The sequence below is a fragment of the Aestuariivirga sp. genome (assembly GCF_044238155.1).
Taxonomy (GTDB): domain Bacteria; phylum Pseudomonadota; class Alphaproteobacteria; order Rhizobiales; family Aestuariivirgaceae; genus Aestuariivirga.
Window position 1 is genome coordinate 1 of the sequence record NZ_JBIIDX010000005.1, and the last position, 43,508, is coordinate 43,508.

Annotated in this window: 43 protein-coding genes; 14 read left to right on the forward strand and 29 right to left on the reverse strand. The window is 60.7% G+C overall.

The features are described from left to right. The 3 genes from ACILRN_RS01055 to ACILRN_RS01065 all read right to left on the reverse strand — a co-directional run. Positions 1-787 (reverse strand): hypothetical protein (locus ACILRN_RS01055; RefSeq protein ID WP_395684740.1); only part of this gene is annotated, 787 nt, incomplete at its 3' end. A 578-nt stretch (positions 788-1,365) separates the two neighbouring features. Continuing rightward, positions 1,366-2,319 (reverse strand): UDP-glucuronic acid decarboxylase family protein, encoded by a 954-nt coding sequence (locus ACILRN_RS01060; protein WP_395684741.1) that lies wholly within the window; start codon positions 2,317-2,319, stop codon positions 1,366-1,368. 6 nt (positions 2,320-2,325) lie between these two features. Then, positions 2,326-3,690, reverse strand: a complete 1,365-nt coding sequence (locus ACILRN_RS01065; RefSeq protein ID WP_395684742.1) for a UDP-glucose dehydrogenase family protein — start codon at positions 3,688-3,690, stop codon at positions 2,326-2,328. A gap of 458 nt (positions 3,691-4,148) precedes the next feature. Here ACILRN_RS01065 and katG point away from each other — a divergent pair, with 458 nt between their 5' ends. Further along, positions 4,149-6,356 (forward strand): catalase/peroxidase HPI, encoded by a 2,208-nt coding sequence (gene katG, locus ACILRN_RS01070; RefSeq protein ID WP_395684743.1) that lies wholly within the window; start codon positions 4,149-4,151, stop codon positions 6,354-6,356. 141 nt (positions 6,357-6,497) lie between these two features. Here katG and ACILRN_RS01075 read toward each other — a convergent pair whose 3' ends face one another. The 3 genes from ACILRN_RS01075 to ACILRN_RS01085 are packed head-to-tail and all read right to left on the reverse strand — an operon-like array spanning position 6,498 to position 8,180. Beyond that, positions 6,498-7,370, reverse strand: coding sequence for a PP2C family protein-serine/threonine phosphatase (locus ACILRN_RS01075; RefSeq protein ID WP_395684744.1), 873 nt, complete (start codon positions 7,368-7,370; stop codon positions 6,498-6,500). Between the two features lie 18 nt (positions 7,371-7,388). Further along, positions 7,389-7,730, reverse strand: a complete 342-nt coding sequence (locus ACILRN_RS01080; protein ID WP_395684745.1) for an STAS domain-containing protein — start codon at positions 7,728-7,730, stop codon at positions 7,389-7,391. 27 nt (positions 7,731-7,757) lie between these two features. Next, complete coding sequence (locus ACILRN_RS01085; RefSeq protein ID WP_395684746.1) at positions 7,758-8,180, reverse strand: ATP-binding protein; 423 nt, start codon at positions 8,178-8,180, stop codon at positions 7,758-7,760. A 182-nt stretch (positions 8,181-8,362) separates the two neighbouring features. Here ACILRN_RS01085 and ACILRN_RS01090 point away from each other — a divergent pair, with 182 nt between their 5' ends. Continuing rightward, a complete protein-coding gene (locus ACILRN_RS01090; RefSeq protein ID WP_395684747.1) occupies positions 8,363-9,013 on the forward strand; it encodes a GPP34 family phosphoprotein in 651 nt (216 codons plus the stop codon). Between the two features lie 31 nt (positions 9,014-9,044). Here ACILRN_RS01090 and budA read toward each other — a convergent pair whose 3' ends face one another. Then, the gene (gene budA / locus ACILRN_RS01095) at positions 9,045-9,758 is read right to left on the reverse strand and encodes an acetolactate decarboxylase (protein ID WP_395684748.1); all 714 of its coding nucleotides are present in this window, start codon (positions 9,756-9,758) and stop codon (positions 9,045-9,047) included. A gap of 196 nt (positions 9,759-9,954) precedes the next feature. On the opposite strand from budA, the gene ACILRN_RS01100 reads away from it, so the two are divergent. The 5 genes from ACILRN_RS01100 to ACILRN_RS01120 are packed head-to-tail and all read left to right on the forward strand — an operon-like array spanning position 9,955 to position 14,891. Further along, positions 9,955-10,446, forward strand: coding sequence for a ubiquinone biosynthesis methyltransferase UbiE (locus ACILRN_RS01100; RefSeq protein WP_395684749.1), 492 nt, complete (start codon positions 9,955-9,957; stop codon positions 10,444-10,446). Further along, a complete protein-coding gene (locus tag ACILRN_RS01105) occupies positions 10,443-11,612 on the forward strand; it encodes a methyltransferase domain-containing protein (protein ID WP_395684750.1) in 1,170 nt (389 codons plus the stop codon). The genes ACILRN_RS01100 and ACILRN_RS01105 overlap by 4 nt, the downstream gene beginning before the upstream one ends. Next, a complete protein-coding gene (locus tag ACILRN_RS01110; RefSeq protein WP_395684751.1) occupies positions 11,609-13,981 on the forward strand; it encodes a SpoIIE family protein phosphatase in 2,373 nt (790 codons plus the stop codon). The genes ACILRN_RS01105 and ACILRN_RS01110 overlap by 4 nt, the downstream gene beginning before the upstream one ends. Before the next feature lie 3 nt (positions 13,982-13,984). Further along, entirely contained in the window at positions 13,985-14,533 is a 549-nt protein-coding gene (locus ACILRN_RS01115) for an ATP-binding protein (RefSeq protein WP_395684752.1), read from the forward strand. Between the two features lie 19 nt (positions 14,534-14,552). Further along, on the forward strand, positions 14,553-14,891 hold the full coding sequence (locus tag ACILRN_RS01120) for an STAS domain-containing protein (protein WP_395684753.1): 339 nt from the start codon (positions 14,553-14,555) through the stop codon (positions 14,889-14,891). Between the two features lie 121 nt (positions 14,892-15,012). Here ACILRN_RS01120 and ACILRN_RS01125 read toward each other — a convergent pair whose 3' ends face one another. The 6 genes from ACILRN_RS01125 to ACILRN_RS01150 all read right to left on the reverse strand — a co-directional run bounded on the left by ACILRN_RS01125 (position 15,013) and on the right by ACILRN_RS01150 (position 20,794). Further along, positions 15,013-15,969 carry an NAD(P)H-binding protein gene (locus ACILRN_RS01125; protein ID WP_395684780.1) on the reverse strand — a complete coding sequence of 319 codons (957 nt, stop codon included), beginning with the start codon at positions 15,967-15,969 and terminating at the stop codon, positions 15,013-15,015. A gap of 99 nt (positions 15,970-16,068) precedes the next feature. Further along, on the reverse strand, positions 16,069-16,632 hold the full coding sequence (locus tag ACILRN_RS01130) for a UPF0149 family protein (RefSeq protein ID WP_395684754.1): 564 nt from the start codon (positions 16,630-16,632) through the stop codon (positions 16,069-16,071). A 117-nt stretch (positions 16,633-16,749) separates the two neighbouring features. Further along, entirely contained in the window at positions 16,750-17,859 is a 1,110-nt protein-coding gene (locus ACILRN_RS01135; protein ID WP_395684755.1) for an AI-2E family transporter, read from the reverse strand. A 108-nt stretch (positions 17,860-17,967) separates the two neighbouring features. After that, positions 17,968-18,360 carry a hypothetical protein gene (locus ACILRN_RS01140; RefSeq protein WP_395684756.1) on the reverse strand — a complete coding sequence of 131 codons (393 nt, stop codon included), beginning with the start codon at positions 18,358-18,360 and terminating at the stop codon, positions 17,968-17,970. A 167-nt stretch (positions 18,361-18,527) separates the two neighbouring features. After that, the gene (locus ACILRN_RS01145; protein ID WP_395684757.1) at positions 18,528-19,562 is read right to left on the reverse strand and encodes an OmpA family protein; all 1,035 of its coding nucleotides are present in this window, start codon (positions 19,560-19,562) and stop codon (positions 18,528-18,530) included. A 47-nt stretch (positions 19,563-19,609) separates the two neighbouring features. Further along, the gene (locus tag ACILRN_RS01150; protein ID WP_395684758.1) at positions 19,610-20,794 is read right to left on the reverse strand and encodes a patatin-like phospholipase family protein; all 1,185 of its coding nucleotides are present in this window, start codon (positions 20,792-20,794) and stop codon (positions 19,610-19,612) included. Between the two features lie 193 nt (positions 20,795-20,987). On the opposite strand from ACILRN_RS01150, the gene ACILRN_RS01155 reads away from it, so the two are divergent. The 4 genes from ACILRN_RS01155 to ACILRN_RS01170 all read left to right on the forward strand — a co-directional run bounded on the left by ACILRN_RS01155 (position 20,988) and on the right by ACILRN_RS01170 (position 24,330). Next, the gene (locus tag ACILRN_RS01155; protein ID WP_395684759.1) at positions 20,988-21,200 is read left to right on the forward strand and encodes a hypothetical protein; all 213 of its coding nucleotides are present in this window, start codon (positions 20,988-20,990) and stop codon (positions 21,198-21,200) included. Between the two features lie 340 nt (positions 21,201-21,540). Beyond that, on the forward strand, positions 21,541-21,753 hold the full coding sequence (locus ACILRN_RS01160) for a hypothetical protein (RefSeq protein ID WP_395684760.1): 213 nt from the start codon (positions 21,541-21,543) through the stop codon (positions 21,751-21,753). A 14-nt stretch (positions 21,754-21,767) separates the two neighbouring features. Next, positions 21,768-22,868, forward strand: coding sequence for a pyridoxal phosphate-dependent aminotransferase (locus ACILRN_RS01165; RefSeq protein ID WP_395684761.1), 1,101 nt, complete (start codon positions 21,768-21,770; stop codon positions 22,866-22,868). A gap of 127 nt (positions 22,869-22,995) precedes the next feature. Then, on the forward strand, positions 22,996-24,330 hold the full coding sequence (locus tag ACILRN_RS01170) for a carbohydrate porin (protein WP_395684762.1): 1,335 nt from the start codon (positions 22,996-22,998) through the stop codon (positions 24,328-24,330). 106 nt (positions 24,331-24,436) lie between these two features. Here ACILRN_RS01170 and wrbA read toward each other — a convergent pair whose 3' ends face one another. Both wrbA and ACILRN_RS01180 read right to left on the reverse strand, forming a co-directional pair. Then, positions 24,437-25,039 carry an NAD(P)H:quinone oxidoreductase gene (wrbA, locus tag ACILRN_RS01175; protein WP_395684763.1) on the reverse strand — a complete coding sequence of 201 codons (603 nt, stop codon included), beginning with the start codon at positions 25,037-25,039 and terminating at the stop codon, positions 24,437-24,439. Beyond that, positions 25,036-25,542, reverse strand: a complete 507-nt coding sequence (locus ACILRN_RS01180; protein ID WP_395684764.1) for a VOC family protein — start codon at positions 25,540-25,542, stop codon at positions 25,036-25,038. Before ACILRN_RS01180 ends, wrbA begins: the two co-directional genes overlap by 4 nt. Before the next feature lie 168 nt (positions 25,543-25,710). On the opposite strand from ACILRN_RS01180, the gene upp reads away from it, so the two are divergent. Both upp and ACILRN_RS01190 read left to right on the forward strand, forming a co-directional pair. Further along, a complete protein-coding gene (upp, locus tag ACILRN_RS01185) occupies positions 25,711-26,358 on the forward strand; it encodes a uracil phosphoribosyltransferase (protein ID WP_395684765.1) in 648 nt (215 codons plus the stop codon). 145 nt (positions 26,359-26,503) lie between these two features. Beyond that, a complete protein-coding gene (locus ACILRN_RS01190) occupies positions 26,504-26,965 on the forward strand; it encodes a response regulator (RefSeq protein WP_395684766.1) in 462 nt (153 codons plus the stop codon). A gap of 276 nt (positions 26,966-27,241) precedes the next feature. On the opposite strand, the gene ACILRN_RS01195 is transcribed toward ACILRN_RS01190, so the two are convergent. From ACILRN_RS01195 to lnt, 13 genes are all read right to left on the reverse strand, one after another. Next, positions 27,242-27,946 (reverse strand): alpha/beta fold hydrolase, encoded by a 705-nt coding sequence (locus ACILRN_RS01195; RefSeq protein WP_395684767.1) that lies wholly within the window; start codon positions 27,944-27,946, stop codon positions 27,242-27,244. A 27-nt stretch (positions 27,947-27,973) separates the two neighbouring features. Beyond that, entirely contained in the window at positions 27,974-30,136 is a 2,163-nt protein-coding gene (pnp, locus tag ACILRN_RS01200) for a polyribonucleotide nucleotidyltransferase (protein ID WP_395684768.1), read from the reverse strand. Between the two features lie 170 nt (positions 30,137-30,306). Further along, the gene (rpsO, locus tag ACILRN_RS01205) at positions 30,307-30,576 is read right to left on the reverse strand and encodes a 30S ribosomal protein S15 (protein WP_395684769.1); all 270 of its coding nucleotides are present in this window, start codon (positions 30,574-30,576) and stop codon (positions 30,307-30,309) included. Between the two features lie 18 nt (positions 30,577-30,594). Then, a complete protein-coding gene (gene truB / locus ACILRN_RS01210; RefSeq protein WP_395684770.1) occupies positions 30,595-31,509 on the reverse strand; it encodes a tRNA pseudouridine(55) synthase TruB in 915 nt (304 codons plus the stop codon). Positions 31,510-31,555: 46 nt separating this feature from the next. Beyond that, positions 31,556-31,939, reverse strand: a complete 384-nt coding sequence (gene rbfA, locus ACILRN_RS01215; protein WP_395684771.1) for a 30S ribosome-binding factor RbfA — start codon at positions 31,937-31,939, stop codon at positions 31,556-31,558. 9 nt (positions 31,940-31,948) lie between these two features. Further along, positions 31,949-34,573: a translation initiation factor IF-2 gene (infB, locus tag ACILRN_RS01220; protein ID WP_395684772.1), complete on the reverse strand. Its 2,625-nt coding sequence runs from the start codon at positions 34,571-34,573 to the stop codon at positions 31,949-31,951. Continuing rightward, positions 34,566-35,210 (reverse strand): RNA-binding protein, encoded by a 645-nt coding sequence (locus ACILRN_RS01225; RefSeq protein ID WP_395684781.1) that lies wholly within the window; start codon positions 35,208-35,210, stop codon positions 34,566-34,568. Before ACILRN_RS01225 ends, infB begins: the two co-directional genes overlap by 8 nt. After that, positions 35,207-36,808, reverse strand: a complete 1,602-nt coding sequence (gene nusA, locus ACILRN_RS01230) for a transcription termination factor NusA (protein ID WP_395684773.1) — start codon at positions 36,806-36,808, stop codon at positions 35,207-35,209. Before nusA ends, ACILRN_RS01225 begins: the two co-directional genes overlap by 4 nt. After that, complete coding sequence (gene rimP / locus ACILRN_RS01235; protein ID WP_395684774.1) at positions 36,801-37,409, reverse strand: ribosome maturation factor RimP; 609 nt, start codon at positions 37,407-37,409, stop codon at positions 36,801-36,803. The genes nusA and rimP overlap by 8 nt, the downstream gene beginning before the upstream one ends. 137 nt (positions 37,410-37,546) lie before the next feature. Then, positions 37,547-38,125, reverse strand: a complete 579-nt coding sequence (locus ACILRN_RS01240; protein WP_395684782.1) for a tRNA (guanine(46)-N(7))-methyltransferase TrmB — start codon at positions 38,123-38,125, stop codon at positions 37,547-37,549. A gap of 74 nt (positions 38,126-38,199) precedes the next feature. Then, a complete protein-coding gene (metK, locus tag ACILRN_RS01245) occupies positions 38,200-39,393 on the reverse strand; it encodes a methionine adenosyltransferase (RefSeq protein ID WP_395684775.1) in 1,194 nt (397 codons plus the stop codon). 101 nt (positions 39,394-39,494) lie between these two features. Further along, a complete protein-coding gene (locus ACILRN_RS01250; protein ID WP_395684776.1) occupies positions 39,495-39,896 on the reverse strand; it encodes a helix-turn-helix domain-containing protein in 402 nt (133 codons plus the stop codon). 178 nt (positions 39,897-40,074) lie between these two features. Then, positions 40,075-41,631, reverse strand: a complete 1,557-nt coding sequence (gene lnt, locus ACILRN_RS01255; RefSeq protein WP_395684777.1) for an apolipoprotein N-acyltransferase — start codon at positions 41,629-41,631, stop codon at positions 40,075-40,077. Positions 41,632-41,706: 75 nt separating this feature from the next. On the opposite strand from lnt, the gene ACILRN_RS01260 reads away from it, so the two are divergent. Continuing rightward, positions 41,707-42,513 carry an Asp/Glu racemase gene (locus ACILRN_RS01260; protein ID WP_395684778.1) on the forward strand — a complete coding sequence of 269 codons (807 nt, stop codon included), beginning with the start codon at positions 41,707-41,709 and terminating at the stop codon, positions 42,511-42,513. Positions 42,514-42,588: 75 nt separating this feature from the next. Here the strand turns inward: ACILRN_RS01260 and ACILRN_RS01265 are convergent. Then, positions 42,589-43,508 (reverse strand): sugar-binding protein (locus ACILRN_RS01265; protein ID WP_395684779.1); only part of this gene is annotated, 920 nt, incomplete at its 5' end.

Consider the following 43,508-nt stretch of genomic DNA (forward strand, 5'->3'; position numbering starts at 1 on the left):
CAATCGCCTTCTCATACTCACCCTGATAGGCTGCGATGTAGGCCAGGTTCAGCTTGGCAAGTTTCAGGTCCGGGTCGGACCGTGATGACTTCAGAAACCAGCGCTCGGACTCAGCCACGTCATTCTTGAGCAGGTGAATGAGGCCATACAGATTCTCGAACAAGGCACGCTCGGCATCATATTCCTTGGCTGATGCAACACTCAGCCACTTGTTGACCAGCCCTTCGGCCTTCGTCGGGAAAACTTCCTCCTGTTCAGCATCATCGAAAGCGTGCAGAGCCGTCAGATATGGGCTTATCTCATTCATTGCCCGCTCGGCCACTTCCGACAGCACTTCGTCAAATGGCTTTTCGTCGTTTAGCGTCAGCGAGAACTCAAAATCCTTGCCACGTTCATTCTGGCCCGCCACGATCATGCGCGGCACCTCGACATCATTCAGCTTGTCGACAACAATGTTCGCGAGGAGGACCGGACTATCAAGCCCTGCTGCTGTCTTGATCGACTCGAGGGCGTCCGTTATCCCCGCCACCTCTGCCAGAGAACCGGAGACTGTCGGGCTGTTGCTGGAGACGATGTCGCGAGACATCACGAGCGACTTGGTACTGGTAATGGCGTCCAGCTTTCCGAGCAGTATTGCTTCAACCACCTCCGAACTGAAGCCCCTATCCTCATAGGTCGGCGCAACATTTGCCCGAAGAAACAGTGTGGACGAATTCATGTAGGCGTCAGCGCCGACGAGACCGGCCGCACCGAGCATCACATAGACGATAGTTACAGGATCAAACATTTTACCCCACCTGCCAGGCTTCTGTTAGAGCAATCGTTTTCTACTGATACGATCCTTAGCTTATCTTCATGGCTGCAATCGATACAATGCTCTTCTGTAGGTTAACGTGCAAAGCCGTCCAGCTGCCGGACTGCCAGTCTATATGACGGGCCAAGCCATAGACGAGACTAACAAATCCGGAAAAGTCCACAGGGGCAGAAGAGGTGTTCCGGTGCTTGGAGGCCGGACATCTCGCGCTTGCCATACCAGACTTCGCCTTCGTGCCCCAAGCCCGTACACGGAACCTCATGCGAGAGCCAGACGCGACCCTTGCAAGGTGAGCCGATGGATGGGCGCCGGCACACCTCGACAGTGAAAAGAGGATTCATAGTCGGCTCCAAGATGCCGCGCGCTGGCACGTCACAGCCCGGCTAGCCCGTCGAAGGGCACTCGCACGAACGATCAGGGCAAGGCTGAGCGCGCTGCCCAGTTCAGCCTAGGGCAACCGGTTCTGCTGGTGGAGCGCAATAGCCGTGTTGAGGTCTTACAAGAAGCGGTGCGGCAGCTTGCCGTTCTTCGTGGAAGCGTCCGTCAGCCCTTCAGGAAGCGTTCCTGAAGTAGGCGATGGTGCGGCTCAGGCCTTCAGCGAGATCTATGGCAGGCTCCCATCCGAACGTGCTGCGGGCGAGCGAGATGTCGGGACGGCGCTGGCGCGGATCATCTTCGGGCAATGGCAGATGCCGGATGCGGACACGCGCACCGGTCAGTTTCAGCACCTGTTCAGCCAGGGACAGGACGGTGAATTCATCCGGGTTGCCAAGGTTGACGGGACCAGTGACCTGTGAAGATGAGTCCATCAGGCGAAGGATGCCCTCCACCAGATCATCGCTGTAACAGAAGGAACGGGTCTGGGTGCCGTCACCGTAGATCGTCAGGTCATCGCCACGCAAGGCCTGCGTGATGAAGTTGGAGACGACGCGGCCATCCATCCGATGCATGCGCGGGCCGTAGGTGTTGAAGATGCGCGCCACCTTGATGTCAACGCCGTGCTGGCGGTGATAGTCGAAGAACAGTGTTTCAGCGCAGCGCTTGCCTTCATCATAACAGGCTCGAACACCGACCGGATTGACGTGACCCCAGTAATCCTCGCGCTGGGGGTGGACCTCCGGATCGCCGTAGACCTCACTGGTCGATGCCTGAAATATCCGGCAGCGAAGGCGCCGTGCGAGGCCCAGCATGTTGAGCGCGCCGAGAACCGATGTCTTGGTGGTGAGAACGGGATTATGCTGATAATGCACCGGCGAGGCTGGGCAGGCGAGGTTGAAGATCTCATCAACCTCGAGCTTGAGTGGATTGCAGACATCGTGCCGCAGAAACTCGAAGCGCGGATTTGCGTGCAGATGCTCGATATTGCGCTTTGCCCCGGTGTAGAGATTGTCGGCACAGATCACCTCATGGCCTTGTGCGATCAATCGGTCGATCAGATGCGAGCCAAGGAAACCAGCTCCTCCCGTGACGAGGATCCGCTTGCGGCTTTGATGGAGACGCGGCATGGATGGTCACACCGTTCCAGAACGGAATGGCAGGACCGCGGCAGCGGGACGATCGGGGGCTTGCACCACAGGTCGGCCCACTGAATGGTAGGTGAGGCCCGCATTCAGCGCATCTTCCGGCAGGAACAGGTTTCGGAAATCGACCAAAACCGGCTGGCGCATCACCCGGGCCAGCCGTGCGAGATCGAGACCGCGGAACAGGTTCCACTCGGTCAGGACGACCACGGCATCCGCGCCCGTTGCTGCGGCATAGGCGTCTTCACACCACTCCACGTCCTCGAAGAGCTGCCGGCCATTGTCCATCGCAACGGGGTCAAATACGGCGAGACGGGCGCCTCTGGCCTGCAGATCGGGGATCAGCGTCAAGGCCGATGATTCGCGGATGTCGTCCGTATCCGCCTTGAACGCGATGCCGAGAACAGTGATCCTGCGGCCGCCCAGCGTTCCGCCCACCGCGGCCGCCACGCGCTCCACCAGCTGGCGCTTGCGCGTGTCATTGGATGCAATCACGCTCTCGACGATGGTGAAGGGCTGACCGACCTCGCGCGCCGCATGAGCCATGGCGCGCGTATCCTTGGGAAAGCAGGAACCACCAAAGCCGGGGCCGGGAGCGAGAAAAGCAGGGCCTATCCGCTTGTCGAGACCCATGCCGCGGGTGACATCACCCACGTCAGCGCCTGCCCGCTCGCAAAAATCGGCAAGCTGATTGACGAAGGCTATACGCGTGGCGAGGAAGGTATTTGCCGCATACTTGATCACCTCTGCTGCTTCACACGTGGTCACCAGCAGGGGAATGTTGCGAGCCGTGAGCGGTCGATAGAGCTGACGGAGAACATTTTCAGCCCGCATCGAGGCAACCCCCACGACGACACGGTCGGGCTGGGTAAAATCCTCGACCGCAGAGCCTTCGCGCATGAACTCCGGATTGGAGGCAACCTCGAAGTCACCAACCGGCCTGGCCTCGGCCATAGTGGCTCGCAGCCGGGCGGCTGTTCCCGGCGGAACGGTTGACTTGGTGACGACCACGGTGAAGCCACGAAGCGCGCGGGCGACCTCGCCGGCTGCGGAGAATAGCTGCGCAAGATCAGCAGCATCCCCAGTCGCGCGGGTGGGCGTTCCCACTGCGAGCAACACCACTTCCGCCGCAGCCACAGCTTGCGCGAGATCATCCGTGAAGCACAGCCGTCCCGCCTGCCGGTTGGCCGTGACGAGGGGCTCAAGGCCAAGTTCGTAAATGGGGATGCGTCCCTGCTCGAGCAGCGACAGCTTGCGTGGATCGCGGTCAACGCAGACCACCTCGTGGCCGAAATCGGCGAAGCAGGCCGCCGAGACCAACCCAACATATCCGGCTCCGATAACTGCGATTTTCATCTTTTGGTCCCCGCTGCCACCAACGGCATGCACCGCGTGTTTAGCCCCTTACCCGATGGAATGAAATGCGTCTGCTGACGATCCGTCATTTGACGTGCGGGCCTTGCCTGGATGTTGCCGGCTCTCGCCGCTACCGGCCAGACTCATAAATCCAAATCATTTCAGATGATTATACTGCCATGTCCGGAGGTCGTCGGCAAATGCCGCCGTGGCGGCGGTCGAGGCAAGACCCGAGAGAGGGCACAAGCACATGCAGGCCGCGACGGGAACGGACAGGATGCCGAAGCGATTTCGGGCGGGCGCAAGAATTTTGCCGCGATGCGCGTCAAAAAGCACCTTCAAATAGCCCCGCCCGTGCTTTAGAAGGCCCCTCGAGAGCCTTGCAGACGTGCTGAACCGCCACCTGGTAAGCGTCGTAAAAGGCCTGCATTAACAATCAGGTTTGGAGATAGAGACTGATGGACAAGAAGGTCACAGCACCGGCCGGCCAGTGCCCGTTTCACGGGGCGCCAAAACATGCATCATTTTCCGGGCGGTCGAACAGCGATTGGTGGCCGAACCAGCTCAATCTGAAAATTCTGCACCAGCACTCGGCGCTGTCGAGCCCCATGGCCCCCACCTTCAACTATGCGTCGGAGTTCAAGAAGCTCGATTACGCTGCATTGAAGAAGGACCTGCACGCGCTGATGACTGATTCGCAGGAATGGTGGCCGGCTGACTGGGGCCATTATGGCCCGTTCTTCATCCGCATGGCCTGGCACAGCGCGGGGACCTACCGCACCGGCGATGGCCGCGGCGGCGCCGGCAACGGCACCCAGCGTTTTGCCCCGCTCAACAGCTGGCCGGACAATACCAACCTCGACAAGGCCCGCCGCCTGCTGTGGCCCATCAAGCAGAAATATGGAAACGGGATCTCCTGGGCCGACCTGATGATTCTGACCGGCAACGTTGCGCTTGAGTCGATGGGCTTCAAGACGTTTGGCTTCGGCGGCGGGCGAGCCGATGTCTGGGAACCCGAGGAAGACATCTACTGGGGCGCCGAGGACAGCTGGCTCGGCGACAAGCGTTACACTGGCGACCGCGAACTCGAAAACCCGCTGGCCGCGGTCCAGATGGGCCTCATCTATGTAAATCCGGAAGGGCCCAACGGCAAGCCGGACCCCGTGGCCTCCGCACGCGACATCCGTGAAACCTTTGCACGCATGGCGATGAACGACGAAGAGACCGTGGCCCTCATCGCGGGCGGCCATACCTTTGGCAAGACCCACGGCGCCGGACCAGCCAGCAATGTCGGACCAGAGCCCGAGGCCGCTCCCCTTGAAGCGATGGGGCTGGGCTGGGTCTCCGGCTTCAAGAGCGGCAAAGGGGGTGATGCCATCACCAGCGGACTTGAAGGCATCTGGACCACGACGCCGACCAAGTGGAGCAACAACTATTTCGAAAACCTGCTCAACTACGAATGGGAACTGACCAAGAGCCCGGCTGGCGCCTGGCAGTGGGCACCCAAGAATGCCGAGGCGAAAGGAACGGTGCCTGACGCGCATGATCCCTCAAAGCGCCATGCGCCGGTTATGCTGACCACCGACCTCGCCCTGCGCGCCGACCCTGCCTATGAGAAGATTTCGCGCCGCTTCCTGGCAGAGCCGAAGGCCTTCGCCGACGCGTTTGCGCGGGCGTGGTTCAAGCTCACGCACCGTGACATGGGCCCAAAGCCACGCTACCTCGGCCCCGAGGTGCCGGCCGAGGACCTGATCTGGCAGGACCCGATCCCCGCACGCAACTTCGACATCATCAACGCAGATGACGTGAAGGCGCTGAAAGCGAAGATCCTCGCCTCCGGCCTCACGCTCGCGCAGCTCGTGGCCACGGCCTGGGCATCAGCCTCAACCTTCCGCGGCTCCGACAAGCGCGGCGGCGCGAATGGTGCTCGCATCCGGCTCAGCCCGCAAAAGGACTGGGACGTCAACCAGCCTGCACAGCTTGCCGGAGTTCTTGCCAAGCTCGAAGCCATCCAGAAGGAGTTCAACGCCGCACAGACCGGCAAGAAGCGTGTCTCGCTGGCCGACCTGATCGTTTTGGGTGGCGGTGCAGCGGTGGAAGCCGCGGCGAAGAAGGCCGGGCACTCGGCCGAGGTGCCGTTCACGCCGGGCCGAACCGATGCCAGCCAGGCGCAGACCGATGTCGAATCCTTCGCCGTTCTCGAACCAACGGCAGACGGTTTCCGCAATTACCTGAAGACGAAGTACTCCCTTTCCGCGGAGGAACTTCTCGTCGATCGGGCTCAACTCCTGACGCTCACCGCACCGGAGATGACAGCTCTGATTGGTGGGCTGCGCGTGCTGAACGCCAATCACGGCCAGGCACAACATGGCGTTCTGACCAAGCGTCCGGAGACACTGAGCAACGACTTCTTCGTCAATTTGCTCAGCATGGACACGGCGTGGACCGCAACATCACCTGCCGAGGACGTGTTTGAAGGCCGTGACCGCAAGACCGGCGCTGCCAAATGGACAGCGACGCGCGTTGACCTGGTTTTTGGATCCAACTCACAGCTGCGCGCCCTTGCCGAGGTCTATGCCCAGGGCGACGGCGAAACGGCGTTCGTGCAGGATTTCGTCAAGGCCTGGACCAAGGTGATGAACCTCGACCGGTTCGACCTGGCCTGATGAGCAGCAGACACGAATGACAATGAGAGGGCGGCGATTGCCGCCCTTTTTCATGCCGGACAGCGCTTGCCGCTCCGGCGTCCTCGTTGACCTTGCCATGCTGCACGCTGGGAACAGAAGGAAAGATCAGGGCATGAAGCGCTAGAACGACACGGTGAGAAGCGAAAAATCGTCCGGCAGTGGACCTGGGCCATTGATGGCACGCACCCAGTCAAGCACCTCGGCCGGGCTGCTGCTTTCACTCAGGCGAGAGACAAAGGTTTCAAAGGCCAGCATCTCGCCGGGCGCTGTTTCAACTTCAAAGGTGCCATCGCTGACCAGATGAAGACGGTCATTCATCCCGATCTCGGCATGAGCAGTGCGATACATCATGTCAGGCATCATGCCGATGGCAATGCCGGGAGTGGAGAGAGTAAGCACACGACCATCTGCCTTGCGCAGGACAGACGGCGGATGGCCGGCGCTGGCGTAACGAAGCGACCCCGTACTGCGCTGGTACACGCCATACCAGATGGTAAAATACATGTTGTGCTGCTTTTCCATCGGGAACGCCTCATTGAGGGCTGACAGCACCTGGCCCGGCTCGCGAAAGTCGGTATTGGGCAGCGCTCCGGAGCGGAGCACGTTGATTGCCGTCACCGAAAGCAGTGCGGCGCCGACACCATGGCCACAGACATCGAGCAGATAGAGCGCGATGTGATCAGCGTCGATGTCGTGATATCCGAAGCTGTCACCGCCCAGTTCGGTTGAGGGCTCAAGCAGCCATTCGGTGTGTGGCGCCGCTTGCCGCGGCGTCGGCAATATCGAGAATATGTAGTTGGCCGCCTCCGTCAGTTCTTCAGACAGGCGCTTCTGCGTTCGCTGCAATTCCAAATTGGCTTCGGCGAGTTGGTCTTCCACCGCCTCGCCGTGCTCGATCGTTGCCTGGTAAAGCAGGTTCAGGTCTTCGAACTCGGCCCGGACGCGCTCAAGCTCAGCCTCGGAAGCTGCCAGCCGTTGCTCTAGGTCTGTCATGCTGGCAACCGGTGCGAGTTACTTGGCAAGTGCAGCGACGGCCGCTTCAACACTGGCATGAAGACCAAAGATGTTGTCGAAGCCGCTGACGGCAAGGACCTCCTTCACGTTGGTACGGGCGCACGCAATGGTGAGCCCGCCTCCAGCAGCCTTGGCCCTCTTGGCTGTCGTCAGGATGCCACGCAGGCCCGCCGACGAGATGTAATCAAGATCGGAGGCATCGATGACAACCAGCTTCGGGCCAGAATCGACCAGCGCAGCCGCCTCGTCTTCGAAGGCCTTTGCATTGCTGCTGTCGATCCGGCGCGACGGCTTGAGGATGAGGGCATTGCCCAGTTTGTCGTGCGAAAGGTTTGCCACTTGTTCAAGTCTCCCAGATAGCGCGGACTAAGCCGCCTTCAGTGTCATTTCCATGGTTACACGGTTGAAACCATCTACGCGCTCGTAGTCAAGTCGGTCGAGAACATTTTTCACGATCGTCAGGCCCAACCCACCAATCGCCCGGTCTTCAATGCTGCCGGAGGCCACGTTTGCTTTCGCACTCACGGGATCGAATGGCGGGCCATTGTCAGCAAGTTCCGCCCTCAGCATGCCATCCGAATGTTCAATCATCAGCCTGATGACGCCGTCCTGACGATCAGCAAGGCCGTATGAGACGATATTGGTGATGAGCTCGTCCAGCACCAGCCCGAAGCGAAGCGCCTGGCCGGGCGGGATTCCCTGCTCCGCGCCAAACTCCTCCAGACTGTCAATCACCCGCGCCACCTCCTGCACGTCATTTGCCAGCGACATGTCGAGTCGGCCAGTCACGGAAACTCCCCTCAAGATCGCGTCTTCAGCCTTCCTTTCAAGGAAAGCACAAACTCTCCCGTCCGCGCAACCATGGATAAGCAACGCTCCGGCATAAATCACCTTGGCGCCTGCGCAGAAGACTGGATAATGCTCCGCCAAGTCGCTAGAGTGACGTTGCTTAATTTGATTGGGGCTAAACCATGCTGACAGTTCCGGAAGAGTTCCTCCTGCTCACACTGAAGGACGAGGACGGCGGCTTTGTCGACATTCCACTTGAATACCAGCGTGCCGGTTTTGTGGGCGCGGCAATCATGGAACTTGCATTGGCAGGGCGGCTGGACAGTGACCTCGATCGCGTTTGGGTTGTAAATAAGACTCCCACTGGCGATGCATCGCTCGACCCTGTACTGGCCAAGCTGAGCGACACGGGTTTCGACAGCAATGCAGAAAACCTCATCAATCAGTTGATCGAGCTTGGAGACACGGTGCGCAGCCAGGCCCTGGCTCGCCTGTGCGCAAAGAAGATCCTTGTCGAGACCGAAGGCCGGCTGCTTTGGTTCCTGAAGACACGCCGCTATCCCGCGATCGACGGCAAGGAAATACGCGAGGTGAAGCTCAGGCTGCTTGAGGTTCTGCTGCGCGACGGGCTGCCCGACCCGCGTGACGTCTGCCTGATGTCGCTCGCCGAGACCTGCGGCATCATCCGCCAGATCGTGCCGCAGTCAGAGCTCAAGCAGGCGCGCGAACGCATCGCGAAATTCTCGAAGATGGAACTCATCGGCCAGAACGTGAACCGCTACATCGAGCTGTTCGAGCGCGCCATGGCCATGGCAACGCCTGCCCACATGTAAGCCGAAGGGGCGACGCGCAGACCGCGCGCCCCTATCGTTCCACGACGTTAAGATCTGCCTCCATGTCGCGCTTGCGCTCCATGGTCAGAAAGTCGAAGGTCATCGGCAGCCCGAGCTCAATGCCAGGCGCATGTTGCACGGCAACGGAGATATCGCGGGGCGCCGCAGACAACAGGTGGCCTCCCCGCAACCGATCAGCCGTGATGAAATGCAGATGGAGCCCGGCAAGATGCACCCCGCTGAGAAAGCCAGGTGTGTAAAAGCCGACAATCGTTCCCTGGACATCCGAGAACTCGAACACCGTCTGCAACTTGGCGATCTCGGCCAGGGGCAGATAGTTGCTCTGCTTTGGAACAGAGCGTGCACGGACGCGGTCGAAGCTGCCATCGATCCGGAAGGCGTACATCAGGTTTGTTGATGGCAGCAGATCCAGCAGCGCATGCTCGAAACGATCCTCGGGCAGCGGCGAGTCGAGGCGATCGACGGTGTCTCCGGTAAACTCAACCGCAAGCGCGAAAGGCGTGTTGACGGTATCAGGAATGATTTCTGCCTCTCCCTGGGGCCTTAGGCAGTAGACCCGGCCGTCAAGCAGCACGAGTTCACCGTCGAGGTCGTTGAACGTGCCAATGCCCAGGTTGCCCTTGTTACGCAACTGGCCGATGGTCGTGTCCGCACGGTAAATGCCCTCAACCAGGGCTGCCAGCGGCGCCGTGATGAAAACCGGCGGTCTTGTTTTGTTTTGCATGTCGCGCCGCATTGAACACCTGCCGAAGAAAATTGGGGTTACTTTGATGACAAACTCATGTCAGCACAGGAAAAGTGCAAGCGAAATCTGCTTGTTTGACCGGAGGATGATCGCTAAACATTCCACCAAGTTTGTACCTTGCTTCTAACAATCGCAAGCAGGTGCCTGTTGAGCGGGAAATCTTGGAAACAGAGCAATGAGCGATACGAAACCTCTACTTGAAGTAAGCATGGGCATTGACCAGTTTGCGTCAGAGTGGCTGCACTGCGACCGTATTTCCTCATACGTCGCACGTATGGTGAGCCATAACCGGCCCGACCCGCTGCTGCACGCCAACTTGCTCAGCTCGGCCCTCAACGAACTGCTTGAGATTGCCTTCGCCCATCATGGGCCGCATGGCGAGTTTTCCTGTCGCGTATCCCGGTCTGGCGGCGCCGACGTCATCGAACTGAACCTGCCATGCGATGATGCGGCCCTTGGCTTCTACAAGGGGGCGGCAGAACAGCTGAAACGACCCGATCTTACCCAGATCTATCATAAGGCGCTGTTTTCGCCCGGTCCCGGCGATCCACATCTGGGTCTGCTGGAAATAGCCGTTGATTACAAAGCAACGATCAGCATCGAACCGCGTGGGTCAAACCGCGTGACGGTGGCAGCTGCGATGCAGCTTGAGGGAGCAGCCGCGTGACAGGAAGCGAAACATATTCCGCCACCTTCAACGAAAACAACCAGGAGTTTGTCATTGCCGGCAAACTGCGGCCACGCTCTGCCTCCGAAATAAAGCCTCTCGAGTCCGCATTGCTGCAGGCGCTGTCAAATGTTCGCGGTACCTTGTACCTCAACGTCAAGCGGCTGGGCCGGATCAACAACGTTGCGTTCCGCATGATCGCCGGACTGGTTACACAGATGGTAAACAAGCGGGCGGACCTGCGGATTGAGGTTGTAACCTCCAGCGTCCTGGGCTGGTCGACACGCAAGTTCCTGCCGCTGGCTGAGCGGCTGCCGAATGTGACCGTGGTTGAATATGACAAGGAATTCTATCCTGGTCAGTCCTTCCTCGAAGAGGGCGGGTTCATTCCCATTCTGCGAAACCAGACACGCATGACCTGGCGGCATGAGCGGCTGCTTCTGCCGCGTCACGGCCTGACGCCTGGTTCAAGCATTGCCGATATCTGCTGCGGCATTGGCGATTTTGCCGTGCTGGCACACAAGGAGTTCAAGCCCTCGCGCCTGCTGGCGCTCGACCATTCGCGCTCGAGCCTCGACTACGCCCGCAAGGTTGCCGCTGACTTCGGGATCACCGACATTGAATACGTCTACGGCGACGCCGCCGAGATCATGATCGATGACAACAGTTTTGACTTTGTCACCTGCCGCCACTCGCTGCAAGTATTCGACCGGCCAGAACTGATCCTGCGCGAGCTATATCGCATCTGCAAGCCAGGCGGCAGGGTCTACATCACCAACGAAAAGAATTCGCACTGCCTTGGCGAACCACGCGGCGAGACCATCCAGTGGACCTACACGGAAGTGGCAAAACTCTGGGCTCACTTCAACATGGACATCGAGTTTGGCCCGAAGAGCGGGCGCCACCTGATCGATGCTGGCTTTGATGACATCCGCATGGACACCTTCATGGTGACCAACCGCGACGGGAACCCGCAGGACTTTGCCGACATGATTCAGGCCTGGGAAAATGTCTATGCCGGAGAGATGGCGCGCGACCGTGGCGACTCACCCGAGTTCATCGCCCGCTTCCGGCAGGGTTTCCAGGACCACATCTATGCTGCACTTCATCCAAAGGGATATGCGGGCTGGCCAATCTGGGCTGCATCGGGGCGTAAACCAACATGACGGTCAATATCGAAAACAATGAGGTCAAAGGCGGCGTCCTGACGAGTTTCCGCACCAAGTTCATTGCGCTGATCGGTACTGCTGTGCTGCTGTCGCTGCTCCTCAGCGGCGGTGTGGCGCTGTGGAACGTGCACCAACTCTCACGAGACGCATCGAGGGAAATCGAGCAGGGCCTCTCCGAAGCGACCGAACAGTATCTAACCCGCTACATCGACATGACCGCACAACGTGCCACGCTGATGTTTGCTCGCACCTTTGACCAGGTGACAGCGCTCGCGCAGTTGAGCCAGAGCCTGATCGATGATCCACAACTGGGCAAGGATCTTGGCAGTTTTCTCGACCGCCATCCGGCATTCCAGGACAAGATGAACTACAACGCTGCCGCGCGCTGGTCACAGAACCAGCCGGGCGAGCCATCTGTGATCAGCGTCTGGAGCTATCTCCTCGATGCTGCGGGTAACATGCGGCCAGACGTGGCCGATGCCGTTCGTGGAACCAGTTTCTTCGATCTGGTTGTGCCCTCACTCATGGGAACCGGCCAGAGCAAGCTTCAGATGTATTACGTCGGCCCCAAGTCGCGGCCGATCATGCGCACCATGCCTTATTCGGACCAGGCGCAGACCTTCGACAAGCTATACCCCGGCAACAACGACCAGAACTTCTGGGACTTCTTCTTTCCTGGTGTCTATGAAGCCTGGCAGCGCTGGCTGAAGGACCCTGGCTCCCGCCCCGCCCCGACCGACATCACGATTGTCGCACCCTACATCGACGCCATCACGGGCAAGCTGATCGTGAGCTATTTCCACCCGCTCTACACCAAACAGCGCGACGACGTCGAAGGCATGGTGGCAGTCGATATCACGCTCGAGCAACTGACGGAACTCGTGCAGGGCGTGAAGATCGCCGATACCGGCTTTGCATTTCTCGCACAGCAGGATGGAAACGTGCTGACGGTGAATACGGCAGGCGAGGCCCTGCTCGGAATCGAGCAGGAAAATGCCACCGGCTCGGGTGTCACTGGAATCAATCGCATTTTGTCGAAGAGCCGTTTTGCAGATGTCGCTGCACTGAAGATGCCAGCCGCCGATCAAACACTGATTTCCCATGTCACGGTTGAACGGGACGGAAAACCGGAGGGTCTGCTTATTGCCCTGCATCCGCTTCAGCAGATGAACCTGTGGCAGCCCAACGCCGGCATCGTGCCAGAGCGCCTGATGCTGGGCTTCGTGGTTCCAGATCGCGAGATCTATGCCTCCCTGTATGCCGCGCAAAAGCAGATCGATGCCGCCACGACGAGAATCGTCGAAGGTATCCTGATCTCCGTGATCGCCTTCCTGATTGCGGTGCTGGCCGTTTCCATCATGGTGTCACGCCGCTTTACAGCCGGTCTGGTCGCTCTTGCCGACGCCGCAACGCGGCTCACCCGTGCCGACTATAATGTCCAGGTTCCCGTGAGAGGCCGGGACGAGGTTGCCCGTGTGACAGCAGCCTTCAATTCGATGGCCCGCGATATACGCAACCACACCGAGACCCTTGAGCAGCGCGTTGCCGACCGAACCCGCGAACTTGCCTCCGCCACCGAGGAAATCCAGCAGCTCTACGAGAAGCTGCGCGATGAAAACCTGCGCATGGGAGCGGAACTGGACGTAGCCCGGCGGCTGCAGATGATGGTTCTGCCGAACATCAGCGAGCTGAGCGGTATCCCCGAACTCGAGATGGCGAGCTATGTTGAGCCGGCAGACGAGGTTGGAGGAGATTACTACGATGTGCTCTACGCGCCGGGTGGAGCAAAGATCGGCATTGGCGACGTCACCGGCCACGGCATTGAAAGTGGCGTGCTGATGATCATGGTACAGTCGGTGGGTCGCGCGCTTTATGAGCGTGGCATCGAAGACCCGTGTGCCTTCCTTGAGGTGCTCAACACGGCAATCTACAAGAACATCGAGCGCACCAAGACTGGCAAGCACCTGTCACTGGCATTCGTGGATTACAGCTCGGAACAGCTGACGATTTCGGGTCAGCACGAGGAAGCGATCATCATCCGCAACGATGGGTCAGCCCAGCGAATCGACACCATCGATCTCGGCTTCCCAATCGGCCTTGAGGAAAACATCCACGGACTGCTTTCCTCCGTGACTGTTCCGTTCCAGTCAGGCGACATGCTGATCCTCTATACCGATGGCATCACCGAGGCTGAAAGCGAGGATGGTGTGCTGTTTGGTATCGAGAGGCTGGTGGAGTCTGCCTGCCGTGTCCACCGTCAAACTGCTGTCGAAGCGAAGACGGCCATCATTGCCGACGTAAGAGCCCATATCGGAAAACAGAAAGTCCATGACGACATCACGCTCGTCGTGGTCAAGCACAGGTGATCGATGAGCTTGGAGTTTGGAGAGACTACGCATAGCAACGGCGCTGCGGCCTTCACCATCGGCATCGTTCTGGCCGAGGGCCCTCTCGCTGTAAGCTGGCAGCACGCGAGCGCAACTTGCGAATTCCTTGGTGACATGGTTGCACTGCACCACGCCAAGGCTGGATCGGACTATAACGAAACGCGGCACGCGATTGTCTATCTCGTCAATGAGTTGTTGGAAAACGCCATAAAATTCCGCAGCCCAGGCGACATCGAAGTGCGCTGCTCCCTCGAAGGCGGCAATCTCGAAGTAAGCGTGCGCAATGTTGCGGCATCCGGCACGGCGGAGAAATTCCAGGCGCTTCTTGCGGAACTCACCACGCGCGATCCGGGCGAACTGCTCATTGAGCGCATTGAGGCCAACGCTGCTGATGAGACATCATCGGGGTCCGGGCTGGGCCTGTTGACCCTGATGAACGACTATGGTGCGCGTCTGGGCTGGTCGTTCAGCGAGCAGCCCGGTGGCCACACAGTTCTGCTCAGCACATACGCCTCACTCACACTCAACTGATCATCAAGGGTTCATCGAAATGGAAATCAAGACTGCCGAGTACACGATCTGGACGGAAGGTTCCACCATCCACTACGAAGGTACCTTGCGCCTGTCGGGAACCGATGCCTACCAGCCGATCCTCGACCTCATGCAGCAAGTGCTGACTGAAAAGCCGCAGAACGTCGTGCTGGACCTCACGCAGCTGGAATTCCTGAACAGCTCCGGCATCAATCTTCTGGCAAAGTTCACGATCGAACTTCGAAAGCAGCCGGATGTTGCCATGAAGGTTCTGGGTTCGACGAAGATTCCCTGGCAGTCAAAATCGCTGCCCAATCTTCAGAAGCTGCACAAGGGTGTTGAACTCATCATTGTCTGAGAACTGCTGACGCGGGGGCGCCCGACGCGCAAGGCTGCAGCGCCGTTTCAGCAGCAATCCGACCGGCACGGTCGGGGTCACTTCGCGGCGGATGGATCTTCCCGGCAGCAGGTAGCCTTCGTCAGAATACTCGGTGAGCGCCTCGGTCAGGCTCAGCCTCGCCTGCAGCGAGGCGCTGGTAGTATGACTGGAGTGTTTCTTCGCCGGTCGACGGGATGGCATCAGCCTCATAGCGGCCTGCCTCCTCATTCCACGCCAGCATCGACTCGGTTGCATAGTAACGCCCGATGCGGGCCAGTTCGGCCTTTTCGTGCAAACGTGACGAGAACAGGCCCCCAAGGCTCAGTGCGCCGACGATCAGGTCAAGCAGCACCACGGGCACATGCCTGACTCTGGGCGCAAGACCAAGTGCGGCGAACAGAAACTCGGCCTGTTGCAACGGCGTTATGGCAGGCCCGGGTCCGCCAATGGACAAGACCCTGTTGTGCAGGGACACATCACTGATACAGCGGGCCATGAACCTTGCAGTATCGCGATCGCTGATCGGCTTCGTTGCCGTCAACCGTCCGTCACCAAACACCAGGAAGGGCTTTCCCTGCCGCACGCGGGCAAACTGCCCGGAGAGCGATTTGAAAAAGGCCGTTGGGCGAATGATCGAATAGACAAGTCCTGACTTGATCAGCTGCTTCTCGAATTCAAGCTTGGCATGCTGGAAAGCAAGGCGGGGCTTCTGGACACAGATCGCCGATAACAAGACAAACTGGCTGATGCCGGCCTCTTGCGCAGCCGCCAGCGCATCGAGATGAGCCTGGTGATCGAGAGCCCAGGCATCTCTCGCGGCGCCGGTACGAGACGCAAGGCAGGAGACCATGACGTCAAAACGCTCACCGCGAAGCCCGTCACGGCGGAGAGAGACCGGATCCGTCACCTGACCTACGCGAAACTCTGGCTGGCGTTCCTGCGGCTCCCATCGCAGATGCAGGTCTGAACCAGGCCTGACCAGGCACACCACCTCATGGCCTGTCTCCAGCAGCGCAGCGACCGTTGCCTTGCCGATCGTGCCGGTGGCACCCAGCACGAAGACCCGTCGCGGTAGAGGTGCGCCTGTCCGGATGTGTCCAGCCATTCTGCTCCCCCTCACCGATCACTGGCGACCGGCGCCAGCGCCCCCGGAAGGTCAGGCGGCTTGCAAGGCTGCCGTCATCCGCTGCGCGTCAGCCTGCATCAGACGGTACAATGAGCGCAGATGGAGGTTGATCGCATCAAGCTCGTCGGAACCCAGTGAACCATCGTTGCTTTCATCATGGTTGTCGTAGCAGGAAGCCAGAATCGCGGCCAGGGATGTCTCGGCATGTTCAACCACCACCTGCCAAGGCTGTGGGTTGGCCTCAATCCCCTGCAGGAAGCCCTCGGCCCAGTCGGCAACCTTGAAGCGCCCATTTCCAGCCGAGGGCAGGACAGCAGCCGAGACAAGCCGGTAAGAGCCAATATTGCTGCGGATCTGCTCCTCGCAGGCCAGAAGATCGCTCATCACATTCCATGCCTCTTCATTGGAGAGGAATTGCGGATCTGCCCCTGACCAGACCCAGTCTGTCCAATTCGAGCCTGGCAGCGGCCCCGCCATGGCAAGGGCCGTAAGGAAGCCGTGAATATCTGCCGAAGCCATGGTCCAGCGTGGCGCGCGACCAGATGCAGCGTAGGCCTTGAAGAACTCAAGCTGCCGGGAGGATTCGTCAGACATCGCAGGGTTCCGTTCCATCGTTTAGATAAGGAACGATTGCGCGAGATGGTTAAGATTGCATTACCACGCCCAAAGAACGGTTTCATGCAGGGCTCAGCCGGAGATGCGCAGGGCGCTTCAGGTGGCGTCAGAAGTCACGGACCGCTCCGGCGGCCCGAGGCCTCGCCAGGCCACGAGGATCTCATAGGCGACCGCCAGCAGCGTCGGTCCGATGAACAGCCCCAGAAAGCCGAATGAGATGAATCCGCCAAACACGCCGAGAATGACAAGCATCATGGGCAGACGCATCCGGGCACCAATGAGCAGCGGCTTGATGAACGTTTCCATATAGGTGACGAAAAGCCCCCATATCACGACAAACCAGACAGCAAGACCCATGCCTGATTCAGTATAGAGGTACCAGGCCGCGCCAACCCACACGAGGTTGATGAGCACGCCACCGAACTGACTGATGGCCAGAATCACCGTCACAAAGCCGAGCGTGGCTGCAGCGGGTATACCTACCAGCATCAGACCAAGCGACATCAGCAGACCCTGGATGGCAGCCGTGCCGACGATGCCGTAGAACACCCCCCGTACCGCACCCGCGGCAACCGCGGTGAGACTGGCCAACTGGCTGCCTCCCAGTCGCAGGAGGATTGCCCGCAACATGTCCACCGTCCGGTCACCCTGCGCCCAGAGCGCGGCTGCGGTGATGAGAGCAATCACGAGATGCACGATGCTGCTGGCAAGGTCCACCGCAGCGGCGATCAGAAACTGCCGCACCTGCTGCGCATACTTGGCAAGCAGGGCATCCGATTCAGGGGAATGCCCGGTGACACTTTGCCACGCATCGTCCAGTCGGTCACCAATCAGCGGCAAGCCCGCCAGCCATGAGGGAAGCTGCGGGGATGCTGCAAACCAGCTGCGAAACTTTTCTTCGAGCGCCTTCATGTCCCCTTCGAGGCCAGGTGAAACCAGCATGACGGGAATCAGCACAAAGAGCAGGAGCACCACCAGCATCAGCGCGGCAGCCACGGCTGGCGGCAGACCACGCATCACCAGCCTGGACCGGACGGGCCAGGCAGCTATCGCGAGTATGCAACCAAGGACGAGCCCCAGCAGAAAGGGCTTCAGAACCAGATAAACGCCCACCAGCAGCAGGCTGAACAGAAGCAGAATGACAAACTTTTCGACCAGTGCGACGTTGCCAAGTCCGCCGCGCCGTCCACCGCCTGTCTCGATCATGACGAACGCTCCTCGCTCCGCCGTCATGTCTTAGGGCATGTCCAGAAGAAGTGGAAACTGGTTCTGCATAACCGAGCAACGACAGCGGCCCGGCCTTCACCAGACTGCCTACCTGGTGCCGGTCTTGCTTTCCTTGCGGCTGGTCAACGCAGACTCAACTGCCTGCAACCGCGTCTTCACGTCATCCCACCCGCGCGCCTGCGACTCTTCGATCATGAAGCCCACCAGGCTCTTGAACAGCGGGAGCATAGAAGAATCAGGCACAGTGCCCAAATCGCCCTTGTCTTTCATGTGTTTTTTCCCGAGCCCCCTCTTTGGAGACGGCGACACCGCCCCTGCGCTTGAGACTCCTACAGGCTCCGGGAACTGCACAACACGAGTAGAAATACTGACTCCGCCGGGAATTGAACCATAATTTTCTGGCACAAACTTCTCCCCCGAGCCGTTAGTCACCTCTGAGTTGTGTTCCTGCATCGCAATCCCATTATTGAGGCTTGTCACATCGCCCTCCCGTGTCGCTGCGGATTTGCAGCCTTTGCGGGTTGTTTTATGGCTCAATCTGGCTGACAGCTTGCTGATACCAAGGTGCGTCTTCCACACATAAATGACAACGGCCCCGGTCAGGGGCCGCTGCTGTCGTCGCGACGACAAAGCAAGAGGCGCAACCCCTACCGGTCGGTGCGCATGAGCTCAACCCGGCGGTTCAGGGCGCGACCTTGCAACGTCTTGTTCGAGGCAACGGGATCAGCGGCGCCGGCACCCGCCACTTCCAGCCGCGCCGGGCTGATACCACGCTTGACCAGCGCCTTCTTGAGCGACTCGGCGCGCGCCAGCGAGAGTTTCTGGTTGTATGCCGCATTGCCGATCGAGTCCGTATGGCCCGTGATGCGCAAGGTCCACAGGGGGTTGTTCTTCAGCGTGAGGGCCATATCGGCGATCAGACGATCCGATTCGGCGCGGATCGAAGACTTGTCAAAGTCGAAATGAACGCCATAGGTGCGGAACTTTCGGACAGTCGCGAGGGCCTGTTCCATCTCGCCGCGAAGCGGAACACCGGCCACGGCCCGCACCACGCGTTCCGTGCGTGGCACGTTCTCACCGCTGAAATTCAGGCTGTATTCAAGCAGGATCGGATTGTTCTTGTCGTTGAGAAAGGTGAAAGTGCCACTTGCATTTTTCGAGCGGCCCTTGAACTGGCCAGTCGCCGTCAGGGCGGGCACCTGGGTCACCTCATTGCCCAGCTGCAATTCGAACTTGGCTTTGGGATCAACCAGCTTGAGCTGGCCATCCACCCGGTTCAGCGCTGCATCATAGATGATGGAAAGCGGCGCACCGCCTGTGCTGCGCAATTGCTCCAGAACCGCGGCAGAAATGCCCAGTGTGGTCGTTTCTGGCATCACCAGGGGCATTTTGGAGTTGTAACCGAGAACCAGAACCCGAGCGCCCACACGGTCGGGAACGAGAATGCGGCGCACGGCGCGCATTCCGCGCGAACTGGAGTAGTTGATGTCGAATGTCTCGGTTCCGACCTTGGCAAAGTTGATCCATGATTCGGCATCCGGCCCATAGGCATTCCCCCAGGCCGTAGTGATCGTGCCTCCCTCATTCGGCATGAAAGGCCCGAGGCCCTGCTGGGCGGACGCATCGCCAAGAGTCAGGGCCAGGAGCCCTGCCGCCAGGGCTATTTTCATAAAACTACGCATCGAAATCTTCCCCTCGTTTGATTTGGCTGTCGGTGGATCATGCTACCTCAGGGCGGGGCAGTTGCCCAGTCAATGCCGTTGAGCCCCATCTGGAAACCAAGGTCATAGAGCGCTCGCATATAGGCTTGGTCAAACGGCGCAGGCTCCCTCATCGTGAAGCTGTCAGGAATCCATTTGACACGGAAAGCAATGTCATCACGCTGGGCGTTGGTGTACATGCGGTAAAGATCACCGATGCCCTGGGTCTTGATGAGCGTGCTGATTGATCGTGAAACGATCGACGCGACACGGGGCTTCACCTGGCTGAATTCCGGCGTGACCTTGCCATTGCGGATCACAAAGAGCTGGCGCTTGATCTTTCCGCGATTGAACTTCCGGTCGCCCTCCTTGACCGAGAATCCGGAGGGGAACAGAAAGGCCTGGTTGCTCGTTCCACCATCGACATGCATCTCGTCAAAGGTTTGGCCATCAGCCACCACCTTGATCTTGACCGGGGGAAATACGCCAGGCACCGAAGCGGATGCAACGAGAATATCCTGGATCAACTCCCGGCTTCCGGAAACGCCACTCGCGGCGATGGCGCCAATGTCCCACACCACGGGGCGCCCGGCATCGAGATTTGTGGTGCCGACCAGCAGGCGGCGGCCACGCTTGTGTTCACGCGCGATATCAGCAACCATCTGTTCCGTGACATAAAGCGACACCAATTTGCGCAAAGGCGAGTTATCAGCCACCGCGTCGGCGCCAACGATGCTGAAGATAGCCCGTTTCCTGAACACGTCCTCTCCGGAAATCTCAGTGTAGGCTTCGGTCAAGTAACGGTCGTAGGGTGGCCCAAGGAAAGCGAACGTCCCGATCAGAGCACCGGTACTTATCCCGGTCACCACGACAAATTCAGGCCTGGTGCCGGCCTTCGTCCAGCCGGTCAGCAATCCTGCGCCAAAAGCGCCATTGCTTCCACCGCCGGAGATGGCAAGAAAGCTGCGTTCCTGAGACGTGATGCCAGCCGCTTTCTGCTGTGCCATCACCTCTGCCACCACACTGGGCGTTATGGCTTCGCTGCTATCACCCCAAAAGCGAATATGGCTGTAGCCCGGAACCAGACTGCTGTTCACCAGCGGCTCTGGCACCGGCGAGCGCAAGGATTCCACCGTCGGACCAGCGCAACCGGCAAGAGACAGGCCAAACAGGCCCAGCATGAAGATCGCATATAATTTCAATTTGGTGCTCATACCTCTTGTGCAAGCTGTATAGCGCTCCGGCATCAATCTTGGAAACAACAAGCTCTGCCACTGCCGGCGATGCTGGCAGCATCGGCTTCAAGACGTCAGGCCCCGGAACACAGAGTTGCCATGATCGTGGAACAGAACAACCGGGACCGAAATCGATTTCTGTCCAAGGCCAAAAAGTATGAGGAGTGTAGCCATGACCATCCGTCTGACAGCTGTCTTGCTTGCAGTTTCCGCAGGCCTTCTTTCAGCAGGCCCGAGCCTTGCCGACCGGTCGGCAGCCGATCAGGCCCTCTACAAGAAGGCCATGAAGGACTGTAACGGACCGAGCTATCCCTGTGGCGCGAGACCCCTCATCAATTATTCAGGCGGTTGGTATCGCTGCGTTGAGCCGCGCTCCTGCCGTTGACCCCGGCACAAGGCGATCATCTCGCAGGCGTGATGACGCACCGGAACGACGGCCTGCCCTGATCAGCCTCGCTTGGGCGGGTGCCAGCGGCGGCGCGATCTCTGTCCGCCGCCCGATTCGCCCTGCCCGGCTTGATTCCTGCCGACCCCTTGTGAAGGCAAGGTTCCGTCTGGCTGGCGCTCCGCATTGCCAGTTGCCGGCTTTGGCGGCTCCTTCAACACAATGCTTCGCCCCATCATCGGTGGGGCTTTGATCTTTGTATTGAATTGCCCACTGCCTTGTGCGCAGCGCCTCAAATTGCTACCTAAAATATAAGTCGCGGCAAGATGGAGGTTACATCATGACATTACGACTCTCGTCCTGGGCAATTGCCTGTGTGCTGCCTCTGGCCATGGCTGGTGCCGTCATGGCCGGTCAGCGCTCGCCTGCTGACCAGGCGCTCTATGAGAAAGCCCTGCAGGATTGCAACAGTCCGAAGTGGCCAAATGGCGCGAGGCCCTTGATCAACTATGCTGGTGGCTGGTACCGCTGTGTGGAACCGCGCACCAAGTAAGCCACCGGAGCAGAATGCCAGCACCATTCACGCCGCTCGTTGACTCGCTTCCATCATCCGTTCCCTTCGTCGGGCCTGAGGCGCTTGAGCGCAGAACCGGGATCAGCTTCCGGGCGCGGATCGGCGCCAATGAAAGCGTGTTTGGACCCTCGCCAAAGGTGGCAGATGCCATGCGGGGCGCAGCCACCGAGATGTGGCAGTACTGCGACCCCGAGAATCATCAGTTGCGGTGTGCCTTGGCCGATCACCTTGGAATTGAACCCGCCAATGTGATGGTCGGAGAAGGCATAGACGGCTTGTTTGGCTACGCCGTGCGGATGTTCGTGGAGCCAGGCGTGGCAGTCGCTACATCGCGCGGCGCCTATCCCACCTTCAATTTTCATGTGCAGGGCTATGGCGGGCGGCTCGTGATGACGCCCTATGTCAACGACCGCGAGGATCCGGCCTCGCTGCTGGCGCTGGCCAGAGAGGAACGCGCGCGGCTCATCTATTTTGCCAACCCGGACAACCCCATGGGCGGCTGGTGGGATGCCGGCGCCGTGACCGGCATGATCGATGCTTTACCGGACGGCGCCGTGCTGATGCTGGACGAGGCCTATGGCGAATTTGCACCGCCCGGCACGTTGCCGCCGATTGACGTATCCAACCCGCGGGTGCTTCGGTTCCGCACATTTTCCAAAGCCTACGGCCTTGCCGGCATGCGGCTTGGCTACTGCATCGGCCATGCCAGTGTGATCGGAGCCTTCGACAAGATCCGCAACCACTTCGGCATAAGCCGCATGGCACAGATCGCTGGCGTGGCGGCACTGACAGATCAGGCGCATCTGAACGGCGTTGTCGCGCAGGTGGCCGCGGCGCGCGAAGCGATCACACGGATTGCCCACGACAATCACCTCAGGCCGCTGCCGTCGGCTACAAATTTCGTTGCCGTCGATCTCGGTCGCGATGGTGACTATGCCCGCAGCACACTGGAGGCACTTGGCCGGGCTGGAGTGTTCGTGCGCATGCCAGGGGTTGCGCCACTCAATCGTGCAATCCGCATAACGGCGGGCCGGCCAGAAGACCTGCGCATCCTTGCCGCCGAACTGCCCAGGGCACTGCAGTCCAGCGCATAAGGTTCTTGGCAGGACGAGTTGCACGGTTCCGAACTGCTCTACGGAGATATGACCCGTACCATTGCAGGCCTGCAGACACATGTTTTAAGTGTACTTATGACGAAGAAGGAACGCGGTGGTTGCAGACATGCCTGAGGTCTCGCAGGAGCGCCGGACAAGACGGCAGGGGGTGGCATTGCGGATTGCAAATGCCATGCGAGGAGTCGGTGCAACAGGCCTTGGGCTGGCCGCCAGTCTGGCGGCGGCCGCAGCAGCGCCTGCCGGTAGCAGTTGGTTCGACGACTGGGTGAAGGGGTCGTCGGCGCTCGGCAACTGGGGTGGCCAGCGCCAGACACTCGAGGATTCCGGATTATCTTTCAGCGGTTTCAGTGTCACGGCCCTGCTCGGCAATACGTCCGGCGGCACACGCCAGTCATGGGCACCGGCCAATTCGACAATGGCAGCCATGAATGTCGACTTCGGCAAGATGCTTGGCTGGACCGGCTTTCTGATCCACGCCGAGGGCTGGCTGGCCGGTGGCAGTGACATGTCCACCACTGGACGGATCGACAATCTCTTCAATGTCGCTTCAGCCTATACAACCGATGGTGCCTATCTGGGACAGCTCTACGCCCAGCAAAAGCTGTTCGACGACAAGCTTCAACTTCAGCTCGGCCGCATGTCGACAGCCAACAATTTCGCTGAACTGCCTGTTGTTGCCAACTATGCCAGCATGGCAATGAACTCCGTCCCGCTCAACCTTCCACTCAACACCGTGCCATTCACCAGTTATCCGTCAACCCAGCGGGCCGCTGTTGCAACGCTTGTCCCTATGCCGGAGTTCAAATTCACCACGGGCGTCTATAGCGCCGACGAAAAGGACTCCGAACTGAAGGGAACAGGTGGCATCGACTTCAACATTGATCTGAGCGATGGCATGATGGTGATCGGCCAGATCACGTACCTTCATCAGCAAGCCAAGAACGACAGTGGATTGCCCGGAACCTACTTTCTTGGCGCCTTCTATGCGAGTGACAGCTATTCACGGCTTGATGGCAAGGGTGGCAGCGGCCCCAAACATCTCGAAACTGGAAACTATGGTTTCTACGTGATGGGACAGCAGATGGTCTATCGTGAAGGTGGTGCTGGAAGCTCGCAGGGCATGACGTCATGGCTCTCACTCACCCTTCAACCTGATGAGAGCATCAACCAGATGCCATTGATGCTGGCCGGAGGCGCATCCTACGAGGGCCTGTTTCCTGGCCGTCCGGCTGACACGACGGCATTTGCCGTGTACTACGGCAAGCTCAGCAACGACATCGAGAACACGACGGCGGAAACCGTGTTCGAGCTAAATCATACCTTCTGGGCCACGCCCTGGCTCGGCATCACACCGGACTTCCAGTACATCCTTGACCCCAATGGCGACACCAACCGGGCGGACGTGGTGGTGATCGGCGGACAACTGATGGTCAATTTCTAGAGCAAGAACCAATCAGACTGACACAGCGCCGTTTGGTCGTGGCGGCGAGCAGGTCGGGAACAGTCCCCGCCAGATCTCGCCGCCAGGTCCCAGTTCGGGAACAGGCTTATTTTTTCGCTAGCTTCGCAGCGATTTCTGCCACATGCCGGCCCTGGAAGCGCGCGCCATCAAGCTCATGCTGAGCTGGCTGGCGGCTGCCATCGGCAGCGGTGATGGTCGTCGCACCGTAGGGCGAGCCGCCGCGGATCTCATCAACCCCCGACTGCCCCGCCCAGCTGTAGGGTAGACCAACGACCACCATGCCGTGATGCAGCATGGTCGGAATGAAGCCCAGAAGGGTTGATTCCTGGCCACCGTGCTGGGTCGCTGATGAGGTCATGGCTGAGCCAACCTTGCCTGCCAACGCCTGCTTGGCCCACAGCGACCCGGTCTGATCGATGAAATTGCGCATCTGCGCGGCCATCGTACCGTAACGCGTGCCGCAGCCAAAAATGATTGCATCATAGTTGGCTAGCTCTTCAGGCTTGGCAATCGGTGCCTTCTGGTCGAGCTTCATCCAGGCGGCCTTGGCGACATCCTCCGGAACGAGCTCCGGAACACGCTTCACATCCACCTGGGCACCTGCCTGCTGAGCACCTTCGGCAGCCGCATAGGCCATCTGCTCCATGTGGCCCCAGGCCGAATAGTAAAGCACGAGAACTTTGGTCATGTCGTCTTCCTTTCATGTTGCGTATTGATGAGAGCGTTGAGATCGAGGCGTTCGGTCACCATGGCGAGGCTCCCGTCCGGGTTGCGTGGCCATTGCTCCTGCGGCTTGTCCCAATAGAGTTCGATGCCGTTGAAATCTGGGTCGTGAAGATAGAGCGCCTCCGATACGCCATGGTCGGATGCGCCATCAAGCGGAACCTGATGGGCGACAAGCCGCTTCAGCGCATCCGCGAGGTCGGCCCGAGAAGGGTAAAGAATTGCGAGATGGAACAGCCCTGTCGTGCCCGGTGGTGGAGGCGAGCCTCCGTCACTCTCCCAGGTGTTCAGGCCAATGTGATGATGATAGCCTCCAGCCGAAACGAGCGCAGCCTGGCGCCCATAGCGTTGCTGCAACTCAAACCCGAGCACCCCGCAGTAAAAATCAAGGGCCCTTTGCAGATTGGCGACCTTCAGATGCACGTGACCGATGCGTGTGGCCGATGGAATGGGAGGCAAGGACGTCATCGGGATTGACCTTTATGTAACTTTTTTCGTTACCGATATAGGTAGAACTGGCCGCCACTGCAAGCCCCATCCTGTAATTGCCTTGTAAAGCGGTGGATGAGCGCGGCCCAAGCTTGAATTCAACCTGGGCTTTCCGCAAAACGGAACAAATTCGAGAGGAGACACGCCATGTCCGGGCCAGAACTGCCGAAGTCACTTGTCGTTGTCGCCCATCCACTCATCCTGCACAAGCTGACGCTGATGCGGGACAAGAACACGCCATCGGCAGTTTTCCGCCAGCTTCTGCGCGAGATCAGCCTGCTGCTCGCCTATGAGGTGGCTCGCAACCTGCCGATTACCACCCAAACCATCGAAACGCCCCTCGCGCAAATGGAAGCGCCCATCCTGAAGGGCAAGAAACTGGTGATCGTATCGATCCTGCGCGCGGGCAACGGCCTGCTTGAAGGCATGCTTGACCTCATGCCCTCCGCGCGGGTTGGCCATATCGGCCTCTACCGTGACCCCAAGACACTGCAGCCGGTGGAATACTATTTCAAGGTTCCCTCAGACATCGACGAGCGCCCCGTCATCGTGGTGGACCCGATGCTGGCAACCGGCAACTCGGTCGCCTATGCCATCAAGAAGCTGAAGGAGCGCGGCGCACGCGATGTGCGCCTCGTCTGCCTGCTCTCCGCGCCAGAGGGCATCAGGCGGGTGGCGGCGGAACACCCTGACGTGCCGATCTACACTGCTGCCGTGGACAGCCACCTCAACGACCATGGCTACATCGTGCCAGGCCTTGGTGATGCGGGCGACCGCATGTTCGGAACCAAATAAACCGTTAACCATGGACGCCGCCAGCACGGGCTCCACACCAATTGCAAACCATTGATCACTAGCCTCATCGCTTTGTGGGTGGGTTAGAGTAATGATGACGCAAGCGGCAGAACGGCCTGCAATTGCAGAGCCCAGATCAACAAGGTTGCAAGGACCAGACGGCCGCCGCCCGCGCCTGCTGCTGGCCGAGGACTATGAGCCCGTGCGAATCGTCACGGCTGCCATTCTCACTGGCATGGGATGCGACGTCGACACCGCCATTCACGGCGAACAAGCAGTCCGGCGCGCCTCAGAAGACAGCTTTGACGTGATTGTGCTCGACATCGAAATGCCGGTCATGGATGGAATCACTGCAGCCCGGTCCATCCGCAACCTTCCCGGCAGAGCCGCCACAACACCTCTGATGGCACTGTCTGCCTTTCTTGCTGATTCAGACCGTATTGGCGGATGGCATGACACATTCGACATCGCGCTCGCGAAGCCGGCCGGCCGGGCCGAATTGTTCAATGCGCTTCAGGCTGCCCTGTCCTGCCCGCAGCAGGCCCGTACACGGCCAGACGGCCCATGCTCGGAACCGACCCCGTCACCTCATCCGGCTGACGACTGATCTGTCCGCTCCCGTGGCTTGACCGGCAGTCCGGATTCGAGCGACTGGAGCATGTGAAGGAATTCGCGAAGCTCCGGGCTTAACGCTGGCGCACGCTTTCCCGTCTGCAACTGCGGTGACCCCTCAACTGGCATGGTAATCGACCTTCCTGGCCATCGTCTGCGAAGCACACTCGCGCCGTTGCCTTAAGAAGAACCTAACCGGGCCTGACCGCCGCCCGCCACGGCACCACAAGACTCGCAAGAGTTCGCAAGGCAGTCAGGCCGGTGAATGAGATCACACCGGCGCGGCGAGAGCCTCGGCAGCCAGCCAGCGGTCAATGACTGCCGCCGTCTGTTCCGGATATTCGAGGGAAGGAAGGTGTCCACAGTCGGGCAGTTCGGCATAGCTTCCCCGCGGCACCGCCGCCGCCATGCGGCGGCCATCGGCAGCCGGCGCAAAGCGATCATGCGCACCCCACAGCATCAGCGCGGGGCATTTGACCTCAGCAAGACGTGGCCACAGGTCGCCTCGTTGCGCGAGTGCGTCAGACTGGCGGATCATCGCATCTGGGCCAACGCGCGCACACATGGCAATGAAACCATCTCGCGCTGCCGAGCCGTTCGGTCCAGCCGGATGGGCGATCATTGCCGCCATCTCGGCGGCAACCTGCGCCGCCTCTCCGGCCCGCAGGCGTTGCGAACGACGCAATCCGGCTGGCCGATCGGCAACCGGTCCGGCGCTTGCGCCGATGACGATGAGGCCAGACACACGCGCAGGCGCTGCCAGCGCCGTTTCGAGGGCAACGCGTCCTCCAAAGGACGTGCCAAGAACAACAAAGCTGTCAGGCGCTTGAGCCAGCACCTGATCCACACACAAGCCAAACGTGCTGCCATCAACCAGGAGCGTCGTCGACAGGACGTTGCAGGGAAGACGCGAGGCCACTCCTGAATAGAGGGCCTCGTCACAGCCAAAGGCGGGGATCATCACAAGCTCTGTCATGCTCCCCCGCCGCTGGTCAGGACCGGATCATTCGCCCTGTGGGGCAGCCTCGCCGTTAGCAGCCTCTTCAGCAGCCTGCTTCTTCGAGAGATCCTCTCCGGTTGCCTGATCAACCTGCTTCATCGACAGCCGCACCTTGCCGCGATTGTCGAAGCCAAGCAACTTGACCTTCACCGCATCACCTTCATTCACAACATCGGTGACCTTGGCGACACGACGTGACGCAAGCTCCGAGACGTGAACGAGACCATCACGCGCGCCGAAGAAGTTCACAAAGGCGCCGAACTCGACAACCTTCACGACCTTGCCGTCATAGATTTCGCCCACCTCCGGCTCGGAGACGATCGACTTGATCCACTTGACCGCCGCCTCTATGGACGCGCCAGACGAGGAAGCGACTTTCACTGTGCCATCGTCCTGGATGTCGATCTTGGCGCCAGTCTTCTCGACGATCTCACGGATTACCTTGCCGCCTGTTCCGATCACTTCACGGATCTTGTCGGTGGGGATCTTCATGGTTTCAATGCGCGGCGCATGCTCGCCGAGAGAAGCGCGCGCACCCGTCAGCGCCTCTGCCATCTTGCCCAGAATGTGTAAGCGGCCATCCTTGGCCTGCCACAGCGCAACCTTCATGATCTCCTCGGTGATCCCGGTGATCTTGATGTCCATCTGCAGCGAGGTGATGCCCTCGGCGGTTCCGGCCACCTTGAAGTCCATGTCGCCCAGATGATCCTCGTCACCAAGGATGTCGGAGAGCACTGCGAAACGCTCACCCTCCTTGATCAGGCCCATGGCGATGCCGGCACAAGGCGCCTTCAGCGGCACGCCCGCATCCATAAGCGAGAGAGAAGAGCCGCACACCGTGGCCATCGAGGACGAGCCATTCGACTCGGTGATCTCAGAGACCACGCGGATGGTATAGGGGAACTGGTCCTGCGCGGGCAGCAGCGGGTGGATAGCCCGCCAGGCGAGCTTGCCGTGGCCGATTTCGCGGCGGCCAGTGGCTCCCATGCGGCCCGTCTCACCCACCGAGAAGGGCGGGAAGTTGTAGTGCAGCATGAAGGTACCCTTGGTGGTGCCATCGAGCGAGTCGATGTACTGCTCGTCCTCGCCGGTGCCGAGGGTCGTCACCACCAGCGCCTGCGTCTCGCCACGGGTAAACAGCGCGGAACCATGTGTGCGTGGCAACACGCTGGCCTCGGCGATGATTGGGCGCACCGTCCTGGTGTCGCGGCCGTCGATGCGGCGGCCGGTGTCCAGAATGCTGTTGCGCACCACATCCTTCTCGAGATGCTTGAAGGCCTCGCCGATCTTGTTGGCCGGCGGCGCATCGGGCTTGTCCTCGCCTGTGAGCGCAGCCATCACCTTGTCCTTGGCCTTGGCAACGGCCTCATGACGCTCTTCCTTCTTCGGAATCGCATAGGCCGCGCGTACGTCAGCCTCGGCAATCGCCTTGACCTTGTTGTAGAGCGTCTCCTCGTCAGGCGGCGTGAAGTCACGTGGGCTGCGCGCCGAGCGCTCGGCGAGACGGATGATCGCCTCGATCACCGGCTGAAAACCACGATGGCCGAACATGACGGCGCCGAGCATGATTTCTTCGGTGAGTTCGCTGGCTTCCGATTCAACCATCAGGACGGCATCCTGGGTGCCCGCCACCACGAGATCGAGCGCCGAGAGCTTCTGCTGCTCGATCGTCGGGTTCAGCACATATTCGCCGTTGATGTAACCAACGCGCGCGGCGCCGATCGGCCCCATGAACGGAATGCCCGACAGGGTGAGCGCGGCGGAAGACGCGACCATCGCCAGAATGTCGGTGTCGTTCTCGAGGTCGTAGGAGAGAACCGTGGCGATCACCTGCGTCTCGTTGCGGAAGCCCTCAACGAACAGCGGACGGATCGGCCGGTCGATCAGGCGCGAGATCAGCGTTTCGCGCTCTGTCGGGCGGCCTTCACGCTTGAAATAGCCACCCGGAATCTTGCCGGCGGCATAGGTCTTTTCCTGATAGTTGACGGTGAGAGGGAAGAAGTCGATCCCGGGCTTGGCCGAGCGCTCGGCAACGGCAGTGGCGAGAACCGTGGTTTCGCCCAGCGAGGCGAACACGGCGCCATCGGCCTGACGGGCCACGCGGCCGGTTTCGAGACGCAGCTTATGGCCGCCCCATTCGAGTTCTTCGACGTCGATATTGAACATTGTAAATTTCCTTTTGCCCTTCGCCGCCGCTTGAAAACGCGTTCACCACCACTCTGGGCAGCATCCCCTATGGGCATGTCGGACTCCGGCCCCATTGCCGGAGTCGCTTGTTGGGGACGCGGGCGGCAGGTCGGTGATCCGCCCGCTCGTCAAATTTTCCCGGGAACCGCTTAGCGGCGGATCTCGAGACGCTTGATGAGCGCCTGGTAGCGCTGATCGTCAATGCGCTTCAGATAGTCGAGAAGCGAACGGCGCTTGCTCACCATGGTCAGAAGACCGCGACGAGAGTGATTATCCTTCTTGTGCGCCTTGAAGTGCTCGGTGAGATAGTTGATGCGCTCGGTGAGCAGCGCCACCTGGACCTCGGGCGAACCCGTGTCTCCCGGCTTGGTGGCGTATTCCTTCACGAGAGCGCTCTTGCGCTCGGCTGTCATGGTCATTCGGCCATCTCCAAATGGTTACAGGTTGAACAAACGCTTCGGATTGAGCATTCCCTGGCTGACCTGGCCCATGCCGACAGGGCTTCCCCCGCTCGTCACCAGAACCACATCTTCCGCGATGGGAGCGTTCGCACCTCTGAGCAGGACGGTCTGTCCCAGTCTCAGGCGCCGGGCCTGATCCGCGTCGACGGCCAGTGCCGGGATGCCGTCCAGCACGGTCTCGATCGGGAGCAGAGCCCCAGTTATAGCGTCTCCGCCGGGGGCCTTATGGCTGAGTTCCTCAAGCTTTTCCAGAGAAATCATGTGGGTTTCGGCGAATGGCCCGACCGCAACCCGGCGAAGCACGCTGACATGGGCCGCGGTTCCGAGCGCCCGGCCCATATCCCGGGCGAGGGACCGGATGTAAGTGCCCTTGCCGCAAACCACCTCGAAACTCGCTGCGTCCGGCCCGGCTGCCCCCACGAGATGCAGCGCCTCGATCTGCACAGGCCGGGGAGCGAGTTCCGGAGCTTCCCCCGCCCGCGCCAGGTCGTAGGCCCGTTCACCCGCCACCCTGATGGCGGAAAAGGCGGGTGGAGCCTGCAGGATCTCACCCGTGAAGCGAGCAAGTACGGCCGTGATTTCCGCAACGGAAGGGCGCATCTGCGAGCGCCGCGTTACTTCACCCTCAAGGTCGTCGGTGCTGCGCTCCTCGCCCCAGCTGGCGGTAAAACGATAGACTTTGCGGCCGTCCATCGCGAAGGGCACGGTCTTGGTGGCCTCGCCCAGCGCGATGGGCAGCAGCCCGGAGGCCAGCGGATCCAGCGTACCGCCATGGCCGGCCTTTTCGGCGTTGAACAGCCAGCGCACCTTGCCCACGGCCTGCGTCGAAGTCATGCCATAGGGCTTGTCGAGGGCAATCCAGCCGTGAACGGGAGTGCGTTGCTTTTTCATACTCGGTGACAGCGTCATGCCGGAAAGGGCTGGCCCAGGAGCGGGTTCACTTCTTCTCAAGATCCCGGGCCACTTCAGGGCTGCTCAGCAATTCGTCGATCTTGCTGGCATAGTCGAGCGCGGTATCCAGCCGATAGCGGATCTCCGGCATGAACTTCATGTCGAGCTTCGGCGCCACAAGGCCGCGAATATAGCGCCTGTTGCGGTTGAGCGCATCGAGCAGCGCCTGCCCACCGCCCCCGCTCAGGGTTCGCACATAGGCCGTGGCGATCTTCAGATCCGGCGAAATCTGCACCTCGACAACCGTGGGGCTAAGCTGCTCGAGTTCGGGGTCGCCTGATTCGCCACGCAGGAATATATCCGCCAGCGCATGACGGATGAGTTCGCCTGCACGCAACTGGCGTTGGGACGGTGCATTGCCTCTGCTCATGTCTCAAGCTCAGTCCAGTGTACGCTGGACCTTTTCCACCCGGAAACACTCGATGACGTCGCCAGCGCGGATGTCCTGATAGTTTTCGAAAGCCATGCCGCACTCCTGGCCCACCGGCACCTCCTTCACCTCATCCTTGAAGCGCTTGAGGGTGGAGAGCGTGCCTTCGTGGATCACGACATTGTCGCGGATCAGTCGCACCTTGGCGCCACGCTGCACATTGCCTTCGGTCACCTGACAGCCTGCAACCTTGCCGACCTTGGTGATGTTGAACACCTCGAGTATTCGCGCATTGCCGAGGAAGGTTTCGCGCAATTCCGGGGCGAGCTTGCCGGCCATCGCCTGCTTGATGTCGTCAACAAGGTCATAGATGATGTTGTAGTAGCGGATCTCGATGCCAGACCGCTCTGCCGCATCGCGCGCCTGCGTCGAGGCTCGAACGTTGAAGCCAAGCACGACCGCCCTCGAGGCCTCGGCGAGGCCCACATCTGACTCATTGATGCCGCCAACGCCATAATGGATGACGCGCGCCCTGATCTCGGCATTGCCGATCTTTTCCAGCGCCTGCACGATCGCCTCTGCAGAGCCCTGCACGTCGGCCTTCACGAGGATCGGGAACTCCTTGACGTTGCCATCCTTCATTGCCGACATCATCTGCTCAAGCGAGGACCGCGCCGCAGCGGCGCCACGGGTCTCACGGCGCTTCCTCTCGCGATACTCCGTCACCTCGCGTGCGCGCGCCTCATTCGACACCACGTCGAACTGATCGCCCGCCTCGGGCGCCGAATTGAGGCCAAGCACCTCAACCGGGGTTGATGGACCCGCTTCCTTGACCTGCTGGCCCTTGTCGTTGACGAGCGCTCGCACCCGTCCCCAGGCAGAACCGGCGACAAAGATGTCTCCAAGCTTCAGCGTGCCACGCTGGACGAGAACCGTTGCAACCGGCCCGCGGCCCTTGTCGAGCTGGGCTTCCACCACCATGCCGCCTGCCTCACGGTCGGGATTGGCCTTGAGGTCAAGCACCTCTGCCTGCAACAGAATGACTTCCAGCAATCGGTCGAGATTGGTGCCCTTCAGGGCCGAAACCTCAACCTCGAGCGTGTCGCCGCCCATGCTTTCCACGACGATCTCGTATTTCAGCAGCTCGTTGCGCACACGCACCGGATTGGCTGCAGGCTTGTCGATCTTGTTGATTGCCACGATGATGGGCACGTCGGCTGCGCGCGCATGACTGATGGCTTCAACCGTCTGAGGCATAACGCCATCATCGGCCGCCACCACGAGGATCACGATATCCGTCGCCTTGGCGCCACGCGCACGCATCGACGTGAAGGCCTCATGGCCGGGCGTGTCGATGAAGGTGACGATGCCGTTGGGCGTGTCGACCTGGTAGGCGCCGATGTGCTGGGTGATGCCACCGGCCTCTCCGGCCACGACATTGGTCTTGCGCAACGCGTCCAGCAGCGAGGTCTTGCCATGGTCGACGTGGCCCATGATGGTCACGATGGGCGGGCGGGCCCGCAGTTGCTCAGGCGCGTCGGTATCGCCGGACAGGCCTTCGACCACGTCGGCTTCGGACACGCGCTTGACCTTGTGTCCCATTTCCTCGGCAATGAGCTGGGCGGTATCGGCATCGATCACGTCGTTGATCGTATGCATCTGACCCTGCTTCATCAGGAACTTTATGATATCCACCGCGCGCTCGGCCATGCGGTTGGCCAGTTCCTGAATGGTGATGGCCTCAGGAATGGTCACCTCGCGGCTCACCTTTTCGGTGGGCATCTGGAAACCCTGAGACTGCTTCTTCAGTCGCTCGGTGCGGCGGCGGAAAGCGGCGACCGAGCGGCTGCGCTCTTCGTCTTCATTCAAGGCATTGACGACAGACAGGCGCCCACGGCGCTTTTCGGCCTCGCCCTTGGTGCGCACCGGAACTGGTGCCTTGATCTCACGCTTCACCGCACCCAGGCCAACACGGCGCGGCGATTCCTCTTCGTCATCGACACCCCGACGCACGGCGCCGGGCGCAGCCTTGCCCGACAGCGGCTTCACCGGCGCGGTGGCTGGGGTCACGACATTTGGCTGACCGGAACGAGGCGCCAACTTGCGGGCCGCCTCCTCAGCCTTGCGCCGGGCCTCTTCTTCAGCACGGTGACGCGCTTCTTCTTCAGACTTCCGGCGCGCAGCTGCCTCACGGTCCCTGCGATCATCTTCATCTTGTTCAGCGCGGCGGCGGGCTTCCTCTTCCTGGCGCTTGCGATCTTCCGCCTCGCGCACGCGGGCGCCAGCGAGAGCACGGTCGCGCGCTTCCTTTTCCTCGGCCGTGAGCGTGCGCAGCACCACGCCGGAGCGTGGCGCTGGGGGCTGGGACTTCGCAGCGGGAGCAGCCGCCGCTGGCTGAGCTGTAGCGGCCGGCGCAGCGGCACGCTGCTGCGGCTGGAAGGTTGGCTTGGTCTCCGCGGGCTTGTCGTCACCAAAACGCTTGCGCTTGGTTTCAACCACTACGGTTTTCGAGCGCCCGGCGCCGAAGCTCTGCCGGACCTTGCTCTGCTCGACCGAAGGCCGCTTCAGGGTCAAGGTGCCGCCGCCGGAACGGCTGGCTTCGGGCTTTCGGTCTTTATCGTTGCTATCAGTCATCTTTTCTCTTCGGGTCCTCGGGGGCCACGGCTGTGAGGCCCTCATACATCTCGTTCCGGCGCACTGCGGCCGAGAGCTTTCCGGATAGAGCTCCCTTGGCCACGGCTGCATGTACCACATTTGGCCGGCCAAAAGCCAAATCCAATTCGCGCATTTCAAAAAACTGGCTTCGGGCCGTTCCCGGGCCCGCCAGCCTGTCAAGCTTCCGGCATCCGTCTGGTGCTGCTTCCCGGGCATGGAGCACCAGTCCTGCCCGGCCAGCGACCAGCATTTCCTCGACCTTTCCGAACCCAGACACAGCATCGCCGGCCTTGCGGGCGAGCGAGAGCAGCGCCACCGCCTGCTCGCGCAGAAGCCGGGCGACGAGTTCCGGCAAATCCGTAGGAACAGCTGTTTCAGCAGCGAAGCCGCGTGAAAACAGCTTCTTGCGCATGGCCTCGAGCAGCCCGGCGCGGCTCAGGCTCAGCCAAACACCCCGGCCTGGCAGCTTCCGGTTGACATCGGGCACCGCCACTCCATCCGGGCTGCGGACGAAGCGGAGGAGATCCGCCTCGTCCCTGACCTGGCGGGTAAGAATGCACATGCGGTCGGCCAAAGGCTGATCTGCCTGTGTATCTGGAGCGGTTACCGGGATCAGGCGGTCACCTCGCCGGCGTCAGACTCGTCAGAGGGCTCCACCGGAGCCTCGATCCAGCCCGCCCGGATGCGCGCCCGCATGATCAGGTCATTGGCATCCGCTGCCCCAACCTCAAGGTCGGAGAGTGCGCCCTTGTGCTTCACGGCGCCGCCCGGCTTGCGCTCGGTCCATCCGATCAGTTCGTCGGTGGCACAACCCGCAAGATCCTCAATCGACTTGATGCCTGCTTCGCCCAGCGCCACCAGCATAGCCGGCGCAAGACCTTCGATCTCCTTGAGTTCGTCCTTGACGCCAAGCGCCACACGACGCGCATCGAGCTCTGCCGCCTGTCGCTCCAGGAACTCCCGTGCACGGTTCTGGAGTTCATCTGCAGTCTGTTCGTCGAGCCCTTCGATCGAGGCAATCTCGCGCAGATCGACATAGGCCACTTCCTCGACGTTGGCGAAGCCTTCGGAGGCGAGAAGCTGGGCCAGCGTCTCGTCCACATCAAGCGCACTGACGAACAGCTCGGTCCTGGCAGCGAACTCCTTCTGCCGCCGCTCCGATTCCTCGGCTTCCGTCATGATGTCGATATCCCAGCCGGTGAGCTGGGAGGCAAGACGCACATTCTGGCCGCGCCGCCCGATGGCAAGCGACAGTTGCTCATCCGGCACCACAACCTCGATTCGTTCGGTTTCCTCGTCGAGCACGACCTTTGTGACCTCGGCAGGCGCCAGCGCATTGACGACGAAGGAGGCCACGTCCTGCGTCCACTGGATGATGTCTATCTTCTCACCCTGGAGTTCGTTGACCACCGCCTGCACACGGCTGCCCCGCATACCGACGCAGGCGCCCACCGGATCGATCGAACTGTCTTTCGAACGAACAGCGATCTTTGCCCGGCTGCCAGGATCGCGGGCCACCGCCACGACCTCAACCACGCCATCATAGATTTCCGGCACTTCCTGGCCAAACAGCCGCGCCATGAATTCAGGATGCGTCCGCGACAGGAAGATCTGTGGCCCCCGCTGCTCGCGGCGCACGTCATAGACGTAGGCGCGCACCCGGTCGCCGGGGCGGAACACTTCGCGCGGCAGCGACTCGTCACGACGGATGATGCCCTCGCCGCGGCCGAGATCGACGATTACATTGCCGTATTCGACGCGCTTCACCGAACCATGGACGATTTCGCCGATGCGGTCCTTGAATTCGGCATACATGCGGTCACGCTCAGCATCGCGCACCTTCTGCACAATCACCTGCTTGGCATTCTGGGCGGCAATGCGGCCAAACTCAATGGGCGGAAGGGATTCGGCAATTTGGTCGCCAATGCTGGCAGCAGGGTTGCGACGCTGCGCATCGCCCAGGCTGATCTGTGTCGCCTCATTGTCAACGGTCTCGACAACCAGCAGGAGGCGCTGCAGCCGGGTTTCACCCGTGCGCGGATCAATCTCCGCAACGATTTCATTCTCAGCGCCATAGCGGGCCTTTGCAGCCTTCTGAATCGCTTCCTCCATCGCATGGAGCACGACCGACTTGTCGATCGACTTCTCACGTGCCACCGCATCGGCAATCTGCAGAAGCTCCAGCCGGTTTGCGCTCACGCCATAATCAGCCATTTGGTTCGTTCCTCTCTTGCGAAATCTGGTCTTCGTCAATCTCGGCGCCGTCGCCATACCCCTTCTGGGGAAGACGGCCGCGCGCATCGGCAATCAACCGGTCGGTCAGCACGAGTTTGGCCTCCGCAATATCCGCGAAGGGAACGCCGACCAGCACCGGGTCTTTCGACGCACCTTCCGGATTTTCAATGAAAAGGCGAACCTCGCCGGCTTCATATCCTTCCAGCGTACCCCTGAACCGCTTACGGCCGGCCGCTGCCACAGCCATCTCGATCTTCACCTCGTGACCAGCCCAGGCTTCGAAATCCGAGGGCCGCACCAGCGGACGGTCGATTCCGGGCGAAGACACCTCGAGGTGGTAGCGAGCCGGAATCACATCCTCGACATCCAGGATCGGCGAAATGGCACGGCTCACCGCTTCACAGTCATCGATGGAGAACGTGCCGTCGGGCCGCTCCGCCATGATCTGCAAAGTCGGCCCGCTCATCCGCACCCGCACCAGCCGAAACCCCATGCTCGCCAGAACGGGTTCGGCAAGCGCCGCCACCCGCTGGGCAGGACCGGTCTCACGGGCCAGTCTGGTTTCGGTCTCGGTCGTCATCGGAGCCTTTCAGGCAACAAAAAAAGCGGGCCCCGGATCGGGACCCACTCGCGATCTCCACTTTCGTGGCTATGAGAGTGAACCTAAGTTGCCATGTTCTATAGCCCAGAGCGCGCGGTTTGGCAAGGCCCAGGCACTCAAGTCCTGCGGCGGAAAGTCAGGTAGGCTGACGACCGTCCCTCACGCCGGGCCTTGGCCTCGTAGCGGGTTTCTATCCAGTTTTCGAAGGGCTGGGCGGGATCACCCTCTAGGGCGAAGCCACCATGCGCTGTCACATGGTCGCGCGTCCAGTCGATATAGTCGGCAATATCGCTGGCGAACAGGAACAGGCCATCCGGAACCAGGAGACGGTGAATGTGGGCAAGCGTCTCCGCCGACACGAAGCGCCGCTTATTGTGACGTGCCTTCGGCCAGGGGTCCGGATAAAGGAGGTAGACCCGGTCCAGCGACGATGCCGGAAGGGCCTCAAGCAGCGGCCGCGCGTCGGCGTCATGAATTCGGACATTGCTCAGTGCGCCGGCTTCGATCAGTGCCAAAGCCTTTGCCACTCCATTGACGAAGGGCTCAGCCCCAATGAACCCGACATCCCGGTGCAGCGCGGCTTGATGTGCCAAATGTTCCCCGCCACCGAAGCCAATTTCCAGCCAGCGCCGCTCTCCGAGCCCGGACAATGGATCCGCAAGCGATATACGCAGTTGCGGCAGCACCGTGTCCATCAGGCTCAAATGATGACGGCGCAAGGATTTTCCCTTGCGCCGCCCGTAGAACTGAAATCGTTTCTCGCCGCTAATCACTTCACCGCGGCTTTGAGCGCCTTGACGAGATCGGTCTTCTCCCAGGAGAAGCCACCGTCCTTCTCGGCCGCGCGGCCGAAATGGCCATAGGCCGAGGTACGTGCATAGATCGGACGGTTGAGCTTGAGATGAGTGCGGATGCCTCGCGGGCTCAAATCCATGACCTTGGCCAAGGCTTTTTCAAGCTTCGCTTCGGATACCTTTCCCGTCCCGTGGGTGTCGACATAGATCGACAGGGGCTGGGCGACGCCGATGGCATAGGAAAGCTGGATGGTGCAGCGCCGGGCCAGCCCGGCTGCCACGACGTTCTTGGCAAGATAGCGCGCCGCATAGGCCGCCGACCGGTCAACCTTGGTGGGGTCCTTGCCCGAGAAGGCGCCGCCGCCATGGGGCGCCGCCCCGCCATATGTGTCGACGATGATCTTTCGTCCGGTGAGGCCCGTGTCGCCATCCGGGCCGCCAATGAAGAACTTGCCCGTCGGATTGACGTGCCAAACGGTATTTTTCGTGATCCAGCCCCTGGGCAGCGCCTTTTCAACGTAAGGCTTCACGATCTTAAGCACATCCTTCGACGACAGGCGCTCGATGGTATGCTGGTGCGAGACCACGATCTGGCTCGCACCGACTGGCTTTCCATTCCTGTAAATGACACTGACCTGGCTCTTGGAATCGGGCCCGAGCGCCTTTGCCTTGCCGCTGTGGCGAGCATCTGCAAGTAATTTCAATATCTTGTGAGAGTAGTAGATCGGTGCCGGCATCAATTCGGGAGTTTCGTCGCAGGCATAGCCGAACATGATGCCCTGGTCGCCTGCACCCTCCTCTTTCTTCTCGCCCGTATCCACGCCCTGAGCAATGTCGGCCGACTGGCTGTGGAGGAGGACAACGATCTTGGCCTTCTTCCAGTGGAAGCCGGACTGCTCATAGCCGATTTCGCGGATGGCCTTGCGGGCGGCGGCTTCGATCTTGGCCTTGGTGACGGACGCCGGACCACGGGTCTCACCGGCAATGACCACATAGTTGGTGGTTGCCAGCGTTTCGCAGGCTACACGCACCTGCCAGGGGTCGAACCCCTGCTTCAGCGCCTCACGGTAGAACAGATCAACGATTTCATCGGAGATCCGGTCGCACACCTTGTCGGGGTGACCTTCTGAAACCGATTCACTGGTGAACACATAGTTCTTCTGCGGCATCTGACTGCTGAGCCCCTTCCAACAATTCGCGCGCCTTTTGGCAGCACTGCCGTTGCCGGTCAAGCGGGGGACAGGCGCGGAGGCCGGACGAGGACGCCGGATTATTCCTTGGTTTCGGCGATCACCCGGGCAATGGTCGAGATGAGCTTGCGCTTGTTGACGCTGTCCGCGTCACGGAAGGCCTTGGCCAGCGTGACACCCTCGATATTCATCAAGGCAGACAGCACGGCATCTTCCTCGCGCGCCTCGCCCATTCCGCCATGCTCCTCACCGCCCGGCAGCTCATCGAAAAAGAACTGCACCGGAACCCCCAGTATCTTGGAGGTGAAATAGAGGCGGCTGGCGCTGATTCGGTTGGCGCCTTTCTCATATTTCTGAACCTGCTGGAAGGTAATGCCCAGCAATTCGCCCAGCCTCTCCTGGCTCATGCCAATGAGCTGGCGCCGCATGCGGATTCTGCTCCCAACATGCGCATCGACAAAATTCGGATCGCGTCTTGTCATTTCTTCCTCAGACCTGATGCCCCCCGGTCTGACGCCTGATAATGCACCAGGTTTGCCGGCAACGGCAATGCCCGCATGCGTCAGGCCGAATCGGTTTAATATACCTGATCACATCGCGCAATTGCTTTTGAAGCAAGACCCGTGCGCGATGCTGGAAATGTCGAGAACAGGGTGAATCTCAGGCCGGCCGACGCAGAGCAAGGGCGCTTGCCAATGACGCCACCACGAGCAGCAGCATGAGACCGTCACCCCATCGGCCGTAGGGGGTCGAGGCGAGTGCCACGGGAAGGCCCGAATCGAGGACACCCGTCTGCATCAGCGGCAGCAGCCTCAATCTGCGGCCATGCGAATCGATAACCGCTGAAATGCCTGTGTTTGCAGCACGAATCACTGGCAGGCCCTGTTCGATGGCCCTCAGTCGTGCCTGGGCAAGATGCTGGTAAGGCCCTACCGACCGGCCGAACCAGCCGTCATTGGTTACGTTGATCAGGGCTGATGGCCGCGGCCCATCACCCAACAGACCGCCCGGGAAGATCACCTCGTAGCAAATCAGCATCGCCGCGGTGATCCCGCCCGGCAATGCAATGGTTTGCGGACCCGTACCGGCCCTGAAATCACCCGGCGTCTCAACCACCCGGCGGAAGCCGAGGGGCTCCAGTAGCCAGCCGAGCGGCAGGAATTCGCCGCCAGGCACAAGCCGCCACTTGTCATAGCGCGCCACGGGCTCAGCCTTGCCATCAAAGACGACGATGCTGTTGTAAACGGCTGGCTCGGGCTGGGCGCTGCGGTCGAGGCGGATGGCGCCGGTAATCAGAGCCGTGCGCCCACCAAGCAGGGGGGCAAGCTCGGCCCGCGCCACCTCGCTCTCGTCAATCAGGAAGGGAACAGCCGACTCCGGCCAGACGAGATGAGTGACACCGGCAACGCCCTGTGGCCGTTCGATCGTTGGCGCAGCTGATAGCCGGAGCAGATCCTCAAAGATAGCCCGGGCATTGTCTTCGCGCCATTTCTGTTCCTGCGGCACGTTGGGCTGCACGATGCGGAAGGCGATGCCCGGCACCATGTCATCCGAGGCCGCCGCGAGCCGAAGTTCACCCCATGTCCAGGCAAAGGGCAGGAGCGCAGCCAGCATCAGCGCCATCCAGCGCCCGCCCCGGGCATGATCTGCCAGCAGAACATATGCAAGCGACGACCAGAGCACGATGGCAAGTGTCAGGCCGGTCATGCCGACGACCGCGGCGATCTGCGCCAGCCCGCCCATTGTCTCTGCGATCAGGCCAGGGACTGCCCAGGGGAAGCCGGTGAACAGATGTCCGCGCAACCACTCCGCCACAGCGAGCAGTCCCGAAAAGCCAAGCGCCAGTGACAGGCCATCGGCACACAGACGGCGGGCCAGCGCAGCAGCCAGGCCCCAATACAGCGCCATTCCTCCTGCCAGTATCCCCAGCATGAACGGCATCATCCAGAGATAGGTTTCCGCCTCAATCAGGAAGGCAAAGGCTATCCAGTGAAATGCGAAGCCGAAGTAGCCAAGCCCAAACAGCCAGCCAAGACCAAACGAACCCCACATGCCGAAGCGCTGCCGCTGCGCCAGCAGAAAGAGAAACAACGAAAATCCAATCGCGGCAAGTGGCCAGCCACCGAGCGGCGGAAGTCCCAGGGCCGCTGCCACGCCAGACGACAGGCACAGGACCCCGCGCCATGGCGCAGAGAGGCCCGACAACCGTTCAGCCAATCGAATCATCAGCCGAGGACTATAGGAGGCCAGGCTTTTCTCTGATAGATTTCCATTCATTCCGGGAGAATACCCATGAACGACAGGTCATCGGCCGGACAGAGTGCCAACCCCACGCTGCTCATCGAACATATTCCTTTCGACACCGACCTGGGCATTGCCAGCCGCGCCCGCATCGGGCTTCTTGTACTCGCCACTGACTTTACCATCGAGCACGAATGGCGCGCCATGCTGGCAGGCCTTACCGGTGTGGCGCTCTATCAGAGCCGCATTCTCAACGACAATCAGATCACGCCAGAAACGCTGCGTGCGATGGAACCGAGGATTGCGGCGGCCACTGATGTCATATTGCCAGGGACCGAACTTGACGTGGTGGCCTATGGCTGCACCTCGGCGTCGATGGCGATCGGGGAAGAGAAGGTGTTCGAGCGCATCCGCTCCGTCAGGCCTCAGGTGAAGTGCACGACGCCGATCACTGCAGCCTTTGCAGCGTTTCATGCACTGAAGGCACGGCGCATCGGCGTCCTCACACCATACCGCGCAGACGTGAACCGGATTGTTGCAGATTACATTGCCGCCCGCGGCTTCATCGTTCCGGTGTTTGGCTCCTTCAACGAGGCTGATGATGGCAAGGTGGCGCGCATCACGCCCGGCTCGGTGCGGCGCGGCGTGCAAACCATTCTCGCGCAGTCCCCGGTGGATGCGGTGTTCGTCTCCTGCACATCTGTGCGGCTTGCCGAGGCAGCCCGGGCAATTGAAACGGAGACCGGCGTTCCAATCACCTCGTCCAACCACGCCATGGCCTGGCATGCCCTGCGACTGGCGGGTGTGAATGATGTACTGCCGCAGTGGGGCAGGCTGTTCGAGACGCAGACTGCCTGAGGCTGCACGCTACCAAGACATGAAAAAGGCGGGGATTGCTCCCCGCCTTTCTGATTTCAATAGCCATTCTTGGCCTTACTTGGCGATGCAGGTATCCGCCGTTTCGGGCGTGCAGACATCAAGGCCGGTGTAGGTCGGGTCGGCAGGAGCCGCCTTGCCATCCTTCATGTCGCGCAGCGCATTCATGGTCTTGAAGCCCATCTCAAACGGGCGCTGACCAACCTGGCCAAGCGACAGGCCCTCCTTCATCTGCTCGATCTGCACCGGCAGCGTGTCGGCAACCACGAGGGCCAGCGACTTGGAGGCGATCTTGTCCTTGTACTTGCCGACCGCCGCGCGGTTGGCATCCGGCAGGAACTGCGGGAAGCCGCCTGTTGGCACGAAGGCGTCGAGGTTGGGGTTGGCGGCCATGAAGTCCTCGAACTGCTGCACCGACTTCGGGAAGTCGTCATCGGTGTAGAGCGGGCAGCCTTCGGCCTCGGTCCAGCCACCCTGACCGGTCAGCCTGTCGCCGGGCGAGGCAGCAGACTTGGCGCCAGAGAGCTCGTCACGGATACCCTGCATGCGCTCGTTGTGGTTGGCAGCCGCAGCGCCACCAGACTGGATGCAGATCGTGCCGCCGTTCGGCTTGATCGTCTTGACCAGCTTGGCGAGGTTGGTGCCGATCTCATAGTTGTGCGTGCCGATATAGGCGACGCGGAGATCCTTGTTCTCGGGCAGCAGATCCGAGTCCCAGGTGAGCACCGGGATGCCCGCTTCCTTGGCGGCCTGCAGTGCAACGACGATGGCGGCCGCATTGGACGGCGACACGGCGATGCCGTCGACCTTCTTGGCTACCAGATCCTGCACGATGGCGACCTGCTCGTCGCCGCCGCCATGTTCACCGGGGCCAATGTAAAGGCACTCGAATGCGCCACCGGACTCTGCCTCAGCCTTCTTGCAGCCATCACGGGCCTGGTCGAAGAACGGATTGTTCATGTTCTTCGGAACCAGCG

Bases quoted from the DNA above. Each gene is read 5' to 3' on its own strand.
- ACILRN_RS01060 (WP_395684741.1), bottom strand. From the start codon at position 2,319: ATGCCGCGTCTCCATCAAAGCCGCAAGCGGATCCTCGTCACGGGAGGA.
- ACILRN_RS01065 (WP_395684742.1), bottom strand. From the start codon at position 3,690: ATGAAAATCGCAGTTATCGGAGCCGGATATGTTGGGTTGGTCTCGGCG.
- katG (WP_395684743.1), top strand. From the start codon at position 4,149: ATGGACAAGAAGGTCACAGCACCGGCCGGCCAGTGCCCGTTTCACGGG.
- ACILRN_RS01075 (WP_395684744.1), bottom strand. From the start codon at position 7,370: ATGACAGACCTAGAGCAACGGCTGGCAGCTTCCGAGGCTGAGCTTGAG.
- ACILRN_RS01090 (WP_395684747.1), top strand. From the start codon at position 8,363: ATGCTGACAGTTCCGGAAGAGTTCCTCCTGCTCACACTGAAGGACGAG.
- budA (WP_395684748.1), bottom strand. From the start codon at position 9,758: ATGCAAAACAAAACAAGACCGCCGGTTTTCATCACGGCGCCGCTGGCA.
- ACILRN_RS01100 (WP_395684749.1), top strand. From the start codon at position 9,955: ATGAGCGATACGAAACCTCTACTTGAAGTAAGCATGGGCATTGACCAG.
- ACILRN_RS01110 (WP_395684751.1), top strand. From the start codon at position 11,609: ATGACGGTCAATATCGAAAACAATGAGGTCAAAGGCGGCGTCCTGACG.
- ACILRN_RS01115 (WP_395684752.1), top strand. From the start codon at position 13,985: ATGAGCTTGGAGTTTGGAGAGACTACGCATAGCAACGGCGCTGCGGCC.
- ACILRN_RS01120 (WP_395684753.1), top strand. From the start codon at position 14,553: ATGGAAATCAAGACTGCCGAGTACACGATCTGGACGGAAGGTTCCACC.
- ACILRN_RS01130 (WP_395684754.1), bottom strand. From the start codon at position 16,632: ATGTCTGACGAATCCTCCCGGCAGCTTGAGTTCTTCAAGGCCTACGCT.
- ACILRN_RS01135 (WP_395684755.1), bottom strand. From the start codon at position 17,859: ATGATCGAGACAGGCGGTGGACGGCGCGGCGGACTTGGCAACGTCGCA.
- ACILRN_RS01145 (WP_395684757.1), bottom strand. From the start codon at position 19,562: ATGCGTAGTTTTATGAAAATAGCCCTGGCGGCAGGGCTCCTGGCCCTG.
- ACILRN_RS01150 (WP_395684758.1), bottom strand. From the start codon at position 20,794: ATGAGCACCAAATTGAAATTATATGCGATCTTCATGCTGGGCCTGTTT.
- ACILRN_RS01155 (WP_395684759.1), top strand. From the start codon at position 20,988: ATGACCATCCGTCTGACAGCTGTCTTGCTTGCAGTTTCCGCAGGCCTT.
- ACILRN_RS01160 (WP_395684760.1), top strand. From the start codon at position 21,541: ATGACATTACGACTCTCGTCCTGGGCAATTGCCTGTGTGCTGCCTCTG.
- ACILRN_RS01165 (WP_395684761.1), top strand. From the start codon at position 21,768: ATGCCAGCACCATTCACGCCGCTCGTTGACTCGCTTCCATCATCCGTT.
- ACILRN_RS01170 (WP_395684762.1), top strand. From the start codon at position 22,996: ATGCCTGAGGTCTCGCAGGAGCGCCGGACAAGACGGCAGGGGGTGGCA.
- wrbA (WP_395684763.1), bottom strand. From the start codon at position 25,039: ATGACCAAAGTTCTCGTGCTTTACTATTCGGCCTGGGGCCACATGGAG.
- ACILRN_RS01180 (WP_395684764.1), bottom strand. From the start codon at position 25,542: ATGACGTCCTTGCCTCCCATTCCATCGGCCACACGCATCGGTCACGTG.
- upp (WP_395684765.1), top strand. From the start codon at position 25,711: ATGTCCGGGCCAGAACTGCCGAAGTCACTTGTCGTTGTCGCCCATCCA.
- ACILRN_RS01195 (WP_395684767.1), bottom strand. From the start codon at position 27,946: ATGACAGAGCTTGTGATGATCCCCGCCTTTGGCTGTGACGAGGCCCTC.
- pnp (WP_395684768.1), bottom strand. From the start codon at position 30,136: ATGTTCAATATCGACGTCGAAGAACTCGAATGGGGCGGCCATAAGCTG.
- rpsO (WP_395684769.1), bottom strand. From the start codon at position 30,576: ATGACCATGACAGCCGAGCGCAAGAGCGCTCTCGTGAAGGAATACGCC.
- truB (WP_395684770.1), bottom strand. From the start codon at position 31,509: ATGAAAAAGCAACGCACTCCCGTTCACGGCTGGATTGCCCTCGACAAG.
- rbfA (WP_395684771.1), bottom strand. From the start codon at position 31,939: ATGAGCAGAGGCAATGCACCGTCCCAACGCCAGTTGCGTGCAGGCGAA.
- infB (WP_395684772.1), bottom strand. From the start codon at position 34,573: ATGACTGATAGCAACGATAAAGACCGAAAGCCCGAAGCCAGCCGTTCC.
- nusA (WP_395684773.1), bottom strand. From the start codon at position 36,808: ATGGCTGATTATGGCGTGAGCGCAAACCGGCTGGAGCTTCTGCAGATT.
- rimP (WP_395684774.1), bottom strand. From the start codon at position 37,409: ATGACGACCGAGACCGAAACCAGACTGGCCCGTGAGACCGGTCCTGCC.
- ACILRN_RS01240 (WP_395684782.1), bottom strand. From the start codon at position 38,125: ATGGACACGGTGCTGCCGCAACTGCGTATATCGCTTGCGGATCCATTG.
- metK (WP_395684775.1), bottom strand. From the start codon at position 39,393: ATGCCGCAGAAGAACTATGTGTTCACCAGTGAATCGGTTTCAGAAGGT.
- ACILRN_RS01250 (WP_395684776.1), bottom strand. From the start codon at position 39,896: ATGACAAGACGCGATCCGAATTTTGTCGATGCGCATGTTGGGAGCAGA.
- ACILRN_RS01260 (WP_395684778.1), top strand. From the start codon at position 41,707: ATGAACGACAGGTCATCGGCCGGACAGAGTGCCAACCCCACGCTGCTC.